The sequence below is a fragment of the Labrys sp. LIt4 genome (assembly GCF_017813775.1).
Taxonomy (GTDB): Bacteria; Pseudomonadota; Alphaproteobacteria; order Rhizobiales; family Labraceae; genus Labrys; species Labrys okinawensis_A.
In genome coordinates this window covers 1-57671 of record NZ_JAGIPY010000025.1, presented here as the reverse complement: position 1 = coordinate 57671, position 57671 = coordinate 1, and the positions used below count along the sequence as shown (strand labels likewise).

Sequence of the window (57671 nt, the reverse complement as noted above, 5' to 3'; positions counted from 1 at the left end):
CTTCTCGTCACCGTGGTGGGCTTCGTGGCGTCGCGCTGGAAGGCGGGGGATCTCGACCAGTTGCATGAATGGGGTCTCGGCGGCCGGCGCTTCGGCGCCTGGATCACCTGGTTCCTGCTGGGCGGGGACCTCTACACCGCCTACACCGTGATTGCCGTGCCCGGCCTGATGTATGCGGTGGGCGCCTATGGCTTCTTCGCCGTGCCCTATACCATCCTGATCTATCCCCTGATCTTCCTGATCATGCCGCGGCTGTGGAACGCCACCCACAAGCATGGCTATCTCACCGGGGCCGATTTCATCGCCGGGCGCTACGGCAATCGCTGGCTGGAACTGGCGGTGGCCTTCACCGGCATCCTCGCCACCATGCCCTATATCGCCCTGCAGCTCGTCGGCATGGAGAAGGTGATCCAGGCCCTCGGCTTCTCGGCGACGGGCTTCGCTTCGCATCTTCCCCTGACGATCGCCTTCATCATCCTGGCGCTCTACACCTATAAGAGCGGACTGCGCGCGCCGGCCATGATCGCCTTCGTCAAGGACATCATGATCTATATCTTCGTGATCGCCGCGGTCATCATCATTCCCTATCAGCTGGGTGGTTTCGGTTCGATTTTCGAGAAGGCCAAGCTTGTCTATGACGCCAAGGCAGCGGCGGCTGTTGCTGCCGGCAAGCCGGCAGCCGTGGGCCTGACCCTGGCGCCCTCGCAGATCTGGCCCTTCATCACGCTGTCGATCGGCTCGGCCATGGCGCTGTTCATGTATCCGCACGCACTTACCGGCACGCTGTCGGCCACCGGCCCCAACGCCATCCGGCGCAATGCGGTGACACTGCCAGCCTATTCGCTGGTGCTTGGCCTCATCGCGCTCCTGGGTGTGATGGCTGTCGCCGCCGACATCAAGACCGATGATGCGCAGGCGGCGATCCCGCTGCTGGTCAACAAGATGTTCCCGGACTGGTTCGCGGGCTTCTGCTTTGCGGCCATCGCCATCGGCGCGCTGGTGCCGGCCGCGGTGATGTCGATCGGGGCGGCCAACACCTTCACGCGCAATGTCTGGAAGCCTTTCATCGAGCCGACTATGTCGCCGCAGAAGGAATCCTACCTTGCCAAGCTGATGAGCCTGATCGTCAAGGTTGGCGCCCTGGTGGTGATCGTGTTCCTGCCGACCAAGTTCGCCATCGATCTGCAGCTCCTCGGTGGCGTGTGGATGATACAGATCTTCCCTGCCCTGGTGGCCGGCCTCTATACACGCTGGTTCAATGGCTGGGCCCTGCTGATCGGCTGGGCGGTGGGCATGCTGGCCGGCAGCTACATGGCATGGGGCCCGACCTCTGTGGTCTCGACCTACACCCTGTTCGGCACGTCCTTCTATATCGGTGTGATCGCCGTGGTGCTGAACTTCGTGGTGTCCGTGGTGCTGACCATGGTGCTGGGCTCCACGACGCAGGACGAGACGTCATCGGCCGATTACGAGGACGCCGTCACCACCTCCTGACACGCCCATAACCGAAACCGGAAAGGCCGGCGGCGACGCCGGCCTTTTCATGTGCGGCGGGTTGCAAGGGCGGCGCAGGGGTGGTTGAACAATCGACCGGGGCCGGTCAGTTTGTCTGATGAATTGTTGCGGATTCGCATTCCCTCACCTTTGGAGCCACCAATGACCTATGTCGCGGATGATGCGCGCTATGACGCCATGCAATATCGCCGTTCCGGCCGTTCGGGCCTTCAGCTTCCAGCCCTTTCGCTCGGCCTGTGGCATAATTTCGGTGGCGACATTCCCTTCGAGAGTGCCAGGGCGCTCTGCCGAAAGGCCTTCGACCTCGGCATCACCCATTTCGATCTCGCCAATAATTACGGGCCGCCGCCCGGCTCGGCCGAGGAGACCTTCGGGCGCATCCTGAAGACGGATTTCGCCCGTCATCGCGACGAATTGGTGATCTCCACCAAGGCCGGCTATCGTATGTGGCCTGGACCCTATGGCGAATGGGGCAGCCGCAAATATCTGCTCTCCAGCCTGGACGCCAGCCTCAAGCGCATGGGCATCGAGACGGTCGATATCTTCTATTCACACCGTTTCGATCCCAACACGCCGCTGGAAGAGACCATGACGGCGCTGCATGACGCGGTGCGCCAGGGCAAGGCCCATTATGCCGGCATTTCCTCCTACGGCACCGAGCGCACCAAGGAGGCGGCAGCGATCCTGCGCCGCCTGGGTACGCCATTGCTCATCCACCAGCCGAGCTATTCCATGCTCAACCGCTGGATCGAGAAGGACAGCCTGCTCGACCAGCTCCAAGCCGATGGCGCGGGCTGCATCGCCTTCACGCCGCTGGCGCAGGGGCTGCTCACCAATAAATATCTCGGCGCCGGCGGCATCCCGGCCGACAGCCGCGCCGCGGCCGGCAAGTCGCTCTCGCCCGACCAGCTCTCCGAAGCGAATCTGGCAAGACTGCACGCGCTCGATGCGATCGCCCGCCGCCGCGGCCAGTCCCTGGCGCAGATGGCGATCGCCTGGGTGCTCAGAGATAGCCGCATGACCTCGGCGCTGATCGGTGCCAGCCGGCCGGGCCAGATCGAGGACTGCGTCGGTGCCTTGAAGAATCTCGATTTCTCGCCGGAGGAACTGGCCGAGATCGACCGCTCTGCCGAGGACGGCAACGTCAATCTCTGGGCGGCCTCCAGCAAGGGATGAGCCGAGCCCTCGATCGGCAGGACGATCACCTGCCGTGAGTACTTGAACACGAATTGCTCCAGTTGCCTGTTGTTGGCGCCTTGCGTCCCGGTGGTTTCGCCGGGACGCAAGGTTTTTGGCCGCCTTCTGCATGGGAGGGGTTACCAAGGAGATATGGCTCTGCTTCCCTAATGTCTTGAATAGATCTCGTTTGGTTAGAAAATAAAGAATTCATTTCTGTATTTTCAGTCTAAAGTATATATTTTGATAAATTTATAGTTCGTTTTTCGGTCTATATAATTCGAAAATCTGGACAATATGGAGGAATTGTGACAGTGATTTCTTGCCGATCAACGTCGTGATGAGGTGGGGATCATGAGAAGAATCGTTCTGGCGGCACTCTTTCTTGCGCCGATGCCGGCACTCTCGGCAGACCTTGCACCCGCTCCCGTGGAGCCTATCGTACCGGTGACGCCCTTCAGCTGGACCGGCTTCTATGTCGGCGCCCATATCGGCTATGGCTGGGGGCGGGAAAAGGATGATTTGAGCAGGTCGGCGCCCGTGCCGGCCGACAGCTTCAACGTCGATGGCGTGCTTGGTGGTCTGCATGCCGGCTACAACGAACAGTTCTCCAACAATATCGTCGTCGGTTTGGAAGGCGACATCGACCTCAGCAGCATCAAGGGCAGCCATACGGTCATCGATGCCCAGAACGGCAACAGTCGGCTGCATATGACCAATCGCTGGCAGGGCTCGGTCCGCGCACGTCTTGGTTATGCCTTCGATCGAATTCTGGTTTATGCCACCGGCGGTGTTGCCTTCGGCGATATTCGCGAGCGCTGGAACCTCTTCGACGGCGATGTCGTGGGTTCTTCCACCAAGACCAAGGTGGGGTGGACTGTCGGCGGCGGGGTCGAATATGCCTTCACCGACAATTGGATCGGCCGCGTCGAGGTGCGCTATACCGATTTCGGCAAGTCGCGCTTCCGCGTGGCGCCCGATACCCGCTTCAAGGCCGGCTTCCACGAGACGGTCGCACTGGTCGGCATCAGCTACAAATTCTGAGCAGGGCGGGCAGGGGCGCAGCGACCTCCTGCCGCTGTCTCGTCTCCGCCGCCTTCCGCCGTCTGCCACAGCCCGTTAAGCTGAGGCGGAAGCGGAGTTCACGGCCGGCATGAAATCGATTCTGTTCTATGCGTTGGCGGCCGTCGGCGAGATCGGCGGCTGCTATGCTTTCTGGAGCTGGCTTCGCCTAGGCAAGCCGGTCTGGTGGCTGGTGCCGGGCACAGCCGCGCTCATCGCCTTTGCCTTTTTGCTGACCCAGATCGAGACGGACGCGGCGGGCCGGGCCTATGCCGCCTATGGCGGCATCTATATCGGCGCCTCGCTCCTGTGGCTGTGGGCCGTCGAAGGGATCAGGCCCGATCGCTGGGACCTGATCGGGGCGGTTCTGTGCCTTGCGGGCATGGCCGTCATCCTGTTCGCGCCCCACCGCACTGCTTGACGGTCGCTTCACCCGGCCAGCTTGCGACCGCCGACCCACACGCCGCGTGCGGTCAGGTTTTCGTCGAGATGCACCAGATCGGCGCGATAGCGCGGCGCCAGCCGCCCGCGACGGTTGTCGAGGCGCAGGAACTGGGCGGGATAGAGGCTGGCCATACGCAGGGCTTCACCAAGACTGACGCCGAGATGGCCGATGCTGTAGCGCAGCGCCGCATCCATGGTCAGATCGGAGCCGGCGAGCGTGCCGTCTTCCAGTGTCAGGGCGCCGTTGCGCCGGGTGACCTTGCGCCCGTTGAGATGGAAGACATCGTTGGCATCGCCGGCGGTCGGCATGGCATCGGTGACGAGGAACAGCCGCCCCGGCGCCTTCTTTGCCCGCAGGGCCAGCGAGAGCGAGCCTGGATGGACATGGAGGCCATCGGCGATGATGCCGGCCCACAGCCCGCCATGGTCGAGGGCGGCGCCGGTGACCCCGGGATGGCGGCCCTGCAGGGGCGACATCGCGTTGAAGAGATGGGTGATGCCGGTGGCGCCGGCATCCGCCGCCGCCATCACCGCCTCATAGCTGGTGTCGGTATGGCCGAGGCTGACGATCACACCCCCGTCTACCAGGCGCCGGATCAGGTGAAGCGGCGCATTTTCCGGCGCCACCGTGAGCAGGACGGTTTCGATGCCGCTGCCGAGGATGAGTTCGACATCCGCGTCCGTCAGGGGCCGGATCAGGGCGGGGTCATGGGCGCCCTTGCGCGGTACCGAGAGGAAAGGACCTTCGAGATGAATGCCGGCCATGCCCGGTACCCCGTCGGCAATCGCCTGGCGGGCGGCCGCGATAGCTCTCTTCATGCCCTCGGCCGTATCGGTGATGTAGGTCGGCAGCAGGGCGGTGCTGCCATGCCGCCTATGCGCCGCGACCATGCCCTCGAGTGTCGCCACGTCGGGCGACTGGTTGAACAGAAAGCCGCCGCCGCCATTGACCTGGGCGTCGACGAAGCCGGGGGCCAGCACGCCGGAGGGCAGGGTGGTCACGGCGGCATAGGAGGGAATGTCGGCCCGTGGCACCAGGCCGACGATGACATCGGCCTCCACCAACACGGCGTGGCCCTCGACAAAAGTCTCGCCATTGAACAGGCGGGGAGCGACAAGAGCATCGAGCGACATCATCAGTGGCCCCTCTTCGCCAGCGCCAGGGCACCCGCGAGGGCATCGCCTTTGGGTGGAACCAGGATCTCGTCGTAACGTACCGGCAGATAGGGCCGATAGGGTTCGGCGAGCCCGCCCATCAGGGCGATCCTGGGGGCGCCGAGGTCTGTCAGGCGATCGATCATGGCGACGATGGAGCCCGTGGCCCCAGCGATCAGGTGATCCGCCACCACGTCGCCGCCCGCGGCCTCGAACACCAGAGGCGCGAAGCGGCCGTAATCCCGCGGCGTGGCGGTCCTGGCCCAGATCACGGCTTCGTTCGGATCATCGTGAAAATGCGCCAGCAGGCGGCGGGTCAGGTCGCTCACCGGGCCGAGCTGGTCGACACTGAGCATGGCGGCCCTGAGTGCGGCCCGTCCGAGCACGGCGCCGGAGGCGTCGTCGCCCAGGGCGAATCCCCAGCCGCCGACCGAGGTCTCCTTGCCGTCCACCAGGGCCAGACCCTGCGAGCCCGTGCCGAGGATGAAGATGCCGCCATCCTGGCCGGCATGGGCGCCGAGGCAGGCGGTGACGGCATCCGAGGTGACGGTCAAGGCTCCATACCCGAAGGGAAAGGCGGCGATACCGTCGGCAAGGGCCGGAATATTGCCGCCCGAAAGCCCGAGGCCGGCCCGGATTTGGGCCTTGGCGCCGGGCGCCAATCCGGCAGCGGCCATCGCGGCGTCGCCGGCTGCCGCGATGGCGGGGCCGGCAATCTCGGTGCCGAGGGTCAGGTTGGAGGAGCCCGACAGGCCTTCGCCGATCAGCCGGTCGTTCGCGTCGTAGAGGCGCGCTCGCGTATTGGTGCCGCCTCCGTCGACCGCGAGAAAATAGATAGCCGTCATGCCTGTCTCCCAGGGCCGGGCGCCTGAGCGCTCACTGCCCTAACTCCTTGTCTCGGCGCGGTTTTGCGATTCCTGACGATCCCCATGAAATCGCGCGGCCCCATCGCGGTGGCATATCACCATCCCCCGAGGAATTCAGCCAGGATTCCATCGGGAGCACACGCTCTCCACGGCCATCGGCACAGCATCGGGACTTTTGTGCGCACCCCGCACAAGCCGCCGGAGCTATGCAGGACGAACATATGAGATGATCATGGCGGCAGTTCCGACTTAAATCACAAGATATCAGTGTTTTTGCCTACATCTTATGCAAAAAGGGCACTCGTAACCAGGCGGCACTTGGGTTAAGGAGCACCGTCCTGGGATCAATGATCGAGAAGCGACACATGACTTCAACGTTGCACGACAAGCTCTATTCGGCCGAGGCGGCGATGGCTGTCGGTGATGACGCGGCCAAGCTGCCGGAAGCGACCGGCGAGGCACGCGCCTTCCGTGACCTGATCCTCGCCAAGCTGACCTATGCCGTCGGCAAGGACCCGATCGTGGCGCGCGACCATGACTGGCTGCGGGCCGTGAGCTTGGCACTGCGCGACCACATTGTCGACCGCTGGATGGCAACCACGCGCGGCGTCTACCGCATGGGCGGCAAGCGCGTCTATTATCTTTCGCTCGAATTCCTGATCGGCCGCCTGCTCAAGGACGGCCTCAACAATCTCGGCCTCGTCGCCACGGCCCGCGAGGCGCTGGCTTCCGTCGGCGTCGATCTCGACATGATCGCCGAGATGGAACCCGATGCCGCGCTCGGCAATGGCGGTCTCGGGCGCCTTGCCGCCTGCTTCATGGAGAGCATGGCCACCGTCGGCATCGCCGCCTATGGATATGGCATCCGCTACGAGAACGGCCTGTTCCGCCAGAACATCGTCGATGGCTGGCAGACGGAATCGCCCGAGAACTGGCTGCAGAACGGCAATCCCTGGGAGTTCCCGCGCCGGGAAGTCGCCTATGAGGTCGGCTTCGGCGGCGCCGTCGAAGCGACGGATGGCTGGGACGGTTCGGCCGTGCACAGCTGGAAGCCGGCGGAGACCGTGCTCGCCGTTGCCCATGACACGCCGGCCGTCGGCTGGCGCGGCAACCGCGTCAATACGCTGCGCCTGTGGTCCGCCCGTTCGCTCGACCCGATTTCGCTCGACGCCTTCAATGCCGGCGACCATATCGGCGCGCTGAACGACCGGACCAAGGTCGAATCCATTTCGCGCGTGCTCTATCCGGCCGATTCAACCCCGGCCGGCCAGGAACTGCGGCTGCGCCAGGAATATTTCTTCACGTCCTCCTCGCTGCAGGACATCGTGCGCCGCCACCTGCAGCAGCACCGCGACATCAAGACCCTGCCGTCCAAGGCGGCGATCCAGCTCAACGATACGCATCCGGCCATCGCGGTGGCCGAGCTGATGCGCATTCTGATCGACATTCACGGGCTGAACTGGGCCGATGCCTTCGCCATCACCCGCGAGACGATCTCCTACACCAACCACACTCTGCTGCCGGAAGCGCTGGAAACCTGGCCGGTGCCGCTGATCGAGCGGCTGCTGCCGCGGCACATGCAGATCATCTACGCCATCAATGCCCGCGTGCTGACCGAGGCGCGCGAGAGCGGCGCTTCCGATGCCGTGATCGCCACCGTTTCGATCATCGACGAGAGCCACGGCCGGCGCGTGCGCATGGGCAATCTCGCTTTTGTCGGCTCGCACAAGGTCAATGGCGTATCCGCCCTGCATTCGGAACTGATGAAGGAAACGGTGTTCCGCGACCTCAACACGCTGTTCCCCGGCCGCATCACCAACAAGACTAACGGCATCACGCCACGGCGCTGGCTGATGACCGCCAATCCGGGGCTGACCACGCTGCTGCGCGAAACCATCGGCGATGCCTATCTCGACGATGCCGAAAAGCTGGTGGCGCTGGAGCCCTACGCCCAGGATAGCGCCTTCCAGGAGGCCTTCGCGGCCGTCAAGCATGCCAACAAGGCGCGCCTGGCCAAGGTGCTGCAGCAGACCGTGGGCCTGCGCGTCGACCCCTCCGCGATGTTCGACGTCCAGATCAAGCGCATCCACGAATATAAGCGCCAGCTGCTCAACATTCTCGAGACCATCGCGCTCTACAATGCCATTCGCGCCCATCCAGAGCGCGACTGGGCTCCGCGCGTGAAGATCTTTGCCGGCAAAGCGGCGGCGAGCTACACGGCTGCCAAATATGTGATCAAGCTGATCAACGACGTCGCCAAGGTGGTGAATTCGGATCCGGCCGTGCGCAACCTGCTGAAGGTCGTGTTCATGCCGAACTACAATGTCAGCCTTGCTGAAGTCATCATCCCTGCGGCCGATCTTTCCGAGCAGATCTCGACCGCAGGGCTGGAAGCCTCCGGCACGGGCAACATGAAGTTCGGGCTCAACGGCGCCCTCACCATCGGCACGCTGGACGGCGCCAATGTCGAGATGAAGGAGCATGTCGGCAACGACAACATCTTCATCTTCGGCCTGAAGGCGCATGAGGTCGAGGAGCGCAAGCGCCAGGGCCGCAATCCGGCTGACGCCATCGCGGCTTCGCCGGCCCTGGCCGAGGTGCTCGATGCGGTGGAAGGCGGCGTGTTCTCGCCGACCGACCGCGAACGGCATCGCGGCACGGTGCAGTCGCTGCGCTCCAGCGACTGGTTCTTCGTCACCGACGATTTCGACGCCTACGCCGCCATGCAGCGCAATGTCGATACGCTCTGGGCTACCAAGCCCGCCTGGCGGGAAAAGTCGATCCTCAACGTCGCGCGCATGGGCTGGTTCTCCTCCGACCGCACCATTCGCGAATATGCCGACGAGATCTGGGGCGTGCAGACGACGGCGACGGAATAGGCGGCGCTATCGTCGCAAGACCAGCAGGACTTGCATCCCGCGAGGCATGAAGCCTGGCTTCGCGGGATGTCGTTTTTGGTAAGCCCGTGTCTCGACGCATGGCCCGTGGAGCGGCGGCATCAGGCCGGCCCGGGCCATGAAACGTCTCGGATTTTTTCGGTGGGATCGTCTGTCCCGTTGCCGTCAAAGGCCGAAACCTCCAAATTTTTCACCCTGCGGCGCTCGCGGCATAACCCATTTGGGCAGGCTGCGTTTAATCGTTGACCGGTGTAGCAAAAGCCCTAGCTTGTGTTCGAGAGGATCACAGGAAGACGCCTGATCGCGTAAAGACCAGGCGTTTCGATCCGGTTCGAAAAGGGGCGTAGCGCTTGGCAAAGACAACGAAGACGAACGCTCCCGTCGCCAGAGCCGAAAAGCCGGCACCCCTGGCCAAGCGGCCGGCCAGCCGCGGCAAGACGGCGGATTGGCGTTTGTCCGATGTGGAAGTCGCGGCGCTTGCGGCGGGACGTCATGCCGATCCTTTTGCCGTGCTCGGCCCGCATGAGACGCCGGCGGGTCTCGTCGTCCGTGCTTTCATCCCCAATGCAGAGACGCTGTCGGTGCTCGCGCCCAATCTGGCCGGGCCGGTCGCCCTGGAGCGGCGGCATGACGATGGCGTCTTCGAAGGCCTGGTGCCCGACAGCGTCGGGATCTACCGCCTGCGTGCCGTCAATGCGGGCGGGCAGTGGGAGGTCGAGGACCCCTATCGTTTCGGGCCGCTGCTGGGGCAGGTCGACGACTATCTGCTGACGGAAGGCACCCATCTCAGGCTCTGGGACAAGCTCGGGGCCCGCCCCTTGCGGCACGGCGACATGGAGGGCGTGCATTTCGCCGTGTGGGCCCCGCATGCCAGGCGGGTATCGATTGTCGGCGATTTCAACGACTGGGACGGCCGTCGCCATCCGATGCGCAAGCGCGTCGATACCGGCGTGTGGGAAATCTTCCTGCCGGGCGTCAAGGTCGGCGCCTATTATAAATACGAGATCATCGGGCCCAACGGCGCCCTGCTGCCGCTGAAGAGCGATCCCTTCGCCTTCGCCAGCGAATTGCGTCCGGGCACGGCCTCCCGGGTCGCCTCATCCGAAGCCTTCGCCTGGACGGATCAGCAATGGCTCGAGGAGCGGGCGCATCGCGACGCGCGGCGGGCGCCGATGTCGATCTATGAGGTGCATCTCGGCTCCTGGAAGCGCGGCGAGCATCAGCGCTTTCTCAGCTATGAACAGCTTGCCGACGAGCTGATCGCCTATGTCCAGCATATGGGTTACACCCATATCGAGTTGCTGCCGGTGACGGAGCATCCCCTCGATGCATCCTGGGGCTATCAGCCGACCGGCATGTTCGCACCGACCAGCCGCTTTGGCTCGCCCGAGGGATTTGCGCGTTTCGTCGACCGCGCCCATGCCGCTGGGATCGGCGTGATCCTCGACTGGGTGCCCGCGCATTTTCCGACCGACTCGCATGGCCTTGCCTGGTTCGATGGCAGCGCGCTCTACGAGCACCCCGATCCGCGGCGCGGCTTCCATCCCGACTGGAACACAGCGATCTATGATTTCGGCCGGCGCGAGGTTGCCAATTTCCTGATTGCGAATGCCCTGTTCTGGCTGGAGCGCTACCATATCGACGGGCTGCGCGTGGATGCCGTCGCTTCCATGCTCTATCTCGACTATTCGCGCCGAGACGGGGAGTGGCTGCCCAATATCCATGGCGGACGGGAGAATCTCGACGCCATCGCCTTCCTGCAGCGCATGAACAAGGAAGTCTATGCCGCCCATCCCGGCGTGATGACCATCGCCGAGGAATCCACCGCCTGGCCGGGCGTGTCCAAGCCTGTGCATGACGGTGGGCTCGGTTTCGGTTTCAAGTGGAACATGGGCTTCATGCACGACACGCTGAGCTACATGCAGCGCGAGCCGGTCTATCGCCAATATCACCATGACGACCTGACCTTCGGCCTCATCTACGCCTTTGCCGAGAATTTCGTGCTGCCGCTTTCCCATGACGAGGTGGTTCACGGCAAGAATTCCATCGTCAACAAGATGTCGGGCCTGGAAGGGGACAAGTTCGCGACCTTGCGGGCCTATTACGCGCTGATGTGGGCCTATCCGGGCAAGAAACTGCTGTTCATGGGCCAGGATTTCGGCCAGCGCCGCGAATGGAACGAGAATGTCGGGCTGGACTGGGACCTGATGCAATATGGCCCGCACAAGGGGCTGAGCGATCTCGTCCGCGACCTCAATCATCTCTATCGCGGCCGTGCGGCGCTGCATCAGCGCGATTGCGAGGGCGACGGCTTCGAGTGGATGGTCGTCGACGACAATGCCAATTCGGTGTTCGCCTGGGCGCGCTATGCCACCGATGCCATGCCGATCGTGGTGGTGGCCAATCTCACCCCCGTCGCGCGCGACGGCTATCTGCTGCCCCTGCCGCTGGCGGGGCAGTGGTGGGAAATTCTCAACACCGATTCCGAGCGCTATTTCGGGCTGAATCGAGGCAATGCCGGCGGAGTCTATGCCTATGCGGGCGATTGGAAGGGCAAACCGGCGTCCGCGCGTATCAATCTGCCGCCCCTGACGGCCATCATGCTGGAATGGGCGGGGAACTAGGCTGGGGAGTAGGCGTTGCATGTCTTTGGAGAGTCGCGGCCCCGCCATAGGAGCCGAGGCTGAAAAAGAAGGCAGCAGCGTCATCCCGGATTATCAGTGGGAGGAACTGTATGACGGAACCGAGGCATTCGAAGGGTGGGCCGCTGGCACGTTCGGCGATGGCTTATGTGCTGGCCGGAGGCCGCGGCAGCCGCCTGATGGAACTGACCGACCGGCGCGCCAAGCCCGCGGTCTATTTCGGAGGTAAGAGCCGTATCATCGATTTCGCCCTTTCGAATGCGATCAACTCGGGCATTCGTCGCATCGGCGTGGCTACGCAGTACAAGGCGCATTCGCTGATCCGCCATCTCAACCGCGGATGGAACTTCCTGCGGCCGGAGCGCAACGAGAGCTTCGACATCCTGCCGGCCAGCCAGCGTATTTCCGAGGACATGTGGTATCGAGGCACGGCGGACGCGGTCTACCAGAACCTCGACATCATCGACGGCACCGGCGTGGAATACATGGTCATCCTGGCGGGCGACCATATCTACAAAATGGACTACGAGCTGATGCTCAAGCAGCATGTCGAGCAGAATGCCGATGTCACCATCGGCTGTCTCGAAGTGCCGCGCATGGAGGCCACCGGCTTTGGCGTCATGCATGTCGATGAGCAGGACCGCATCGTCGCCTTCGTGGAAAAGCCCAAGGATCCGCCCGGCATCCCCGGCAATCCGGAAATGGCTCTGGCATCGATGGGCATCTACGTCTTCTCGATGAAGTTCCTCACCGAGGAACTCAACCGGGATGCCAATGATCCCAATTCGAGCCGCGACTTCGGCAAGGACATCATTCCCCATATCGTCAAGCATGGCAAAGCGGTGGCGCACCGCTTCCCGGCGAGCTGCGTGCGTTCCGAGCATGAGAAGGAGTCCTATTGGCGTGACGTCGGCACGGTGGACGCCTATTGGGAAGCCAATATCGATCTCACCGACGTGGTGCCCGCGCTCGATCTCTACGACCAGGAATGGCCGATCTGGACCTTCGCCGAAATTACGCCGCCGGCTAAATTCGTACATGACGCCGAGGGAAGGCGCGGTACGGCTATCTCCTCGCTGGTATCGGGCGGCTGCGTCGTCTCGGGGGCAACGGCCAAGCACTCGCTGCTCTATACCGGTGTGCGCATCAACTCCTATTCCAGCGTGGAAAACGCCGTGATCCTGCCCTATGTCGAGGTTGGGCGTTCGGCCCAACTCAAGAATGTGGTGATCGATCGCGGCGTGATCATCCCAGAGGGTCTCGTCGTCGGCGAAGATCCCGAACTGGATGCCAAACGCTTCCGACGGACGGACAAGGGTATCTGCCTAATCACGCAGCCCATGATCGACAAGCTGAAGCTCTGACGACGCGATCCGCAGCATTTTCTGGAAAAGTCACAAGCTTTTCGGCTAGGAAAATGCGTCAACAAGAAGTTTGCGCTTTCGATGATCAAAGTTCTCGCGGTTGCGTCCGAAATCCATCCGCTGATCAAGACGGGGGGGCTCGCCGACGTCGTCGGCGCGCTGCCTGCCACCTTGAAAGGCCATGACGTGGCGGTGACGACAGTCATTCCCGGCTATCCCGCTGTGATGGCGGCAAGCGATTCCTGGCAGACGGTGGCCAAGCTGCCGGGATTTTTCGGCGGCCGCACCGCCATCAAGCGCGCCTCGATCGGCGAGCTCGACCTCTTGGCCGTAGATGCGCCGCATCTGTTCGACCGGCCGGGAAATCCTTATGTCGACGCCGACGGGCGCGACTGGCTCGACAATCCCCAGCGCTATTGCGCCCTGTCGAGCGCGGCTGCGGAGATCTGCCACGGCCTGGTCAAGGCTTACAGGCCCGACATCGTCCATGTGCATGACTGGCAGGCAGCAATGACGCTTGCCTATCTCAATTATGCCGAGGCTGTCAGGCCGAAATCGGTAATCACGGTGCATAATCTGGCCTTCCAGGGCCAATATCCCCGCTCCATCCTCGGCAGTCTCGGCCTGCCTCAGCGGGCCTTTGCCCTGGACGGGGTCGAGTATTACGGCATGATCGGTTTCCTGAAGGCCGGACTGCATTTTGCCGACCGCATCACCACCGTCTCGCCGCGCTATGCCGCCGAAATCAAGACGGCGGAGGCCGGCATGGGGCTGGAAGGGCTGCTGTCCGGCCGCGCCGACGTGCTCTCCGGCATCGTCAACGGTATCGACGAGCGCGTGTGGAATCCCCAGACCGATCCGAACCTGGTCGTCAATTACGATGCCAAGTCACTGGCCAGGCGCGCGGGCAATCGCAAGGCTCTGGAAGAGCGTTTCGGCCTCGACCACGACAACTCGCCGCTGTTTTGCCTGGTCAGTCGCATGACCTGGCAGAAAGGCATCGACATTCTCGCCGAAGCGTTGCCGCATCTGGTCTCTTCGGGGGCGCGGCTCGCCTTGCTCGGCTCCGGCGATCGGGAGTTGGAGGGCATCTTCAGGCAGGCCAGTCTCCAGCATCGCGGACGCGTCGGAGCGGTGTTCGGTTTCGACGAGGCGCTCTCGCATCTGATGTTCGGCGGCTCGGACATGACGCTGGTGCCGTCGCGCTTCGAGCCTTGCGGCCTCACCCAGCTTTACGGCCTGCGCTATGGCTGCATTCCCGTGGTGGCGCGCGTCGGGGGACTCTCCGACACCATCGTCGATGCCAACGATGCGGCGTTGACGCTCAAGGCCGCGACCGGCGTGCAGTTCCAGCCGATCACGCCGGACATGCTGCGTGATGCGATTTCGAGAGCCATCGCGCTCTACAACGACAAGCCCGTCTGGCAGGCGATGCAGCGCCGCGGCATGGGGCTGGACCAATCCTGGGACCTCAGGGCCGCCAGCTATGCCAAGCTCTATCGCGAGTTGTTGGCATGAAGGGGGCTTGTCGGCAGCTTTTCGAGGGCGTGGGGATGCGCTCCTCTCGCTTTTGACCGATAGAACTTCCGATAAACCAGAACCGGAACCTCGCTATGATCCGTACCGTCCCGACCCAACCCTTCGATGGCCAGAAGCCCGGCACGTCCGGCTTGCGCAAGAAGGTGCCGGTGTTCCAGCAGCCGCATTATGTCGAGAATTTCGTCCAGTCGATTTTCGACACGCTGGAGGGATTTGCCGGCAAAACATTGGTGGTGGGCGGCGATGGGCGCTTCTACAACCGCGAGGTCGTTCAGAAGATCCTCAAAATGGCGGCCGCCGCCGGCTTCGGACGCATCAAGGTGGGGCAGGGAGGCCTGATGTCGACGCCTGCCGTCTCGGCCGTCATCCGCAAATATGGGGCCTTTGGCGGCATCGTGCTGTCTGCTTCCCATAATCCCGGCGGGCCGGAGGGGGATTTCGGCATCAAGTACAATATCGGCAATGGCGGTCCGGCGCCCGAGAAGATCACCGATGCCATCTTTGCCCGCACCAAGTCGATCAGCGAGTTCAAGATCGCCGACGTACCCGACATCGATATCGATCAGCTCGGCGAGACGAAGATCGGCGACACCGTGGTCGAGGTGGTCGATCCGGTTGCCGACTATGCCGAACTGATGGGCAAGCTCTTCGACTTCGATGCCATCCGGGACCTGTTCAAGTCCGGCTTCACCATGCGCTTCGACGCGATGTCGGCCATCACCGGCCCCTATGCCCGCCGCATCCTCGAGGATCAGCTGGGTGCGGCTGCCGGCACGGTGGTGAACTCGACCCCGCTGCCCGATTTCGGCGGCCATCATCCGGACCCCAATCCCGTCAACGCCAAGGATCTCTACGATCTCATGATGGGCCCGAACGCACCCGATTTCGGGGCGGCGTCGGATGGCGACGGCGACCGCAATCTCATCATCGGCCGCGGCATCTTCGTCACGCCGTCGGACAGCCTGGCCATCCTGGCCGCCCATGCCCATCTGGCGCCGGGCTATGCCAAGGGCATTTCCGGCATCGCCCGTTCGATGCCAACCAGCCTTGCGGCCGACCAGGTCGCCAAGGCGATGGGCGTCGGCATCTACGAGACGCCGACCGGCTGGAAGTTCTTCGGCAACCTGCTCGACGCCGATCGCGTCACCATCTGCGGCGAGGAGAGCGCCGGCACCGGCTCCAACCACGTCCGCGAGAAGGACGGGCTGTGGGCGGTGCTGCTCTGGCTCACCTTGCTGGCCAAGCGCCGCCAGCCCACGCTCGACATCGTGCGCGAGCATTGGGCCAAATATGGCCGGAACTATTATTCGCGCCACGACTATGAAGCCGTGCCCACGGAAGCCGCCAATGCGGTGATGGAGGCGGTCCGCTCGCAGATCACCAGCCTGCCCGGCAAGAGCTTCGGCGCCCTCAAGGTCAAGTCGGCCGACGACTTCGCCTATCACGATCCGGTCGATGGATCGGATTCGAAGAACCAGGGCCTGCGTGTCCTGTTCGAAAACGGCTCGCGCATCGTCTACCGCCTCTCCGGCACGGGCACGGAAGGCGCGACCTTGCGCGTCTATCTCGAACGCTACGAAGCCGATCCCGCCCAGCATGGCATCGAGACGCAGGCCGCCCTCGCCGATGTGATCGCCGTCGCCCGCCAGCTCAGCGGCATCGCCGAGAAGACCGGCATGGCCGAACCGAGTGTGGTGACGTAAGGGGCGGCCGCGCTTCTCCCCTTGCGGGAGAAGGTGCCGGCAGGCGGATGAGGGGTCGCGCTACCCTTTGATAGCTCGGCACGACCCCTCATCCGGCACTTCGTGCCACCTTCTCCCGCAAGGGGAGAAGGAAATCCTACACCCGCGGGGCGCAGAGCTTCGGCTGGTTCAGCACCACCGGTTCGAGATGGCCGGCGGCGATGCGCTTGGCGGTGCGGTCGTCCGTCAGCTGGCCCGCCAGGGCATAGGTGCGCCGCATCAGCTCCAGCGCGACCGCTTTGCGGTCGGTGGCGGCCGCAAAAGCGGCGCCATCGATGGGATCGCCGATCGCGATCGGCAGGTTCGTGCCGATGCGATCGCGCACCTCCTTGAAGATCAGGGACAAGCGCAGGGTCTGGTTGAGATGGCTGGCGATCTGGAACAGGCGGCTGTTCTGGCCGCCGAAGAAGATCGGCACCACCGTGGCCTTGGAGCGCTGGATCAACTGCACCGTGAAGGGCTGCCAGGGGGCGTCCATGGCGGGGCGTCGTCCGAGCTTGTCGGGTGAGGTCGAAACGCCGCCGGCGGGAAACACGATTACGCAGCCGCCGCGGTCGAGCAGTTGGCGCGCTTCGGCGCGGGTGCGCAGATTGGTCTGCATTGCCTCTGCGGTCTCTGCGAAATCTACCGGCAGCAGATAGCCCTGCGCCTCCGGCGCGTGCAGCAGCACGGCGTTGGTGAGGATGACGAAATCCTGGCGGACCAGGCCGATCAGCCAGGCGATGGTGATGCCGTCGAGCACGCCATAGGGATGATTGGCGACGATGACGCAGGGCCCGGTCTTCGGAATCTTGTCGAGCTGGGCCCTGTCGAACTGCACATCGAGCCGCAACTGGCGCACGGCGGCGGCGAAAAAACTCTCGCCGGCCACCGGATTGCGGTGGTTCTCGAGATAGAGCCGCTTCAGCCGGGGCTGCCCGGTCACCTTCTCGATGGCGCGGATCAGGGCTCGTTTCGGTTTGGAAAAGGTCGGATCCGCATAGGTGAACTGGACGGCTTCGGTCCCGGCGGGGTGGGCGGTGTGGCGAACCATGGATTTCCCTAAGGCGTTCTGCGATTTGGCGGCTACGCCGGGAATCGCAAAGACGCATCCAATCAAAAATGCGAGCAACGCTTCTGTCTCAACGGGCATTGCTCCGGAGCGCTCTCGTCGCCCCGGACGTTCCTACAGCAAAACGCCCAGCAAGGACATTGGCCGGCTACGATTCACGCCTAATCCATGTGTGGCGGAAATTTTCGCCGGATCCTGTCATCTAGCCTTTGCGTTTTGATCGTCCAAGATGCCAGGAAAGTACGACAGGCATTCGACAGTCGAGGCAAGGACCGTATGGCACGTTCAAGCATGGCGAATCCCGGTGCGGCAGCTCCGCTCGGAGCAAGCTGGATCGGGGAAGAGGTCAATTTCGCCGTCCACGCTGCCGAGGCCGAGCACATCGAGCTTTGCCTATTCGATGCCGATGGCACCGAGAGCCAAAGGATCCTGCTCCCGGGCCGCAGCGGCGCCGTGCATCATGGTCGCATCGGTGGCCTTGCCGAGGGGCAGCTTTACGGGCTGCGCGCCCATGGTCCCTGGCGCCCGGAGGAGGGGCTGCGCTTCAATCCGGCGCGTCTCCTGATCGATCCCCATGCCACCCGCCTCGTCCTGCCGGAGGGCATGACGTCGGCCCTGCCGGTGAAAGGCGCCCAGGGCGTGGACGACCTTGTTCTGGACGGCACGGATACCGCCGCGATCATGCCGAAGGCCGTGCTGGAGCGGCCGGCGCCGGGCAAGACCCGTCCTGCCGGCGTGAAGCCGCAAACCCGCATCATCTATGAAGTCCATGTGAAGGGCTTCAGCCAGACCCATCCCGACATCCCGCCCGATCTGCGCGGGACCGTCGCCGCCCTGGCCCATCCGGCGGCGATCGCTCATTTCACCGAACTCGGCATCACCACGCTCGAATTGATGCCGCTCGCCGCCGCGATCGACGAGCGGCATCTCGAGCCGCTCGGTCTGAGGAACTATTGGGGCTACAATCCCGCCTGCTTCCTGGCGCCCGATCCGCGCCTTGCCCCCGGCGGCATGGCCGAGATTGCGCAGACGGTGGACCGGCTGCACGAGGCCGGTTTCGAGGTGCTGCTCGACGTCGTCTACAACCACACCTCCGAAAGCGACGAGCGCGGCGGCACCCATTCGCTGCGTGGGCTCGACAATCGTTCCTACTACCGGCTTGCCGACAATCCTCGCTTTTATGCCAATGACACTGGCTGCGGAAACACGCTGGCTCTCGATCGTGAGCCCGGTCTCGGCCTCACCCTCGCGGCTCTCCGGCATTGGGCGGAGATCGGCGGCTTCGACGGCTTCCGCTTCGATCTCGCTCCGGTGCTGGGCCGCCGGCCCGGTGGTTTCGATCGGCAGGCACCCCTGTTCGCCGCCATTGCCGCCGACCCTGTCCTGAGCGGCCGCCTGATGATCGCCGAACCCTGGGATATCGGTCTGGGGGGCTATCAGCTCGGTCATTTTCCGCAAGGGTGGGCGGAATGGAACGACCGCTACCGCGACGATGTCAGGCGGTTCTGGCGCGGCGATGGCGGCATCGGCGCTCTGGCGACGCGCCTGGCCGGTTCCTCGGACCTGTTCGATCCCGCCAGCCGCCGCCCGACCGACAGCATCGATTTCGTCGCGGCCCATGACGGTTTCACGCTGGCCGATACGGTGAGCTTCGCCGGCAAGCACAACGAAGCCAATGGCGAGAGCAACCGCGACGGGCATTCGGGCGAGGTGAGCTGGAACGACGGCGCGGAGGGGCCCAGCACGGCCCCCGAGATCGTGTCGCTCAGGCGCAGCCACGTCCGGGCCTTGCTGGCCAGCCTTCTGGTGTCGCGGGGCACGCCGATGATCGCCATGGGCGACGAACTCGGCCGCAGCCAGCGCGGCAACAACAACGCCTATGCGCAGGACAATGCGATTACCTGGATCGACTGGGCCAATGCCGACCGCTCCCTGATTCAGTTCGTGGCGAGCCTGACGCGCCTGCGCAAGTCGCTGCCATTGGTGACGGCGGATCGGTTCCTGACCGGCAAGCCCCATTCCGGCCACGGGGCCGATGGGGTGCCCGACGTGATCTGGCTCGGCCCGAGCGGCCAGCCTTTGCAGGACAATGAATGGGGCAATCCGGCCCTGCGCAGCCTCGGCATGGCGCTTACCGGACAGGATGGCTCGAAAGCGCTGATCTGGTTCCATGCCGGCGCCGAGCCGCTGCATGCCCGGCTGCCGGATCTCGCACCCGGGCTGGTCTGGCGGCTTGCTCATGTCAGCGACGAATACCAGGCCTTCGCGCCGCCGACCCTCTACGGCGCCTTCGACATCATGGAGCTTGCGCCGCGTTCCGTCGGCGTATTCATCGCCGAGCCGGGGCGTGCACCGCGGCGCGACGGCGATGCGCCGCCCGAAATTCTCGAGCTGTTGGCCAAGGCTGCCGGCATCGCACCGGAATGGTGGGAGGTTTCGGGGCGGCACACCCTGGTGTCGGAGGAGACCAAGCGTGCTCTGCTCACCGCCATGGGCCTGCCGCATCATTCGCTCGCCCAGGCGCGCGAGAGCCTCGAGCATCTGCGCTCACTCGGTGCAGTGGTCGAACGCCAAAGATCCAAGGCCTTCCTGCCGGCAGCGCTTGCCGATGGCGGCAAGCGTTTCGGCCTCTCCGCCCAGCTCTATACACTGCGGCGGGAGGCGGACCAGGGTGTCGGAGACTTTCGCACGCTGGAGGCTTTTGCCAGGGACGCGGCCGGCAAGGGTGCCAGCCTGATCGCCCTCAATCCCTTCCATGCCATGTTCCCCTCCGACCGGCAGCGGGCCAGTCCCTATCAGCCTTCCGACCGGCGCTTCCTCGATCCGGCCCTGATCGCGCTCGATGCCGTGCCTGAACTCGAGGCCCGGCTGTCGGCGCCGCCGCCAGCCGGGCGCTTCATCGACTGGCCCGAAGTCTGGCGCTACAAACGTGCGGCGCTGGCTCAAGCCTTTGCCATCCTGCCTGAACGGCCCGCGCGCGTGGCAGCCTTTCGCGCCTTCCAAACGTCGGGCGGCGAGGCTCTGGCCCGCTTCTGCCTGTTCCAGGCGCTCGAAGAGCAGGCCGGATCGACCGCGATCCCGGCGATGTCGACGGCGGCTTTGCCGCCGGACCTGCAGCATGCCGCCGATTTTGCCTGTTATCTGCAATTCCTGGCGGAGGAACAGCTTGCGGCCGCCAGCCGCAGCGGTCTTGCCATCGGCTTTTGCCGCGATCTCGCCGTGGGAGCGGCGCCGGATGGCGCCGAGGTCTGGACGGCGCCCGATGCCTTCCTGAAAGGGGTCTCGGCCGGTGCGCCGCCCGATCCCTTCTCCGCCAGTGGCCAGGTCTGGCACATACCTCCCCTCGATCCCGTCGCCCTCCGCCAGAGCGGTTATGCCCATTACCGCGAGCTGCTCGCCGCCAATATGCGCCACGCGGGGGCGCTGCGCATCGACCATGTCATGGCACTGACCCGCCTCTTCGTGGTGCCCGACGGCGCGCCGGCGAGCGAGGGTGCGTATCTGAGCTATCCGCTCGAAGGAATGTTGGAGGTGCTGGCCGAGGAGAGCGTGCGCAATCGCTGCATGGTGGTGGGGGAGGATCTGGGCACCGTGCCGGAGGGCCTGCGCGAGCGGCTGTCCGAAGCCGCGCTCTATTCCTATCGCGTGCTGTTCTTCGAGCGTGACGGTGCGGTCTTCCGCCGCCCGGAACTCTATCCGGCAGGGTCGCTGGCCTGCGTCGCCACGCATGATCTGCCGACGCTGCGCGGCTGGTGGAACGGCGCCGATATCGCGCTGGAGCGTTCGCTCGGCCGGCCGGTCGCCGCGGATGCGGAAGCGGCACGCGCCGAGGACAGGCAGGCGCTGCTCCAGGCCATCGGCAGCGAGGAGACTGCGTTGACGCCGGCCCTCGTCGGCGCCATCCACGGCTTCCTGGCCTCCGCTTCCTCCGGCCTCGTCGCCGCGCAGGTCGAGGATCTCGCCGGGGAGGCAGAGCCGGTCAACCTGCCGGGGACCGATCGCGAATATCCCAACTGGCGCCGCCGCCTCGACCTCGATGTCCATGCCATGCTGGAAACCGAGGAGGCCAAGGCGGTGTTCGAGGCGATGCGGCAGGCGGGGCGGAGGGAATAGTCATACGAGGGGTTGGGCCGCTGGAAGGGAGGCCTGGGCAACGACTGGAGCCCGAGGGCCTGTTGCTATCATCGCGGCATATGCCCCGATTTCCGGTATTATCTTGTGCCTCGTAACGGGCATGCGTCTCTTGCCCTATTGAAACATGCTCGGGACCCTGCTGACCTATTCGAGACCGAGGTCTGAAGAACCATGCATCCTAGATTGCTCAAGACCTTTCTCGCCGTTGCCCGCCATCGCAATGTCACCCGGGCAGCCGAGGCGGTGCATCTGGCTCAATCGAGCGTGAGCGACCAGATCCAGGCGCTGGAGGCCGAACTCGGAACGCCCTTGTTCGCGCGGTCGCGGTCCGGCTTGCAGCTGACGGCTGCCGGAGCGGCGCTGCAGCCCTATGCCGAAGAGATCCTGACGCTGACGGATGAGGCGCGCGGCGCCGTGGCCATGACCGCCGGGCAGGAGCGGGGAGCGGTTTCGATCGGCGCTTTGGAGACGATCGCGGCGGTCCGTCTGCCGGCCTGGCTCTCGCGCTTCGGCCAGGCCCATCCGGAAATCGCGCTTCGCTTGTCGGTCGCGGGCACGGGTGACCTCCTGCGCAAGCTGGAGGATGGCGAGGTGGATGTCGTCTTCTGCTTCGACAGAGGGGACTTCGACGAACGTTTCGCCACGCGCAGCATTTCCAGGGAACCGCTGGTCCTGATAGCGCCGGCCGGCGAGCCGCCGCTGCCGCCTGGCGAAGGACTGGCCATTCTTGCCGCGAAGCGGTTCGTGGTGACTGAAGCGGGCTGTGTCTACCGCCATTTGTTCGATGCGGCCTTTGCCCGCGCGGGGCTTGCTGCGCCGAACCTGGCGGCCGAAGCCGGCAGCATCGGTGCGATAGCCCGGCTGGTGGCTGCGGGAACGGGCCTCGGCCTAGTGCCGCGCCTGGCGGTTGCCGACGCACTCGCGCGGGGCGAAGTGACCGAACTTTCCTGGCCGGGCCCGGCCCAAACTGCCGCTCTGGCCGCAGACCTGGTGATGATCTGGCGCCGGCGGCGGGTGCAGCCGCCGGCGCTGAAGCTGCTGCTCGCCTCGGCGAGCACCGGGCTCGATGGGCTCAGACCAGGCGATGCCCGCCCTCGACATGCAGAACCGCTCCCGTCGTGAAGCCGTTTCCCATCACGAAGGCCAGGGCATCGGCGATATCGTCGGGGCGGCCGACCCTGCCGACCGGCAGTTTTGCCGCCATGGCTGCCAGGGTCTCGTCCTTCCTGTCGCCGGCGACGAAGGTCCAGATCGGGGTATCCACCCAGCCCGGCGAAACGGCATTGACCCTCAGCGGCGCGAGTTCCACGGCGAGCGCCTTGACCAGCCCTTCCAGCGCGGCATTGACGGCGGCGACCGCCGCGCCCCGTGCCAGGGGGCGATAGGCCGCGATACCGGAGACGAAAGTCAGGGAACCGGCGGGCCTGAGTTTCCCCGCGCCGTGCTTGGCCAGGAGGAGCGGGCCGTAGACCTTGCTCTCCACGGCCCGCTGGACAGCCTTCAGGTCGAGCGAAGGCAAAAGCGCATAGGCGCCCTCGATATCGGCAGCGGTGCTGACGATGTGATCGAGCCGGCCGGTGCGCTCGAACAGTGCCGCGACCTGATGCTCCCGGGTGATGTCGGCGCAGACGGTATCGAGCGCGCCGGGCCCTCCCAGGCTCGAGCGGGCCTCAGCCAATCTCTCCTCGCTCCGGCCGACGATGATGACACGCGCGCCGGCATCGAGGCAGCGCCGCGCCAGCGCAAGGCCCATGCCGGAACTGCCTCCGGCGATGAGAACTCTCGAATCTGCAAGACTCATGATGAAGCGTTTCCTTTCGATCCCGATGGAACTGCGCATGGGCATCTCAGATCGGCGGCGGCCTGGAAAACGGAAGAAACCGATAGCATCATCGGCGTTTCCGATGGCTGTGCCGCGCCTGCCGGATAGGAGAGGCGGACGAGACGTCCACGGTCCCAGCCCGCAGCCTCCCGCGCGATGCCGGCAAGGTTCGTACCGGAGGCGCCAAGACTGGGGCCACGGACGTCTCGTCCGCTCTTGAAACCGCCATGCATGCCATGCACCAGTACGCGCTGGCGGGTCCGTCGGGTTGCATGAGGCCCGGCGGCTGAGCCATGATCGCCGGCTGCATCGCGAATCTGGACAGTCCCGTGAGTCTGTATGCTCTCAAGCCCCGTTTTCAGGCTCTTTTGCGCCCGCGCGTCACACGCATGGCCGAGCGGGGCACGACCGCGAACCAGGTCACGCTGGCGGCGGCAGCGGGCTCTCTCGTGGTCGGCCTCGGCGTCGCCTGGCTCTCGGACCTGCGCATCCTTTTCCTGCTTTTGCCGGTCTGGCTCGCCATCCGCATGGCTCTCAACGCCATCGATGGCATGCTCGCGCGCGAATTCGGCCAGAAAAGCCTGCTCGGGGCCTATCTCAACGAGATTGCCGATGTCGTCTCCGATGCCGCGCTGATCCTGCCTTTTGCCACCCTGCCGGTCTTCGGTCCGTTCTGGACCGGCGCAGTGATCGTGCTTGCGGTGATCAGCGAGTTCGCGGGTGTAATGGGGCCGCTGGTGGGAGCATCCCGGCGCTATGACGGCCCGCTCGGCAAGAGCGACCGCGCTTTCGTGTTCGGCGCGCTTGGACTGTGGATCGGCCTCGGCCTGCCTTTGCCGGGCTGGTTCGCCTGGCTGATGCCGCTTGCCGTGCTTTTTCTCACACTGACCATCGTCAATCGTGTGCATAAGGGCCTTCGTGAAGCGCGCGCCGAGCAAGCCCAATAATGGCAGGAGCCATGATGCGTCCCTCTGAGACCGGTTTTTTCCGCAGCCATGACGGTATCGAGTTGTTCTACCGCCACTGGCCGGCGCTTAATGCGCCCGCAAAGGCGGCGGTCGTGCTGTTCCATCGCGGCCATGAGCATTCGGGACGCATGGCGCATCTGCCCGACGAACTCGCCATGCCCGATTATGAGTTCTTCGCCTGGGATGCCCGGGGCCACGGCGACTCGCCCGGCGAACGCGGCGATGCCCCGAGTTTCGGCGCCCTGGTGCGCGATGTGCAGAGCTTCATCGACCATATCGGTGCTGCGCATGGTTTCGCGCCGGCCGACATCGCCGTGCTTGCCCAGAGCGTCGGGGCCGTCGTCGCCTCGGCCTGGGTACATGACTATGCGCCCAGGATCCGTGCTTTGGTGGTGGCCTCGCCAGCCTTCAAGGTGAAGCTCTATGTGCCCTTCGCCCGGCCGGGCCTGAAGCTGTGGCAGGCCTACAAGGGCAATTTCTTCGTGCAATCCTATGTGAAGGCCAAGTTCCTCACCCATGATCTCGAGCGCCAGGCGACCTTCGACGCCGACCCGAAGATCACCCGGGCGATCTCGGTGCGTATCCTCCTCGGGCTCTATGAGGCAGCGCGACGGGTAGTCGAGGATGCCCGGGCCATCACGGTGCCGACGCAATTGCTCGTTTCGGGCGCCGACTGGGTGGTGCATCACGGGCCCCAGCACCGCTTCTACGAAAATCTGGGATCTGCCACCAAGGAACGGCACGTGCTGCCGGGGTTCTACCACGACACGCTCGGCGAAAAGGACAGGGCGCTGGCGATCGGCCATGTCCGGCGTTTCCTCGGCGAGCGTTTCGCCGCGCCTCTGGAGCGCACCATTCTTACCGAGGCCGACCGGCTGGGCTTCACCCGCGACGAGGCCGATAGGCTTGCCTCGCCCTTGCCGCTCGCCTCGCCGAAAGGGCTCTACTGGGCCGGTACGCGGCTGGGGCTGAAGGCGACCGGGCTGATCTCCGACGGCATCAGGCTCGGCCATGAGACCGGCTTCGATTCCGGCTCCACTCTCGATTACGTCTACCGCAACACGCCGTCGGGACGTTCGGCTCTCGGACGGCTGGCCGACAGGAACTATCTCGAAGCGATCGGCTGGCGCGGCATCCGCCAGCGCAAACTCCATGTCGAGGAATTGCTGCGTGTCGGCATCGCCCGGCTGCGGGAAGAGGGGCAGCCGGTCTCCATCGTCGACATCGCCGCCGGCCACGGCCGCTATGTGCTCGAGGCCCTGGAGGCGGAAGGCGTGTCGCGGCCCGACTCGATCCTGCTGCGCGACTACAGCGACATCAATGTCGAGGCGGGCGGGCGGCTGATCGCCGAGAAGGGCCTGTCCGACATAGCGCGCTTCGTCAAGGGCGACGCCTTCGATGCCGCCAGCCTTGCCGGCATCGAGCCCAAGCCGACTCTGGGGCTGGTCTCGGGCCTCTACGAGCTCTTCGCCGACAACAACCTGATCAAATGGTCGCTTGGAGGCCTCGCGGCCGCCATCCCGGCCGGGGGCTATCTGATCTATACCGGCCAGCCCTGGCATCCGCAGCTTGAATTCATCGCGCGGGCCCTCACCAGCCACCGCCAAGGGCAGGCCTGGGTGATGCGCCGGCGGACGCAGGCGGAGATGGACCAGCTCGTCGAGGCCGCCGGTTTCGAGAAGCTCGAACAGCGTATCGACGAATGGGGCATCTTCTCGGTGTCGCTCGCCCGCCGCAAGGCTGCGCCATGACCATGGCGGTACCGGCCAGGCCTGTCGATGGCGGCCGCCGGGAAAAGCGTCCCTGGGGCAGGGCGCTTGTCTGGCTCGCGGGGCTCGGGATCTTCTTCTATTCGAGCTATGGCCTCGCCAATTATCTGGCCGAGCAGCGCCCCTTCGTGCCGTCGATCGTGTTCGGCTGGGAACGCGGCATTCCGTTCCTGCCCTGGACGATCATTCCCTATTGGTCGGTCAACCTGTTCTATGCCGCCTCGCTGTTCGTCTGCACCAGCCGCGCGGAGCTGGATACGCTGGGCCGCCGGCTGCTGACCGCGCAGGTCATCGCCGTTGCCTGTTTCCTCGCCTTTCCGCTGCGCTTCAGCTTTGCCAAGCCGGAGATCGGCGGCGGTCTGCCCGGCTTCATGTTCGATGCCCTGCTCAGTTTCGACAAGCCCTACAACCAGGCGCCTTCTCTGCATATCGCGCTGCTGGTGATCCTGTGGGTGCATTACATCAGCCATCTGCCGTCATGGGCCCGCTGGCTGCTTCATCCATGGTTCGCTCTGATCGGCCTCTCCGTCCTCACCACCTACCAGCATCATTTCTTCGACATACCGACCGGCGCCTTGCTCGGCCTGTTCTGCCTGTGGCTGTGGCCGGATGAAGAATTCCGGGTGCGCGGACGTCTCGTCCGCTCTTCCGAGCCTGCAAACGCGGCGTTTCCCAGAGCGGACGAGACGTCCGCGCATCCGGGAAATAAGGCCAAACGTCACAAACTCGCAGCCTTCTATGGCCTTGGCGCGCTCAGCTGCGTATTTGTCGGCCTCTGGGTCGGCGGCTGGGGGCTGTGGCTGTGCTATCCCGCGGTATCGCTCGCCCTCGTCGCGGCCAATTATCTCTGGCGGGGGGCCGCCGGCTTCCAGAAGCGTGCCGACGGTTCGATGCCGCTATCGGCCCGGCTCCTTTTCGCACCCTACCACCTCGGCGCCTTTCTCAATTCGCGCTGGTGGACGCGCCGGGCGCCTTCCGCCGGCGCGGTCAGGCCGGGGGTCTATCTCGGCCGTATCCCCTCGCGTTTCGATCGGACGCCGGAAGACTGTGGCGCCGTCATCGATCTTGCCGCCGAACTCCCGGCCCTGCGGGGCTTGCCGACTCAGGCGGTGCCGATGCTCGACCTGATCGCGCCGGAGGCGGCCAGCCTCGTGGCCACGGCGAAGGCAATTGAAGCGGCGCGCGGGCAGGGCAGGGTTTTGGTGTGCTGTGCGCTCGGCTATTCGCGCAGCGCCGCCGCCGTTGCGACCTGGCTGCTCGCCAGTGGCGAGGCTGGGACGGTGGACGAGGCCATTGCGATCATACGTGCCATCAGGCCTCGAATCGTGCTGGGATCGGATGCGCGTGCCGCCATTGCGGCGGCTGGAAGGATGGTCGGCGTCGATGGCTGAGGCACAGGAGAATCCGGCGGTGATTGCCGCCATTGCCGCTTCCTATCTGCGGCAGGGCAGGGCGCTCGACTGGATTTCGCGAGGACTCACCTTGCTCGGCGCCGGAGGTATCCTGGCCGCTGCCTATGCCTCGGCGCCCCTGTGGGTCAGCGTCCCCGTTCTGCTTGTTCTGCTTTTCGGCCTGGTGCAGAGCTATTTCGCCCTGCGCGCGGGTTTCGACGCCGAGATATTCGGCCATTTGGCGGGCAATGCCTTCAGCACCACCAATTTCGACGGAGCGATGAAGCGTCTCGGCCTGTTCGCGCAGGACCGTCCTTCGCGTCCGATGTCAGAGCGGGCCCGTGGCGCCATGATCCTGGTCCGCCGGCAGGCCATTTTCCTGGCTCTGCAGGTCCTGTGTTTGCTGGCCCTGCCACTGCTCGGGGCCGCGCTGTGAGCGACATCGTGGTGCGGGATGGCCGTTCCCTGCTTGGCCGGCTGGTGGGGATCGCCACCATCGGTTTTGCCCGGCTCGTCACCGGTGTACGCGGCAACTGGCAGGGCTGCCTGCCAGCGCGCAAGCCGCGCATCTATTTTGCCAACCATGCCAGCCATGGCGATTTCATCCTGGTCTGGACGGTCTTTCCATCGGCCTTGCGTGCGGCGGCACGCCCGGTGGCGGCACGCGATTATTGGAGCGCCGGCGCGACGCGGCGCTTCCTCGCCCATAATGTCTTCGATGCCGTACTGATCGATCGTGAAAGCGCCACCCGCAGCGTCGACCCGATCGGCCAGATGGCCTCGGCGCTGGAAGCGGGGTCCTCGCTGATCCTGTTCCCGGAGGGGACACGCAATATGAGCGAGGAGCCGCTGCTGCCCTTCAAATCCGGCCTGTTCTGGCTCGCCAAGCGCCAGCCGGAGATCGAAATGGTGCCGGTCTGGATCGAGAACCTCAACCGGGTGATGCCCAAGGGCGAGTTCCTGCCGGTGCCGTTCCTGTGCACCGTCACCTTCGGGGCGCCGCTGCGCCTGGGTCCCGGGGAGGAGAAGCAGGCCTTCCTCGATCGCAGCCGCAATGCCCTGCTGGCCCTCAGGCCGCATGAGGGGGACTGAGGGTCGATGTTCGAGAACCATACCCTGGCCTTGTTTACGGGAATCGTCGCCTTCCTGGTCGTCGTCTCGCTGGTCGGCTGGCAGCTCGACCGCCGGGCCGGGCCGCAAGGCAATGCCGCCATCGACAATCTCAATGCGCGCATCCGCGCCTGGTGGGTGATGGTGGCGCTGATGGGCGGCGCCTTCCTCATCGGCAAGGCCGGGGTAATAGCGCTGTTCGCCTTCGCCTCCTTTGCCGCCCTGCGCGAATTCCTGACGCTGACGCCCACGCGCCGGGCCGACCACCGCACTCTGTTCGCAATGTTCTTCGTAGTGCTGCCGGTGCAGTATTACCTGATCTGGATCGAGTGGTACGGGCTCTATTCGATCTTCATTCCCGTCTATGTCTTCCTGCTCCTGCCGATCCTGATCGCGCTCAGGGGCGATACGGCCAAATTCATGACCCGCATCGCCGAGATGCAGTGGGGCGTGATGATCGCGATCTTCTGCCTGTCCCACGTCCCGGCGCTGCTGACGCTGGACATCCCGGGTTTTGAGGGCCGCAAGCTCCTGCTCATCGCCTTCCTGGTCATCGTCGTGCAGATGAGCGACGTGCTGCAATATGTCTGGGGCAAGCTGTTCGGCCGGCACAAAGTCGCGCCGAAACTGTCGCCGTCCAAGACCTGGGAAGGCCTGATCGGAGGGGTGGCAAGCGCCACGCTGCTCGGAGCCGGCCTGTGGTGGATCACGCCCTTCTCCTTCTGGCAGGCCGGGCTGGTGGCCCTGGTGATCACCCTGATGGGGTTCTTCGGCGGGCTGGTGATGTCGGCGATCAAGCGCGACCGCGGCGTCAAGGATTGGGGGCATCTGATCGAAGGACATGGCGGCATGCTCGACAGGCTCGATTCCGTCGTGTTCGCTGCGCCGATCTTCTTCCATGTGGTCCGCTATTGGTGGACTGTATGATGCTATGTCGCATGAATATTGTTTTGCATTGTCATTGCGAGCGGAGCGAAGCAATCCAGCTGGCGCCGTGTGTGTGTGAAAGACTGGATTGCTTCGCTCCGCTCGCAATGACACTTTGCTGCTCCGCACGCATTCTTCCCACCAAGGAAATCCCATGTCCAAGCCTGTCCTGTTCGGAACCTTCAACGGCGCCGATGTGCTCGAGGTCACCCTGCGCTCCGATGCCGGTGCCGAAGCCCGGATCATCACCTATGGCGGCGTGATACGCGATCTCCTGGTGCCCTCGAAGAACGGGCCGCAGCGCGTGGTGCTCGGCTTCGAGACTTTCGAGGACTATCCCAAATATTCCCCGCATTTCGGCGCCAATCCCGGCCGGGTCGCCAATCGCATCGGCTTCGGGCGCTTTACTCTCGATGGCGTGACCTACGATCTCTCCAAGAGCCATGGCGGGCCGCACACGCTGCATGGCGGCGCCACCGGCTTCGGCAAGCGTGTCTGGTCCCTGGTGCAATCGGACCAGCGCTCGGCCACTTTGGTACTGGTCTCCGAGGATGGCGACATGGGCTTTCCGGGCCGCGTGGTGACCACCTGTACCTACCGCCTGCTGGAGCCGGCGACGCTGCAGGTGATCTTCACCGCCACCACCGACAAGGCGACGCCGATCAATCTCGCCCAGCATTCCTATTTCAATCTCGATGGTTCGGCCGACGTGCTCGACCATCGCATCGAGATCGCGGCCGATTTTTACACGCCGACGGATGGCGATCTCATCACCACCGGCGAGATCCTCTCGGTTGCCGGCACGCCCTATGATTTTCGCACGCCGCGTCCGCTGCGTTTCGACACGCCGGAGGGGCCGTTCAAATATGATATCAATTTCGTGCTGCGCAGCGCCGGCACGCTGACACGGGCGGCGCATGCCTGGTCGCCCAAGAGCGGCGTCAGCCTGGAAACCTGGACGACGCAGCCCGGCGTGCAGCTTTACGACGCCGCCAAACTCGACGTGCCGGTGCCCGGTCTCGGCGGCGCCAAATATGGTGGCTTCGCCGGCTTCTGCCTGGAGACCCAGAACCTGCCGGATGCCGTGAACAAGGCGCATTTCCCGTCCTCGATCATCCGGCCGGGCGAGGTCTACAACGAAGAAACGCAGTATCGCTTCGGGCAGGTGTGAGCGGGATAATGCGCTTTTCGTTCGGATACGCGGGCATCATGGCCGCGCACCCGGAACGGAGCTGCGCCATGGTTGATCTGTCTGGTACTTTCTGCGCCGCAGGAGCAAGTCGGACCTTACCCGATGGCGAATTCGATCACCTATGAGGCGCGGCCTGATCTGCCATTTCTGCAGATGAACAATTCGCTGACGTCGGTGTTCATCGGCGTATTGGCGTTGGCTGCCTCGTCATTGGCTGCGACCCGTCGGCACTGCCAGCTTGCATCCTGGATCGCCGCAAGGGACCAGGGCGTCTATGGCCTCGGAACCGTGGGCTTCGATGTCTCGGAGATGCCCTGGGAAATCGAAAATTTCGTCGAAGACCGCTCCTTCCTCCTGCGCGCGATTGCTACTGCGAAAGCGAAAGACGGCTGGCGCGGGCTCGGCTACGAGCCGAAGGAAGAATGGCTCACGCCATGCCTGGATAAATTCCAGGTGCTGCTGGCGGCGTTCGCGCCGGCGGATATTCGCGCCGGAGCGACGAACCGGGAAGGGCTGTGGTCAGCGCCCCAATTCGAGCGCTGCCGGGCACACGGCCTGATCAGGCATGCCCATGGCTGCCCGATCTGCAACGGAGCGTGACGACAAGGCATCGGCAGCCAGCAAGAGCGACGCGATGCCGGCAGCGCTTTGCGGACAGCCTGAAAACGCCTTGGTTCGAGCAGGTTGTCGTTATCTCACGCCAGCACTCCGGCCAGCCTCAGCCTGCCCACCTCGATGCCGTTCCAGTTCTTCTGCACCGGCTCGAGGAAGCGCTTCAACGCTTCGGTCTCGTCCTCCGACAGCGGCAGCAGCTTGGCGATCACGCCGGCCATCATCAGCTCGGCCGCCCTTGTGCCGCCATCGTCGCATTTGAGGGCGATGCCGTAGCCGAGTTCGGGAAAGGCCGCGCAGAACACGCCCTCGGCGCCGGTTTTCACGAAGACGCGCTCACCGAAGATCGTCATGATCTCGGTGCAGAAGCGCTTGGTGCCGGCGACCAGGAATGGCTCGGCCGCAGCCGCGCGGCGGATGCGGGCGGCGGCCTTCGCCCGTTCGGGGCCGAGATGGGCGCCGGTGCCGAAGCGGGCAAAGCCCCGCGCCACGCCTGCAAGCGGCGCGGCCTGGGTAGGGATGGAGCAGCCATCGATGCCGACGCCATCGCCGTCAAGGGCAGCCCCGCTCATTTCGTTCACGGCTCCCATCACCTCGCGCATCACCGGATGCCCGGCCTCGATGTAACGATGCGGATCGCGGTCGCTGGCGCAGGCCAGGCAGATGAAGCCGGCATGCTTGCCCGAGCAGTTGTTGTGCAGGGCCGAGGGCTCCTCGCCGGCGCGCAGCAGGGCCCAGGCGGCCGGGCGAAAGCTCGGCGCGTGGACGCCGCATTCGAGCGTGCCGGCATCCCGGCCCGCCTTGGCCAGCATGGCGGCTGCCGTCTCGACATGGCGCGGCTCGCCGCCATGGGAGGAGACGGCGAGGGCGATGTCCGCGTCGGTGAGGCCGAGCCTGTCGGCGGCTCCGGATTCCAGCAAGGGCAGGGCCTGGAAGGCCTTCACGGCCGAGCGGGGAAAAACCGGCCTGGTGACATCGCCGAGCGAGAGTACCAGACGCCCTTCGGGATCGCTCACCGCTATGGCGCCGCTATGCCGGCTCTCGACCAGGCCGCCACGAATGAGTTCGGCCAGAATGGGATTGGACATGCTAGCGGACTTTCCCTATGTGCTAGCTGCATATTCCTCCTGGTCGACCAGGGATCGATCAGGAGGAATATGCAGGATTTCAAACTCTTGCAGAATATCCCGATCGTGCCCACGGATCGGCATTATCGGGATATTCTGCTTGGCCTCCATCGCAGTCTTCGCGCCTGGAGGCAATCGCCGAATATGTGATCACATTTCTGCATTGATCCGCGTGCGCCGAACGCCTATCTAAGCGCCAGCGAGAGACACAACGGAGGAAGGCGCATGTTGGAAAAACTGGCGCAGACACTCGAATTCAAGCGTGAGGCCGCCTACGTCAACGGTCAATGGATCGCCGCCGACAGCGGCAAGACCGTGCCGGTCACCAATCCCGCCACCGGCGAGCTCATCGGCAGCGTGCCCGATTGCGGGAAGGACGAAACGGCGCGCGCCATTGCCGCCGCCGATGCCGCTTTTCCGGCCTGGCGTGCCAAGACCGCAAAGGAGCGGGCCAAGATCCTGCACAAGCTCGCCGATCTCATCGAGGCCAATGCCGAGGCGCTCGGCGTGCTGCTCACCGTCGAGCAGGGCAAGTCGCTCACCGAGGCGCGCGGCGAGGTAGTGTTCTCGGCCGCCTATGTGCGCTGGTTCGCCGAGGAAGCGCAGCGCGTCTATGGCGACGTGATCCCTTCCCCCTGGCCGGGCCGCCGCATCCTGGTCACCAAGGAGCCGGTGGGCGTCGTCGGCGCCATCACGCCCTGGAACTTCCCCTCCTCGATGATCGCCCGCAAGCTCGGCCCGGCCCTGGCCGCCGGCTGCACCATCGTGATCAAGCCTGCCATGCAAACACCCTATTCGGGTCTGGCCTGGGGCGCTCTGGCCGAGATGGCCGGCATTCCGGCCGGTGTCGTCAACGTCGTCACCGGCTCGGCCAGCGCCATCGGCGGCGAGCTCACCTCGAACCCGCTGGTGCGCAAGATCACCTTCACCGGCTCCACGCCGATCGGCAAGCTGCTGGTCGAGCAGTCGGCCAAGACGCTCAAGAAGGTTTCGATGGAACTCGGCGGCAACGCCCCCTTCATCGTGTTCGACGATGCCGACGTCGACAGGGCGATCGAGGGTGCGATGATCGCTAAATACCGCAATTCCGGCCAGACCTGCGTGTGCACCAACCGTTTCCTGGTGCAGGCCGGCATTCACGACAAATTCGTCGAGAAGCTGATCGCTGCCTCCAACGCGCTCAAGGTCGGCAATGGCCTCGAGGCCGGCGTGCAGCAGGGCCCGCTGATCGACGAGAAGGCGGTTGCAAAGGTCGAGGAGCACATCAACGACGCCCTTGCCAAGGGCGGCAAGGTGGTGGCGGGCGGCAAGCGCCATGCGCTCGGCCATACCTTCTTCGAGCCGACGGTGGTGACCGGCGTGACCCCGGACATGCTGGTGGCACGCGACGAGACCTTCGGGCCGCTCGCCCCGGTGTTCAAGTTCGAGACCGAGAAGCAGGCCATCCAGATGGCCAACGATACCGAGTTCGGATTGGCTTCATACTTCTACACCAAGGATCTCGGCCGGGCCTTCCGGGTCGCCGAGGCGCTGAAATACGGCATGGTCGGCATCAATGAAGGCCTGATCACCACCGAGGTCGCGCCCTTCGGCGGTGTCAAGGAATCCGGCATGGGCAAGGAAGGCTCCAAATACGGCATCGAGGATTATATCGATGCCAAATATGTCTGCGTAGGCGGTCTCGGCTGAGGCCCGAAACCATCGCCTTCCCGCATTGAAGGGCTGCAAGCTCTGCTCCGCGCCCCGGACCGATCCAGGTTCCGGGGCGTCGGCTTTTCGGGGGAAGCCTCAGTCGGCGGCCTGCCGCCAGATTGCCTCCGATAATCCCGCAAGAAAGAGGCCGAGCAGGGCGTAGAGCATGATTTCCCGCTTCAGGCAGAAGAAAAGCGGGTTTGAACGGAAACGCTTGTTTGCTCGAACGTTTTGATTGACGCATCTTTGCGATTCTTGGCGATTACGCCAAATCGCAAAACGCTTTAGGCCGAAGCCGAACCGGCTGGGGTTGCCGACATGGGATGTCTCGCCTCGGACGGACGCCGGTTGCCCTGCCCAGGCATGCGGCCGATCGATGCATCCCGCCGATCATCCTTCCCTATGGTAAATCTCTGGGCAACTCGAAGGCACCCCGGAATCCGTGACATTTTTGTCGGTGTTGTCCAGAAAAATGCAGAATTCCGGCCAAATCATTACTTTCGCTCGCCTCTGCCTCATTTTCGCCCGTTCACTGACTATTCACCCCTTCTGCTGCATTGAAGGCAGCTCAGCAACAGGATTGGGTTTCGATGCGGGTCGCCTCGCTCTTCGCTTTGATCGCTTCGGCATTGGTCCTGACGGGCTGCGTCGGCTTCGATGACGATTCCGGCGATGCAACCTCATCTCTCAAGCCCGTGCTGACCAACACGGCTTCGAACGATCAGGCGGCCAACACGGCTCCGCTCGGCATCTGGCGCGGCGGCATGACCATGCTGGTGATGACCACCCGCAACGCCACCGGCAACAAGGAGCCCTGGTTCGGTGCCAAGCGCGCTTCCGACCCGACGGCGGCGCGCCTCGTGATGTATCCGCCGTCCAAGTCGCTGCTGGCCTCGGTCAACCCCGTCAGTACGCCTGGCTGGTCGGTGGCGGGGGTGAGTGCCTTGCCGGGGGACGAGCCCGCCGCGTCCCTGGCGGCGCAGGCCGAGGGGCGCGACGTCATCGTCTATGTCCACGGCTATAACGAGACCTTCGACAGCGCGGCGACGAGCTATGCCAAGCTGGTCGACGGCATCAAGTTTTCGGGCGTGCCCGTGCTATTCTCCTGGCCCTCGCGTGCGGCCCTCTTGGATTACGTCACCGACAAGGACAGCGCGATGTGGTCGCGCGATGCCCTCGAAGACACGCTCACGGCGCTCGCCAACGATCCCAAGGTCGGGCGCATCAACCTGATCGCCCATTCCATGGGCAGCATGGTGATGATGGAAGCTCTGCGTTCGATGTCGGATCGCATGGGAGCCTCGCTCCCGAACCATTTCGGTGCCATCGTGCTGGCCAATCCCGATGTCGACCTCGACCTCTTCCGTCGCCAGATGAAGCGGCTGTCGTCGCTGTCGTCGAAGATGACGGTGATCGTCTCCAAGAACGATCGCGCTCTGGAGATCTCAACCAAGCTCGCCGGCGGCGTGCCGCGCGTCGGCTCCGGCGACAGCGAGGAACTGCAGAAGACCGGCGTGAAGGTCGTCGACGCCTCCGATTTCGGCTCCGGTTTCATCAACCACGATATCTTCATGAGCCGTGAGGAAGTGCGCGCCGTGGTTGCGCGCGCGATCGAGAACGCCGATCAGTAACCCTTCGGAGCAGGCCGGGGGAAACGGCGCAACCCAATCATGCCAGGAAATCGGCGCGGTGCGGGGTGAAGCAGTCGACCAGCCGGCCTTTCTCCAGAGCCTTGACGCCATGTTCGAGGCCGGATGGCACGATGAAGCTGTCGCCGGCGGCGAGCGTTTCGGTTCTGCCCGCGATGGTGACCTCGAACCGCCCCTCGGCGACGTAGCTGGACTGTATGTGGGGATGGGAATGCAGCCAGCCCACGCCATCCTTCTCGAAAGCGAATTCGACCAGCATCAGTTCGTCGGTGTAGACAAGGACGCGTCGCCGATTGCCGTCCGGCGTCGACTGCCATTCGGCGTCACCGGACCGGACGAATAGTTCCTCGCTGCGGATCATCGGACCTCACCTCGCTGTCCAGCCACGGAGGGAAGATAAGCACAGGTTTGCAGCATTGTCCCGCGCATGCCGACCCGGCCGGAGCGGCTCCTATTCGCCGGCCGTCTTCTCGACGGCACGCGGGGCATTGCGCAGGGCCTCCAGCATGCGGGCCCGCGAAATTTCCAGCAACTGGCTCATGGCCCGCGAGGCCTCGTCAGCCTTGCGGGCGAGGATGGCCGAGACCACGGCCTGATAGGGCTGCAGGTCCATCGCCTGGCCGTTGGCGCTGCGCTGCGTCAGGCCGAAGGAAACCTTCAGGGCCGTCTTGACCGCCCGCCCGATGGTGACGAACAGGCCGTTATGGGTGGCCGTCATGATGGCGAGGTGGAATTCCGTCTCGGCGCCCGCCGCCAGAGCCGGCTGCCCGAGCATGGAGACGAGGTCGGAGAAGCGCATGCGGATGCGTTCGAGGTCATCCGCCGAGCCGTCCCGCGCCGCCAGGAAGCAGGCGCGCGGCTCGAAGCAGTTCCGCATTTCGTAGAGATCCTCGATGATGCGCTCGTCGAACTGGGCGTTCAGGCGCCAGGAGAGCACATCCTGGTCGAGCAGGTTCCAGTCGGCGAAGGGCAGCACGCGTGTGCCGGTCTTGGGGGAAACCTCGACCAGTCCCTTGGCCGCCAGGTTCTTCACGGCCTCGCGCACCGTCGAGCGGCTGACGCCATAGGCCTGGCAGAGTTCGTTCTCGATGGGCAGGGTGTCGCCGGGGCGAAATTCTCCCGAAGTGATGCGGGTGCCGATGATGCGCGCGACCTGCGCGCTCATCGTGCTGATGGCGGTATCCCGCTCGAACATACTCATCTCCAAACCAGCCCGTTGCTGGATGCGGGCGGCACCGTGCTCTTCGCGCCGGCTGGTGCCGCCGCGATCTGAGAGGCTCCCCACCTCTTAACACTGCTATCGGGGAGGAACAAAGCGCCCAGCAACCCTCCTGCCAATGGGAAATCCTCCTACAAATTGCCATTCTTCACGTCGGCGGCGATTGACACCGGATCGCGATTGCCTCTATCTTATCATCAGATGATAATAAGAAAAGATGGTAGGAGGAAGAGGCCTTGAGTGCCATCGACATCGACAGGGTGTCCAAGACCTTTGGCGCCGTGAACGTCATCGCAGACCTCTCTTTGAAGATCCGCTCGGGCGAGTTCATTGCCTTCCTCGGGCCGTCGGGCTGCGGAAAGTCCACTTTGCTGCGCATGATTGCGGGGTTGGAGCGTGTTGATGGCGGCTCGATCTCGATCGGCGGCCAGCGGGTCGACCGGCTGCCGCCGGGCGCGCGCGGCGTCGCCATGGTGTTCCAGCACTACGCGCTCTATCCGCATATGACGATCTACGAGAACATGGCGTTCGGCCTGCGCAACATCGCCATGCCCGGCCAGGAGATCGACCGCCGGGTGAAGGAAGCGGCGCGCATCCTGGAGATCGAGCCGCTCCTCGCCCGCAAGCCCGGCCAGCTCTCCGGCGGCCAGCGCCAGCGCGTCGCCATCGGCCGCGCCCTGGTGAAAAGCCCCAAGGCCTATCTGTTCGACGAGCCGCTTTCCAATCTCGATGCGGCGCTGCGCGTACGCACCCGTGTCGAGCTGGCCCGCCTGCACCAGCAGGTCCAGGCCACCACCATCTTCGTCACCCATGATCAGGTCGAGGCGATGACGCTGGCCGAGCGCATCGTGGTGATGAACGCCCGCAAGATCGAGCAGGTGGGCACGCCGATGGAAGTCTATTCACGGCCCGCCACGGAATTCGTGGCGCGTTTCGTCGGTTCTCCCGCCATGAACTTCCTGCCCGTGACGGTCGCCGAGCAGGGCGGTCTGGCAGTCGCCACTCTGGCGGATGGCACCGCCATCACCACCCGCGTGCCCGCCGCCACCCTGCCGCGAGGCGCCAATCTGCGCCTGGGGGTGAGGGCGGAAGCCGTGCGGGCCGATCCGGCAGGTGCCCTGGCCGGCCGGATCGAGGTGGTCGAACGCCTCGGCGATCGCACCCATCTTTATGTGCGCCTGCCGGATGGCACCTCGCTGGTTGCCGAAGACAAGGGCGCCTCGACCGCCGTCGCCGGGGGCGAGGCCCGCTTTTCGGTGGATTCGCAGGCCGCGCATCTGTTCGATGATGGCGGCCTTGCCTTCCATGCCGCGTGAGGAGGGCCCATGTCCACGCAAAGCCTTCCCGCCGCAGCGGCTGCGTCGCCCGTACCCCGCTATGCCGGCGCCTCGATCGGGCCGAGCTGGCGCAATCTCCTGTTCGTCCTGCCTTTCCTTGCCGTCTACGGCGTCCTCTTGGTCTACCCGCTGTTTCGTGGCATCTGGATCAGCCTGCAGGAATACGACATGTTCGACCAGACGGCTTCCTTTGCCGGCCTGGCGAATTTCCGGCGCCTGTTCGCCGACAAGGTCTTCCTGGGCACGGTGAGCAACACGTTTGTCTTCGTGCTGATGACGGTGCCGGTTTTCGTCGGCATCGGCCTTGGCCTCGCTCTCGCGCTCAACCGGGAGAGCAAGGGCAGCGCCGCGCTGCGGGCGATCTTCTTCGGCACCTCGGTCCTGTCGGTGACCATAGTCACCATCATCTGGAAGATGATGTATCTGCCCGATCGGGGCCTGATCGCCGGCATACTCGCGATCTTCGGGCTGCCGCCGATCCAGTTCCTGACCAGCCAGGAACTTGCTTTGCCGGCCATTGCGCTGTGCACGCTGTGGTGGGTGATTGGCCTGCCGATGATGCTGTTCCTCGCCGCCCTGCAGCAGATACCGGGCGAGCTCTATGAGGCGGCCGCCCTGGACAATGCCGGGCGCTGGCGATCCTTCTGGTCGATCACGCTGCCCTCGATCCGGCGCAGCGTCGTCGTCGTGGCGATCTACGAGATCGTGGCGCAGTTCCAGCTGTTCGGCCAGGCCCAGCTTCTCACGCGGGGAGGCCCAAACAACGCCTCGCGCCCCATCGTGCAGTTCATCTATGAGGAAGGCTTCCAGCGCTGGAATGTCGGCTATGCCGCCGCGGCCTCGGAGGTGCTCTTCCTGTTGATGGCGATTGCCGCGATCCTGCAATATGTCGCCGCCCGCCGGCGGACGGAGGGCTAGCCATGGCGAGCGCGCAGCAATTCGTCGGCCGCACCGCCGGAGACCGGGTGATCCTGGCTGGCGTGCTGGTCCTCGCCGTCGCCTGGCTGATCCCCGTCGCCTGGGTGATCGTGCTCTCGTTCAAGCCCAATTCGGAGCTGATGTTCTCGACCGCGACGGTCCTGCATCCGCCCTATACATTCAAGAACTACACCGACATCATCGCCTCGTCCGGCGTGTTCCGCTGGCTCGTCAACAGCATGATCGTGGCCGGCGGCATGACCATCGGCACGCTGGTGCTGTCCTCCCTGGCCGGCTACGGCTTTGCCCGCACCGAGTTTCCGGGGCGGGACATCCTGTTCGTGCTGGTGCTGCTCGGCCTTGCCATTCCCGAGCAGGCGGTGATCATCGCCCGCCATCAGATGTTCACCGACTGGAAGATGCACAATGGCTATCCGGCGCTGATCCTGCCAGGGCTCTCCCATGCCTTCGGCGTCTTCCTGATGACGCAATATTTCAAGGCCATCCCGCGCGACATCGACGAGGCGGCGATGCTCGACAATGCCTCCCGCTTCAAGATCTTCTGGAAAGTGGTGCTGCCGCTGACCATCCCGGCCCAGGCCACGCTCGGAATCTTCACCTTCCTTTCGGCGTGGAACGACTATCTGTGGCCGCTGATCTCGGCGACCAAGCCCGACATGTTCACCCTCACCGTCGGGATGGCCTCGACGCAGACCAATTTCGCCCAGTCGGAGGGGCTCGGCTTCCTGATGGCGCAGGCCGTTTTCGCCGGGCTGCCCGTCTTCATCGTCTACCTGTTCTTCCAGAAATACATCGTTCGCGCCGTGGCCGGCGCCGCGATCCGCTGAAGGCAACGAGATCTCCTGGTTCCGCGTCCCGGCCGCGCGCTCGACCTTGAACAAAATCGGCCGAAACGGAGGAAATGCATGATCGGTTTGAAACGATTGCTCTATGCCGGGGCCGTGCTTCTGCTGTCGTCGCAGGCCGGCCTCGCCCAGGACAAGACCGAGATCTCGGTGTCGCGCTTCTTCGGCGCCTGTGAGGCCGACTACGGCAAGGTGACGGATGTCGCCAAGGCCAATGGCGAGTGCGGCATCATCACGGCGCTGATCAACAAGTTCAATGCCGAGAGCAAGGATACCCACGTCAAGGTCGATATCGTCGAATGGCCGGGCTATGACCAGCTCACCGCGCGCATCCGCTCGGGCGAGCCGCCGACCATCTCGGTGATGCACGAGGCCGTCATCAGCGACTATTCCTCGCGCGGCCTGCTCGAACCCCTCGATGAGGGCCTGAAGGCGGCGGGTGTCGATACCGCCGACTTCACCGATGCCGCCAAGGCCGGCGTCACCAAGGACGGCAAGACCTTTGCCCTGCCGTTCGACACCCATACCTGGCTTTGGCACATCAATCTGAACCTGTTCAAACAGGCCGGGCTGGTCGATGCCGCCGGCAAGCCGATCCTGCCCAAGAACAGCGAGGAACTGCTGGCCCAGGCCAAGCAGTTCAAGGAAAAGACGGGCAAGCCCTATTTCGTCTGGACCATCGCTAATGAGCGGGCCTTCTTCACCCGTACCTTCGACACGCTGCTCTACCAGCAGAACTCGGAGTTCTTCGCCGATCCGACCAAGGTCAATTTCACCACGCCCGAGGCCAAGAATGCCGCGACGCTGCTGAAGACGCTCTACCAGAATGGCGACACCACCAGGGGGCAGGATTATGCCGCCTCGGTTGCCAGCTTCGCGGCCGGGGATGCGGGCGTGTTCATCTGCGGCACCTGGCTGGTCGATACCTACGACCAGGAATCCAAGAAGAGCGGCGCGCCCTTGTCCAACGGCTATGCGGTAGTGCCTTTCCCGCAGCTCTATCCCGGCAGTCCTCGCGTCTGGGCCGATGGGCATAGCTGGGTAATCCTCAAGGCCGATCTTTCCGATGCGCAGCGCAAGTCGGCCTACGCATTCCTGAAATTCCTGTGGGACAATGATTTCCAGTGGTCGCGCACCGGGCATCTGCCCATCCGCAAATCCGTGGCCGACAGCGCCGAATTCAAGGCCCTGCCGCATCGGGCCGATCTCGCGCCGCTGACCACAAATGGCGCCGCCCGCCCGGCGGCGGTGAAGCGCCAGTTCGCGATCCAGGAGATCGAGAATGACGAGGTCACCGCCGGCGTGACCGGGGACAAGGAGATCGACGCCGCGCTCGCCGATGCCCAGTCCCGCATCAATGAACTGCTGGCGAACGCGAAATAAGGCCGCGTTTCGTCACGCCCAGAGCAAAGCGCGCTCAAGTGTGAACGCTCATTCGCTCCAACTCTTTGAGTCGACGCGTCTTTGCGGTTCGTGGTGACCCCGCCGCAAAACGCCATAGGACCCACGGCTCTCCTCCCGCCGTGGGTCCCTTTCCCGCCAAATCTCTTCCAGGTTCAAAGGTCAGTTTTTGCCATGCCGTCCGCCCGCCTGATCGTCGATCACGATTTCATCATCTCCGATCTCGACCGCCGCATCTTCGGTACCTTCGTCGAGCATATGGGACGGTGCGTCTACACCGGTATCTTCGAGCCCGGCCATCCCACTGCGGATGAGCAGGGGTTCCGCCAGGATGTCGCCGAGCTGACCCGCGAACTCGGCACCACCATCGTGCGCTATCCCGGCGGCAATTTCCTGTCCGGCTACAATTGGGAAGACGGCGTCGGCCCGGTGGAGAAGCGGCCGCGCCGGCTCGACCTTGCCTGGTTCTCGACGGAAACCAACGCCTTCGGCACCAATGAATTCATCGACTGGTCCCGGAAGGTCGGGGTGGAGCCGATGTTTGGCGTCAATCTCGGCACCCGCGACCATGACGAGGCACGCCGCTTCATCGAATATTGCAACCATCCCGGCGGCACGGAGCTCTCGGAGCTGCGCAAGAGCCACGGCTATGAAAAGCCGCACGACATCAAGTTCTGGTGCCTGGGCAACGAGATGGACGGTCCCTGGCAGATCGGTGCCAAGACGGCGGGCGAATATGGCCGCATCGCCCATGAGACGGCCAAGGTGATGCGCTGGGTCGATCCCTCCATTGAGCTGGCGGCCTGCGGCTCGTCCAACCGCGACATGGCTACCTATGCCCGCTGGGAGTACGAGGTTCTCGACCATTGCTTCGACTATGTCGACTTCATCTCCCTGCACACCTATTTCCAGAACCCGCATGACAGCACCGAGGAGTTCCTCGGCAATATCGAGCTCCTGGAAGCCTTCATCCGGGAGGTGGTGGCCATCGCCGACGCCGTGGCCGCCACGCGCCGCTCGCCCAAGCGGATCATGCTATCTCTCGACGAGTGGAACGTCTGGTACAAGGCCCGCACGCATGAGCATCTGCGCAAGCCGGGCTGGCCCGAGCACCCGCCGCTGATCGAGGAAGTCTACAATACCGAGGATGCGCTCCTGGTGGGTGGTGCGCTGATCACGCTGCTCAATAATGCCGACCGGGTGAAATGCGCCTGCATCGCCCAGCTGGTCAACATCATCGGGCCGATCATGACGGAGCCGGGCGGGGCGGCCTGGCGCCAGACCATCTTCCATCCCTTCGCTCTCACGGCACGCCATGCCCATGGCCGCGTGCTGCGTTCGCTGATCTCTTCACCCTCCTATGCCGGCAAGACGGCGCCGGAAATTCCCTACCTCCATGCCTGTGTCACCGAGGACGAGACGACCGGCCAGGTCACCATCTTCGCCCTGAACCGCCATCTCGGCGAACCGATGGACCTCGAAGTCCTGCTGCGCGGCTTCGGCGGCAACCGACAGGTGGTGGAGGCGTTGCAGATCCATCATCCCAACATGAAGGCGGTCAATACCAAGGACGCTCAGGATACCGTCGCGCCGGCGCCGATCGAAAAAGTGAGCCTGGAGGGAGACCGCCTGCAGGCCAGGCTCATGCCGGGCTCCTGGAACGTGATCGTCACCGCTCCGCGCTGAGCGGAGGAGGGCGCCTTTCGACGTGGAGGAAGATGTGTGTAGCCCATCACCCGCTGGATCGGTGCTCGAACGCCGGCTTTCATTTCCGACGTGACGTTATAGGGTCTGCAAAAGCCAAATCGGGGCAGAGGCGGATGGACCCAATTCAGCTGTTCGAACTGGTGATCGCGATGTTTCTCGCGATCATCGTCCTGCATTATGCCGCGGGCAAGCTCGGCTTGCCGCCATCCGTGGCCCTGCTGGTCGGCGGAGCGTCGCTTGCCTTTCTGCCGGGCCTGCCCGCCATCGCGCTCGATCCCAACCTGGTGCTCGTGATCTTCCTGCCGCCGCTCCTGATGGACGGGGCCTGGTTCATCGCGCTCGGGCGATTGCGACGTCACATGATCGGCATTGCCTCGCTGGCGGTCGGGGCGGTGGTCTTCACCTGCGTCGTCGTGGCCGTGGTCACCCATCTGCTCTTTCCATCGTTGCCCTGGGCCGCTTGTGCGGCGCTCGGCGCGATCGTCTCGCCGCCCGATGCCGTCTCCGCCCGTGCCGTGCTGCAGCGGGTGAAACTGCCTCGGCGCCTGCAGATTCTGCTCGAGGGCGAAAGCCTGCTCAACGATGCGAGCGGGCTTGTGCTGTTTCGCTTTGCCATCGCGGCGGGCGTCACCGGTACTTTCAGCGCGGTGGATGCCGTCGGCGAGTTCTTTCTGCTGGCATTGGGCGGCGTCCTCGTCGGTGTCGCCGCCGGTGGTACATGGGTCCTGCTCGCACGCCGCCTCGGCGACGAATATCTGATCATCGCCGCCACATGCCTGTTGTCCTGGTCATCCTACCTGCTCGGCGAGATGATCCATGTCTCCGGCGTGATCGCCACGGTCACCACGGGCCTGATTGCGGGCTGGTATCAGCACACCGTGTTTTCGGCCTCGATACGCATGCGCGGTACGGCGTTCTGGACCGTGATGATCTTTCTGATGGAGGCGGCGGTCTTCATCCTGATCGGCTTCACCCTGCGGGGCGTGGTGGAACGTGGTGGCGGCTTCGGCGTCGTGGCCGACACCATGCTCGTCCCCATTCTCGTGATCCTGCTGGCGCTCACCCTCGCACGCTTTGCCTGGGTGTTCGGCTCCGATCTGGTGATCCGGCTCTGCGTGGCTGTGGGGTTCAAGCGCTACACCCCGCTCGGCCTTGCAAACGCCACCATCCTGAGCTGGGCCGGCGTACGCGGTGTCGTCACCCTGGCCCTGGCACTGAGCGTGCCGGAAGGATTCCCCGGCCGCGACTTCATCCTGGTGACCTCGTTCGCCGTGATTCTGGGAACGGTGCTCGTCCAGGGCACCACCCTGGGGCAGATGATCGGCTGGGTAAAGCCGGTCGAGCCGGAATCGGAAAGGGCACGCCTTACCATGGCCCAGGCCGAAGCCGCCATGGCGCAGAAGCAATTGGTGACCATCCAGAAGCTGGCCTACGACAGCGAGGGCAATCTCATTCATCCCCGGCTGCTGGAGCGCTACCAGCGCAGGGCCACGATGATCATCGACTATGCCGAGCGCACCGAAGAATACCAGCCGGGCCTTCATGCGCATTTCGACGTCGTCCTGGCCGCGATCGCCACCGGGCGCGACGAGCTGATCAGGCTTCACCGGGCCGGGAAGATCGACAACGAGACGCTGCACGAGCTGGAACGCGACCTCGATCTGGAAGAATTGAGCGCGATTTCCGCGAAGTCGTGACGAGCTATTTCCGGCCTGTATCCTGGGCCTGCTCGGCCAGTGCGCGCGCCATACGAACGGAATCGCCCCATGTCGACAGGAAGATCATCATGTCGGTCAGCGCGGTGATCACACCATGGAGAACGCGTTTCGGCAGTCCCGGCTCGGTCAACTGGCTTTGCGCGGTGGTTAAATGGGCGACCTCCTCCTCGTTGATATCGAGAATGATGGTTCTTGCGCCCTCGTCGCGGCCCGCCAGGAAGTGAAGCTGGTCGCCGAGATGGCGATGCACCGCCGCCTCCACGGCCGCCGTGCAGACCCAGATTGCCTGCCGGCCAGCCAAGGCGGTGAGGAAGCCGAGGACGAAACCACCCAGGCTCCATAGCTGCATGATGCGGCAGGGGCGCGATTGTCGGGTCGGCATCGCTGCCCGGAACAGGGCGCAATGTCGGATTTCGTCGGCGAGCATGCCGGACAGATGCGGTACCATGTCGGGCCACACCAGTTTTGAGACAGCAATCTGGGCGCCATAAATCCGGATGGCGCCATATTCGCCGGCGTGATTGACGCGCAGAATCCGCGCGATTGTCAGGCGATCACGAGCGGATGTGGCGAGGCTGGGGGGGGGGGCCGGATGGCCTCGCCGAGAGGATCCGCCGCCATCGCATCAACGCCGGTTGTGATGGCGGTGACGCAATTGATTCAGCAATTCGTCGAGCAGGCCACTGGCCGCCTCTGTGATCACCGTGCCGGGCGGGAAGATTGCCTGGGCACCAGCCGCATAAAGCGCCTCGAAATCCTGTTCGGGTACCACGCCGCCCACCACGATCATGATATCGGGCCGCCCCTCGGCTACCAGGGCCTTGCGCAAGGCGGGGACCAAAGTGAGATGGCCGGCGGTGAGGGACGAAACGCCGACGATATGGACATCGCTGTCGGCCGCCTGCCTGGCGACTTCGGCAGGCGTGGCGAACAGGGGGCCGATCTCGACCTCGAAACCGAGATCGCCGAAGGCGGAGGCGATGACCTTCTGGCCCCGGTCATGCCCGTCCTGTCCCATCTTGGCGACGAGGATCTTGGGTGGACGCCCTTCCTCCTCGCGGAAGAGGGCAGTCTGGCGCTGCACCTTCTCGATGCCGTCCCCGCTCATCGCAGCCTTGTAGATACCAGAGGTGGCGCGGATCTCCGCCTTGTGGCGGCTGAACACCTTTTCGAGCGCCGAGGAGATCTCGCCGACGGTCGCCTTGGCCCGGGCGGCATCGACGGCGAGGGCCAGGAGATTGGCATCGCCTTCCGCGCCCTTGCTCAAGGCATCCAGGGCCTGCTCCAGGGCAGCCGGATCGCGCTCGGCCTTCAACTGCCCGAGCTTGGCGATCTGGGCCGCACGCACGGCCGAATTGTCGACCTTGAGCAGGTCGAGCGGCGGCTCCGAAGGGGGCTTGTAGATATTGACGCCGATCACCGCCTGTTCGCCGGCATCGATGCGGGCCTGGGTCCGGCTGGCAGCTTCTTCGATGCGCAACTTGGGCAGGCCGGCTTCAATTGCCTTGGCCATGCCGCCCATCGCCTCGACTTCCTCGATATGCTGCCAGGCCTTGGCTGCGAGGTCGGCGGTGAGGCTTTCGATGGCGTGGGCCCCGCCCCACGGATCGATCAGCCTCGTGGTGCCGCTCTCCTGCTGCAGCACGAGCTGGGTGTTTCGCGCGATGCGGGCCGAAAAATCCGTCGGCAGCGCCAGGGCCTCGTCGAGGGCGTTGGTATGCAGGGATTGGGTGCCGCCTTGCGTGGCCGCCATCGCCTCGATCAAGGTGCGGGTGACGTTGTTGTAGACATCCTGCGCGGTCAGCGACCAGCCGGAAGTCTGGCAATGCGTGCGCAAGACCAGGGATTTGGCCGATTTCGGATGGAACTGCTCTACCAGGCGCGTCCACAGCAAGCGGGCGGCGCGCAGCTTGGCCACCTCCATGTAGAAATTCATGCCGATGGCGAAGAAGAAGGACAGGCGCGGAGCGAAATGGTCGATGTCGAGCCCGGCCTTCAGCCCGGCCTTGATGTATTCGACCCCGTCGGCCAGGGTGTAGCCGAGCTCCAGGTCCTGCGTCGCGCCGGCTTCCTGCATGTGGTAGCCGGAAATCGAGATCGCGTTGAATTTCGGCATGTTCTGCGCGGTATAGGCGATGATGTCGCCGACGATGCGCATGGAGGGGCCCGGCGGGTAGATATAGGTGTTGCGGACCATGAACTCCTTCAGAATGTCGTTCTGAATGGTCCCTGCCAGCTTGTCGGGCGAGACGCCTTGCTCTTCGGCCGCGACGATATAGAGCGCCAGGATCGGCAGCACGGCGCCGTTCATGGTCATCGATACCGACATCTCATCGAGCGGAATGCCCTGGAACAGGGTGCGCATGTCGATGATGGAATCGATGGCGACGCCGGCCATGCCGACATCGCCGGTCACACGGGGATGGTCGGAATCATAGCCGCGATGGGTGGCGAGGTCGAAGGCGATCGACAGCCCCTTCTGGCCGGCCGCGAGGTTGCGGCGATAGAAGGCGTTGGATTCCTCGGCGGTGGAGAAGCCGGCATATTGGCGGATGGTCCAGGGCTGCTGGACATACATGGTCGAGTAGGGGCCGCGCAGGAAGGGCGGCAGGCCCGGCCAGGAATCGACGGCCTGCAGGCCGATCAGGTCGCTCTCCCCATGCACGGCCTTGATGTCGATACCTTCAGGCGTTTGCCAGACCTCGCCGGTCAGGAGCGGGCCTGGCGAAAGCCGGCGCAGGGGAAGGTTCGAGAAATCGGGGATGCGGCTCATGCGGCGCCTCCTGGCGCGCTTTCGGGCGCACTCTCGAACGGGACTGCATCGCGCCTGCGGCTCAGGGCCAGGGCGGCAGGCGACGCGGTGTCGGCGGGGGCCGGCCGCAGCACTGAAACGGCCGGTTCTTTGGCCAGCGCGTATTTATTGGCGCCGATGATGGTGCCGACAGGCTGGCGCAGCCGCTCGATCTCTTCCTGCAGCCAGCCTGACTGGATCACATTGATGATGCCACCCTGGCGCTCGATGGCTTGGAACTGGGCCCAGCCCGCCTCGCGAAGGGCATCGGTCATCGCCTCCAGCCCGCCGGAGCCGGCTGCCGGGTCTGCGATGCGGTGCAGATTGGCTTCGCTGATCAGGACGTGCTGGCAATTGCGGGCGACGCGCCGGGCATGGGCGTCGGCGAGCCCATTGGCGGCCGTATGAGGGAGAATGGCGATGCTGTCGGCGCCGCCCAGCCCGGCGGCGGCGGCGGCCAGCCCGTTGCGCAGCATGTTGGTGGCCGGGTCGCGCCGGCTCAGCATGCGCCAGGCGGTTTCCGCGTGGATATGGATCGGACTGGCGGCGAGGTCGCAGGCGTCCTCGATCTCGAGCCAAAGCAGGCGCAGGGCCCGGAGCTTGGCGATGGTGGTGAACACGTCCTGGTCGGCGGCGATCGCAAATCCGACGCAATGGCGCGCCTCCTCGAGGCGCAAGCCGGTCGCCTCCAGGACGCGCAGATAGGACAGGGCCGCACTGAGCATGCCGGCAAGCTCCAGCCCCGGCGTGGCGCCCGCTTCGTGAAGGGGGCGCCCGTCCGCCGTCAGAACGGTGCCGCCCTGGCGGTGATTGGCCAGGACCGAGGCGGTGGAGGGCCAGCCCGTCGGCAGGTTGCCGGTGGTGGCGAGCAGGCCGATCGGGTCGTAGCCATAATGAACAGTGCCGTCGTCGATCTCGCTGAGCCAGCGTGCCACTTCGAGAGTTTGCGACCCTGCCTCGAGCCGGATCTCGATTGCATTGCGCAAGACGCCGGCCAAAAGGCCGTCCAGGTTGCCGGGCGTGGAAATCGCAACGCCGAAGCCGCGCGCGAACGGGCTTTGCGTGGTCACCAGCGCGATGCCGCCGGCGCCGCCCTCGAGATCTTCCAGAAGCTGGCCGTTCGCCGGCGCGACATCGGGATGATCGGCGCGCTGGATGATGGTCCAGGGCGAGGCCGGCGGGCGCCCGGGAATGGGCAGGGCGCCGGCCTTGCGGGCATAGATGGGCTGCAGGCGCGCACCGTCCGGCAACAGGCTGGTCAGCCTGTCCTCGAAGGAGGCTCCCTTGAGTACGCCGGCGACGGCATCGCGCCAACGGGCCTCATCCGCACCCGCCTCCGCCATGGTTCAGACGAACTGGCCGAGTTCGGGAATTTCGGCGACGATCTTGCCGACCACTTCCGGCCCGGCTTCCTTCTCGGCATAGGCGAAGAGTTCCTTGCCGATCGCCTGGATCTGGTTGAGGTCGAGGCCGAGAGCCATCAACTGGCCGCCAAGGCCGGCAATGCCGCCGCCGACATGGCCGACCATGCCGGCCAGCATGCCCATGAAGCCGCCGCTCTGGGCATTCATGGCCTCATTGGTGACTTCACGCGCGCCACTGATCGAATCGACGAGCTTCGATACCGCGTCGGCAGGGCCTTCCCGCTCCAGGAAGGCAAGCACGGCACCGATGGCCTGAGTCGCAACGTCGGGGCTCACGCCAATTTTAGCACCCAATTGGGCGACCAGCTCTTCCATTTTTCTTCTCCCTGACGTGACGTGGATGCTACCAAAGATTCACGATAGGCAAACCGCTCTTCTCTGTTTCCCATTTTGCCATGGAGATCAAGGCCGTGGCTTTAAATACTTGTAACGCTTCATCAAGCCGTTGCCCGTAGCGATATGTTGCGTGGGCGGGTATGGTTCGCCTCGCGATTTGACCGTTCAGGATAGGAAGAGATGACCGATCAGAGCCGGATTTTCGTCGCCAAGAGCGCAGAGCCCCAATATCTCGCGCTGGCCTTCGGCAATCGGCATGGGCTGATCACCGGGGCCACGGGAACCGGCAAGACGGTGACGCTGCAGGTGCTGGCCGAGGGATTCTCCGCCCGCGGCGTGCCGGTCTTCGCGGCGGACATCAAGGGCGATCTGTCCGGCGTTTCCCAGCGTGGCGAAGCCAAGGACTTCATCGTCAAGCGCGCCACCGAGGTCGGCATCACCTATCAGCCCGACCAGTTTCCGGTGCAGTTCTGGGACGTCTTCGGCGAGCAGGGGACACCGATCCGCGCGACCGTCTCCGATGTCGGACCGCTCCTGCTGGCCCGGATGCTGCAGCTCAACGACGTCCAGGAGGGCGTGCTCAACGCCGCCTTCAAGCTTGCCGACGACCAGGGCCTGCTGCTGCTCGATCTCAAGGACCTGCAGGCCCTGCTGTCCGACATGGCCGACAAGGCCGCCGAACTGATCAAGAGCTATGGCAATGTCTCCAAGGCGACGGTGGGGGCGATCCAGCGCCAGCTGCTGGCGCTGGAACAGCAGGGTGGCGATAAATTTTTCGGCGAGCCTGCCCTGTCGCTCGCCGATATCGGCCTGCTCGATGCCAAGGGGCGCGGTACCATCAATATTCTGGCGGCCGACAAGCTGATGATGGCGCCCCAGCTCTACGCCACTTTCCTGCTTTGGCTGCTGTCCGAACTCTTCGAGCAATTGCCCGAGGTCGGTGACCTCGACAAGCCCAAGCTGGTGTTCTTCTTCGACGAGGCGCATCTTCTCTTCAACGATGCCCCGCCCGCATTGCTGCAGAAGATCGAGCAGGTGGTGCGCCTGATCCGCTCCAAGGGGATCGGCGTCTATTTTGTCACCCAGAACCCGCTCGATGTGCCCGACACCGTGCTCGGCCAGCTCGGGAATCGCGTGCAGCATGCGCTGCGCGCCTTTACCCCCCGCGACCAGAAGGCGGTCAAGGCGGCTGCCGAGACCTTCCGCCCCAATCCTGAGCTCGACACGGCCAAGGTCATCTCGGAACTCGGCAAGGGGGAGGCCCTGATCTCCTTCCTCGAAGGCAATGGCGTGCCGTCCATCGTGCAGCGCGCCCTCATCCTGCCGCCGGCAGCGCGGGTGGGTGCCATCACGCCCGCCGAACGCCAGGCGATCCAGCAGGCGTCCCCACTGCGCGGCAAATATGAAACCGTGGTCGATCGCGAATCGGCCTTCGAAATGCTTCAGCGCCGGGTCACCGGCGAGGCCGCACCGGCCGAGCAGGCGGAGGAGGGCGGCGGTTTCCTTGGCAGCGTGCTGGGAAGCGTATTCGGTTCGGGCAGCAGCGGGGGGCGCTCCTCCGGCCGCATGACGACCTCGCAAGCCGTGATCCGCTCAGTAACCCGCACGATCGCGACGACGGCGGGCCGCGAGATTACCCAAGCGATTTTGAGAGGAGTCCTCGGGGGGCGTTCGCGGCGCTAGGGTTGTCATTTTACAACCCATAGCTGAAGAGTCAGTATATAATTACTACCAGTTTGCCGTTATTCGGCCCGCCTACGTCAAATTTCCCGTATTGCGTTCTTAGGCCTCCTGGTGAGGTATTGGGATCAGCATATACGTTTGGGTACCCTTGGCGTATGAGCTTTTTGAGCGCGATTGCTGGAGGCTCTTGGGCGATGGATGGCACAACTATACTGAACGATCGGGCGAATAGAAAAGTAATACAATCTGCCGATGTTTTGCTAGTCAATCCAAACCGGGAAGTTGCCGAGTTTTGGCGCGAGAACCTCCTGGATTTCGGCATGACCAAAGTCAGACTTGCTTCGGGCATCGTGGATGCTTTGGAGATGGCGCGCCGGGACCCGCCATTGGGCGTGGTGATCGCGTTGCCGGTGCTTGCCGATGCTTTTGCGTTGTTGGGAGCATTGAGCCAGGACGAGGGGGGCGAGCTGCGCGAAGTCCCGATTCTGCTGATCGCAAACCAGCCGAACCGCGCCGCGCTTCTCACCGCGACCCAGGCTGGGTTCGATGCCGTGCTCACCGAACCGGTCTCGCCGCGGCAGATCTATCGACGGGTGGGGTCGATGATCCAGCGCACGCGACTCACCGCCCGGATGCGGAGCCTCGCGAGCTGACCAACCCTGTTTTCGCCCTTCCCGCTGAGGGGAGGGTGGAATGACGGGCAGCGAAAATACCATCGGGAGGCAAGTCGGCCCTACCCAGAGCGGGCAAGGCGGGTTAGCTTGGCGCTTTCTCACCCGCATCGTTAGGGACCATGTCTGACATCAATAAAGCACTCGATGCTGCCGATAAGGCACTCGATGCCAGCCTTGACCGGCTGTTCGAATTTCTCCGCATTCCTTCGATCTCCGCCGACAGCGCCTATGCCGGCGATTGCCAGAAGGCCGCCGAATGGGCTGCCGCGGCCTTGAGAGACATTGGCTTCGACGCCTCCCCGCGCAAGACCATCGGCCATCCCATGGTGGTGGGGCATCGCCGCACCGGCAAGCCGGGCGTCCCGCATGTCCTGTTCTACGGTCATTATGACGTGCAGCCGCCGGATCCGCTCAATCTGTGGCACACCAAGCCGTTTGAGCCGGTGCGCAAGCCCGGTCCCCACGGCGACATCATCGTGGCCAGGGGCGCTTCCGACGACAAGGGCCAGGTGATGACCTTCATCGAGGCCTGCCGTGCCCTGATCGAGACGCGGGGAGAACTGCCGATCGACGTGACCGTGTTCCTGGAGGGCGAGGAAGAATCGTCCTCGCGCAGCCTCATTCCCTTCCTCAAGGAGAACAAGGACGAGCTGAAGGCCGATTTCTGCCTGGTCTGCGATACCGATATGTGGGATCGCGAAACGCCGGCGATCACCACCATGCTGCGGGGCATGGTCTATGAGGAAGTCACCATCAAGGCCGCCAGTCGCGACCTGCATTCCGGCATGTATGGCGGCGCTGCCCAGAACCCGATTCGGGTCCTGTCGAAGATCCTGGCCGCCCTGCATGACGACGACGGCCGCGTCACCCTGCCGGGCTTCTACGACGGCGTGAAGGAATTGCCCGATGCGGTGAAGGCCGAGTGGGCCGCGCTCGATTTCGACGGCGAAGCCTATCTTGCCGAAGTCGGCCTGAAAGTGCCGGCCGGCGAGAAGGATCGCACGGTGCTCGAGCAGATCACCGTGCGCCCGACCTGCGACGTCAACGGCATCAGCGGCGGCTATGAGGGCGAGGGTGCCAAGACGGTTATTGCCGCGCAGGCCTCCGCCAAGGTGTCCTTCCGCCTCGTGGCGGGCCAGGAGCCCGAAAAGGTGCAGGCTGCCTTCCGTAAATTCGTGACCGATCGCCTGCCAGCGGACTGCCGGGCGGAGTTCCTCTCCCACGGCCTCGGCCCGGCCATCGCCGTGCCGGCCGACAGCGAGCCTCTCGCCAAGGCGCGCGCGGCCCTGGCCGAGGAATGGGGACGCACCGCGCCGGTGATCGGATCGGGCGGCTCGATTCCGGTGGTGGGCGACATGCAGCGCATTCTCGGCATCGATTCGCTGCTGATCGGCTTTGCCCTGGAAGACGATCAGATCCATTCGCCCAACGAGAAATATGATGTTCGCAGCTTCCACAGGGGCATCCGCTCCTGGGTGCGTATTCTCGATGCGCTTGCCAAATAAGAAGAGCCCTGAGCGGGGTCGGTGCCGGCACCGGCCCTCTCTTCAAGGGCGCGATACGGATCCATCATGAAAGCCGTGGTCTTCGAACAGTTCAGGCAGCCGCCGACACTTCAGGGCGTTCCCGACCCGACGCCCTCGCCGGAGGGGGTGGTCGTCAAGGTCGAGGCCACGGGCCTGTGCCGCAGCGACTGGCATGGCTGGATGGGGCACGACCCCGACATCGTGCTGCCCCATGTGCCCGGGCATGAATTGGCGGGCACCATCGTGGCGGTCGGCAGCCAGGTCCGGCGCTGGCGTGCGGGTCAGCGCGTCACCGTGCCTTTCGTCGCCGGCTGCGGTCATTGCCGGGAATGTGCGGGCGGCAACCAGCAGGTCTGCGAGCAGCAGTTCCAGCCGGGCTTCACGGGCTGGGGCTCCTTTGCCGAGTTCGTGGCGCTCGATTTCGCCGACGCCAATCTGGTCGAATTGCCCGAAACGCTCGACTCGGCGACGGCGGCGAGCCTTGGCTGCCGCTTTGCCACCTCCTTCAGGGCCGTGGTCGACCAGGGGCGGGTCCGGGCAGGGGACTGGGTTGCCGTGCATGGCTGCGGCGGCGTCGGGCTGTCGGCGATCATGATCGCCAGTGCCGTCGGCGCCAATGTGGTGGCCATCGACCTGACCGATGAAAAACTGGATTTCGCCCGCCAGCTCGGTGCGGTGGCGACCATCAATGCGGCGCGGACCGAGGATGTCGTGGCCGCTGTCCGCGATCTCACCGGCGGCGGTGCCCAAGTGTCGCTGGATGCGCTGGGCCACCCCGTCACCAGCGCCAACTCCATCAGCAATCTGCGCCGGCGCGGCCGCCACGTCCAGGTTGGCCTGATGCTGGGCGACCACGCCCGGCCGCCGATACCGATGGATCGGGTGATCGCCTATGAGCTCGAGATCCTCGGCAGCCACGGCATGCAGGCTTTCCGCTACCAGGCGATGTTCGACATGATCGCCGCCGGCAAGTTGATGCCTCAGAAGCTGATCGGCAGCCGCATCGGCCTCGAGGAAGCGCCGGAAGCCCTGATGCGCATGGACCGCTTTGATGGCATCGGCATCAGCGTCGTAACGCGCTTTTGAGATCCATGCCGGCTGTGCCGAACGCACAGTAGACGGTGGCGCCGTAAAACGCGGCGCCGACGAGGCCGACGAAAACGAGGCCTATGATGTCGCCGATATGGGCGAGCCCGGCCAGGAGCGGCGCGAGGGCGGTCGCGGCGGCATACATGGCCAGGCCGGCAGTCATGGTCGCCAGGGCGACACAAGCCAGCATGGCATAGAGGCGCCGGTCGAGATGCATGAAGCCGCGGCGGCTGGCCAGGACCGTCAGTAGGCCGAGATTGACCCAGGCGCCGAGGGAGGTCGCCAGGGCGAGGCCCGCCTGCTGCAGCGGACCCATCAGGACGATCTTCAGCACGATATTGACGGCGATGCCGGTGAGGGAGGCCCAAAGGGGCGTCGCGGTATCGCCGCGGGCATAGAAGCTGGCGACGGCCGAGCGGATCAGCACCACGGCCGGCAAGCCAGCGCCATAGGCGAGAAGGGCGCTGGAAGCGGCCTCCGCGTCAGCCGCCGTGAAGGCGCCGCGCATGAACAGCGCGCGCATGATGAGGTCGGGAACGGCGAGAAAACCGGCAAGGAAAGGCGCTGCCAGCAACCAGGTCAGGAAGATAGTGCGGCGCTGCGCGGCATGCGCTTCCTCGACCTGACCGGCCGCCAGCAGGCGGCTCATCTGCGGCAGAATCACCGTGCCGGCGGCGATGCCGATGATGCCGAGCGGCAATTGATTGATGCGGTCGGCATAATAGAGGGCTGCCACCGCGCCGGCCGATAGCAGCGAGGCGATGATGGTGTCGGCAAAGATGGCGATCTGGGTGCCCATCGAGCCGATGGTGGCGGGTCCCAGCGCCTTGAAGAAGGCTCTCACCGGCGTATCCAGCTTGATCGGCTCGGGCTTGGCGAGCACGCGGGCCCGGTGCGCCGCCCACAGCATGAAACCGAGCTGCAGGACACCGGAGATGGTGAGGCCCCAGGCTGCCGCGTGGGCGGTGGTCGGAAACCAATGATGCGCCAGCAGGGTGGCGATCATCGCCACGTTGAGCAGGATCGGCGCGGCCGCCGCCGCCGTGAAGCGCCCGACGGCGTTGAGCACGCCGCCATAGAGCGTGGCAAGGGTGATCAGGATAAGATAGGGAAAGGTGATGCGGGTGAGCGTGACGGCGAGATCGAAGCGCTCGTCCTCGAAGCCCGGCGCATTCAAGCCGACGAATTGCGGCGTGAAGATCAGCACCAATCCCAGCAGGATGACCTGCGAGATCAGCAATATCGATACGATCCGCCCCTGGAACAGCCTCGCGGCGTCGTCTCCTTCCTGCTGATGGACCTTGGTATAGGCCGGCACGAAGGAGGCGTTGAAAGCCCCTTCGCCGAAGATGGCGCGGAAATTGTTCGGCAGGCGGAAGGCGACGATGAAGGCCTCGGCCGCCGGGCCGCTTCCCATCAGGGCGGCCATCAGGGCGTCCCGGACAAAGCCGGTCACGCGCGACACCATGGTCCAGGCGCCGATGGAAAGAATGTTCTTCAGCAAGGATAGGGCCTATCGTGATGTCAGCTCCGCCCTATACGCGGCTTTGGCTGGCGGGAACAGGCACTATCGCCCTCAAAGTGCTGCTGGCGGGTGACGGAGGCGTGGATTTGCGGTGGAGAAGCTGCCGTTCGAGCTGGTTGCGCTCATATGGAGCGCTGGCTTGTCCCGATGCCGCCGTTTCCATGGGCCTTGCGATTCTCGGCGATTGCGTCAGAGTGCGGCGGCCCCTGGAAAAGAAAGAGGCCGCAGCTTGCGCTGCGGCCCAAGTCTAGGGAGGAAACGCCCAAGGAGGGCTATCAAACGGGGAAATGTTCCGCGCCGTTTGATGAGGATTAGTTTAGTGTGCGCCGCACAATAAACAATTGCTGAGTTTGCATGGCTGCTAGGCGAGCCATGCGTGGCGCTTGCAGGTGCCTGGCTACCGATTTCTCGAAAAGCGCAACAATATCAGTAGTTTGAACGAGCTTTCCAAGATTCACCCTTCGAGATTTGTGCCAAAAATCGGACAAGGCCTGTCGTCGGACGAACCAAAGGCCGGAGAAATCTCCTAAAATGCAAAGGGCGGAGAAAGCTCCGCCCTTCCAGCTTCTCGCCGAATGATCGAAAACGGCCTTGCAGCCCGAGGGATCGCCGGATGCCCAGGCAATGTTTTCGAGGAGAGCGCCATTCGATCCGAATGGCGGAATGACGCTCCGGGATGGCTTACTTCACGGCCGCTTCGTAGAGTTCGGCGACATATTCCCAGTTCACGAGATTGTCGACGAAAGCCTTGAGATAGTCGGGGCGGCGGTTGCGGTAGTCGATATAATAGGAGTGCTCCCAGACGTCGACGCCCAGGATCGGCGTGGCGCCGTGCACCAGCGGGCTCTCGCCGTTCGGGGTCTTGGTGACGATGACCTTGCCGTCCTTGACGGCGAGCCAGGCCCAGCCGGAGCCGAACTGGGTGACGCCGGCCTGGATGAAGTCTTCCTTGGCCTTCTCGACCGAGCCGAGGCCATCGACAATGGCTTTCTCGAGATTACCGGGAATAGCACCGCCGCCATTCGGCTTCAGCCACTTCCAGAAGTGCAGATGATTGTAGTGCTGGCCGGCATTGTTGAACAGGCCGGCATTCTTGCCGAAGGAGCCCTTGACGATGTCCTCGAGGCTCTTGCCTTCCCACTCCGTGCCCTTGAGCAGGTTGTTGCCGTTGTTCACATAGGCAAGATGATGCTTGTCGTGATGGAACTCCAGCGTCTCGCGGGACATGTAGGGCGCGAGGGCGTCATAGGAGTAGGTCAGGTCGGGAAGCGTGAAGGACATGGCGTTCCTCATGAAGTGACATGGTGGCGATGGGCATGGCTACGAAACGCAGCCCGCCCGTCCAGTGTTCCCGAACGGTTGCCGCGAGATCGCAGATCTTGCAGCCATCCGGGCGGGAGCCGAATGACGGGGTGGCGGCTAGCGGCCTCGATGCCTGCCGGAGCAGGCTGCAAGGCCGATGCACCGTCGGCGCGCAAACTTAAGCGCGAAGGCGCTGGAAGGGAACAGATTTGGGTGAATGCCTGGCATGATTTTAGTCTCCCGTGAAGTAGTCGCGTTCAAGGGGCTTTGCCGTTGGCGGTGCGCGATCGCGAGCCGACGAGCGCGGCC

At 64.4% G+C, this 57671-nt stretch carries 44 protein-coding genes (1 of these 44 running past the window's edge); 31 read left to right on the top strand and 13 right to left on the bottom strand.

Annotated features, from left to right (window positions below):
• The 4 genes from J8I29_RS28070 to J8I29_RS28055 all read left to right on the top strand — a co-directional run.
• Window positions 1-1494, top strand: the 3' portion of a protein-coding gene (locus J8I29_RS28070; RefSeq protein ID WP_209434173.1) for a sodium:solute symporter. The gene continues 51 nt to the left of window position 1, outside the view; the window shows 1494 of its 1545 coding nt (coding positions 52-1545); the start codon falls outside the window, past its left edge; the stop codon is at window positions 1492-1494.
• A gap of 162 nt (window positions 1495-1656) precedes the next feature.
• Window positions 1657-2691: an L-glyceraldehyde 3-phosphate reductase gene (mgrA, locus tag J8I29_RS28065; protein ID WP_209434172.1), complete on the top strand. Its 1035-nt coding sequence runs from the start codon at window positions 1657-1659 to the stop codon at window positions 2689-2691.
• Window positions 2692-3045: 354 nt separating this feature from the next.
• Window positions 3046-3735, top strand: coding sequence for an outer membrane protein (locus tag J8I29_RS28060; protein ID WP_209434171.1), 690 nt, complete (start codon window positions 3046-3048; stop codon window positions 3733-3735).
• 109 nt (window positions 3736-3844) lie between these two features.
• On the top strand, window positions 3845-4174 hold the full coding sequence (locus J8I29_RS28055; protein ID WP_209434170.1) for a YnfA family protein: 330 nt from the start codon (window positions 3845-3847) through the stop codon (window positions 4172-4174).
• Window positions 4175-4182: 8 nt separating this feature from the next.
• Here the strand turns inward: J8I29_RS28055 and nagA are convergent, their stop codons facing one another.
• Together nagA and J8I29_RS28045 are read right to left on the bottom strand one after the other, a co-directional pair.
• Window positions 4183-5334: an N-acetylglucosamine-6-phosphate deacetylase gene (gene nagA, locus J8I29_RS28050; RefSeq protein ID WP_209434169.1), complete on the bottom strand. Its 1152-nt coding sequence runs from the start codon at window positions 5332-5334 to the stop codon at window positions 4183-4185.
• Window positions 5334-6197 carry a BadF/BadG/BcrA/BcrD ATPase family protein gene (locus J8I29_RS28045; RefSeq protein WP_209434168.1) on the bottom strand — a complete coding sequence of 288 codons (864 nt, stop codon included), beginning with the start codon at window positions 6195-6197 and terminating at the stop codon, window positions 5334-5336. The genes nagA and J8I29_RS28045 overlap by 1 nt, the downstream gene beginning before the upstream one ends.
• 386 nt (window positions 6198-6583) lie before the next feature.
• Between J8I29_RS28045 and J8I29_RS28040 the strand changes: the two genes are divergently transcribed.
• From J8I29_RS28040 to J8I29_RS28020, 5 genes are all read left to right on the top strand, one after another.
• Window positions 6584-9097: a glycogen/starch/alpha-glucan phosphorylase gene (locus J8I29_RS28040; RefSeq protein WP_209434167.1), complete on the top strand. Its 2514-nt coding sequence runs from the start codon at window positions 6584-6586 to the stop codon at window positions 9095-9097.
• Between the two features lie 425 nt (window positions 9098-9522).
• The gene (glgB, locus tag J8I29_RS28035) at window positions 9523-11739 is read left to right on the top strand and encodes a 1,4-alpha-glucan branching protein GlgB (RefSeq protein ID WP_209434198.1); all 2217 of its coding nucleotides are present in this window, start codon (window positions 9523-9525) and stop codon (window positions 11737-11739) included.
• Between the two features lie 110 nt (window positions 11740-11849).
• Window positions 11850-13121: a glucose-1-phosphate adenylyltransferase gene (gene glgC, locus J8I29_RS28030; protein WP_105861700.1), complete on the top strand. Its 1272-nt coding sequence runs from the start codon at window positions 11850-11852 to the stop codon at window positions 13119-13121.
• An 84-nt stretch (window positions 13122-13205) separates the two neighbouring features.
• A complete protein-coding gene (gene glgA / locus J8I29_RS28025; RefSeq protein WP_209434197.1) occupies window positions 13206-14639 on the top strand; it encodes a glycogen synthase GlgA in 1434 nt (477 codons plus the stop codon).
• Window positions 14640-14734: 95 nt separating this feature from the next.
• On the top strand, window positions 14735-16363 hold the full coding sequence (locus J8I29_RS28020) for an alpha-D-glucose phosphate-specific phosphoglucomutase (RefSeq protein WP_209434166.1): 1629 nt from the start codon (window positions 14735-14737) through the stop codon (window positions 16361-16363).
• 136 nt (window positions 16364-16499) lie between these two features.
• On the opposite strand, the gene J8I29_RS28015 is transcribed toward J8I29_RS28020, so the two are convergent.
• Window positions 16500-17435: a lysophospholipid acyltransferase family protein gene (locus J8I29_RS28015; protein ID WP_209434165.1), complete on the bottom strand. Its 936-nt coding sequence runs from the start codon at window positions 17433-17435 to the stop codon at window positions 16500-16502.
• A gap of 294 nt (window positions 17436-17729) precedes the next feature.
• Here J8I29_RS28015 and glgX point away from each other — a divergent pair, with 294 nt between their 5' ends.
• Window positions 17730-21566 carry a glycogen debranching protein GlgX gene (gene glgX / locus J8I29_RS28010; RefSeq protein ID WP_245197443.1) on the top strand — a complete coding sequence of 1279 codons (3837 nt, stop codon included), beginning with the start codon at window positions 17730-17732 and terminating at the stop codon, window positions 21564-21566.
• A gap of 192 nt (window positions 21567-21758) precedes the next feature.
• Entirely contained in the window at window positions 21759-22709 is a 951-nt protein-coding gene (locus J8I29_RS28005) for a LysR family transcriptional regulator (protein ID WP_209434164.1), read from the top strand.
• Here J8I29_RS28005 and J8I29_RS28000 read toward each other — a convergent pair.
• Window positions 22660-23388, bottom strand: coding sequence for an SDR family oxidoreductase (locus tag J8I29_RS28000; protein ID WP_209434163.1), 729 nt, complete (start codon window positions 23386-23388; stop codon window positions 22660-22662). The genes J8I29_RS28005 and J8I29_RS28000 overlap by 50 nt on opposite strands.
• Window positions 23389-23738: 350 nt before the next feature.
• Here J8I29_RS28000 and J8I29_RS27995 point away from each other — a divergent pair, with 350 nt between their 5' ends.
• The 8 genes from J8I29_RS27995 (at window position 23739) to J8I29_RS27960 (ending at window position 31366) form a co-directional block, all read left to right on the top strand.
• Complete coding sequence (locus J8I29_RS27995; protein WP_209434162.1) at window positions 23739-24356, top strand: CDP-alcohol phosphatidyltransferase family protein; 618 nt, start codon at window positions 23739-23741, stop codon at window positions 24354-24356.
• A 14-nt stretch (window positions 24357-24370) separates the two neighbouring features.
• The gene (locus tag J8I29_RS27990; protein ID WP_209434195.1) at window positions 24371-26128 is read left to right on the top strand and encodes a bifunctional alpha/beta hydrolase/class I SAM-dependent methyltransferase; all 1758 of its coding nucleotides are present in this window, start codon (window positions 24371-24373) and stop codon (window positions 26126-26128) included.
• Entirely contained in the window at window positions 26125-27537 is a 1413-nt protein-coding gene (locus tag J8I29_RS27985; protein ID WP_209434161.1) for a phosphatase PAP2/dual specificity phosphatase family protein, read from the top strand. Before J8I29_RS27990 ends, J8I29_RS27985 begins: the two co-directional genes overlap by 4 nt.
• Entirely contained in the window at window positions 27530-27973 is a 444-nt protein-coding gene (locus J8I29_RS27980; protein ID WP_209434160.1) for a hypothetical protein, read from the top strand. The genes J8I29_RS27985 and J8I29_RS27980 overlap by 8 nt, the downstream gene beginning before the upstream one ends.
• Window positions 27974-28002: 29 nt before the next feature.
• Window positions 28003-28629, top strand: a complete 627-nt coding sequence (locus tag J8I29_RS27975; protein WP_209434194.1) for a lysophospholipid acyltransferase family protein — start codon at window positions 28003-28005, stop codon at window positions 28627-28629.
• 6 nt (window positions 28630-28635) lie between these two features.
• Window positions 28636-29574 carry a phosphatidate cytidylyltransferase gene (locus tag J8I29_RS27970; protein ID WP_209434159.1) on the top strand — a complete coding sequence of 313 codons (939 nt, stop codon included), beginning with the start codon at window positions 28636-28638 and terminating at the stop codon, window positions 29572-29574.
• A gap of 154 nt (window positions 29575-29728) precedes the next feature.
• A complete protein-coding gene (locus J8I29_RS27965; protein ID WP_209434158.1) occupies window positions 29729-30745 on the top strand; it encodes an aldose epimerase family protein in 1017 nt (338 codons plus the stop codon).
• Window positions 30746-30868: 123 nt separating this feature from the next.
• Entirely contained in the window at window positions 30869-31366 is a 498-nt protein-coding gene (locus tag J8I29_RS27960; protein ID WP_105861709.1) for a hypothetical protein, read from the top strand.
• Between the two features lie 95 nt (window positions 31367-31461).
• Here J8I29_RS27960 and J8I29_RS27955 read toward each other — a convergent pair whose 3' ends face one another.
• Complete coding sequence (locus tag J8I29_RS27955) at window positions 31462-32466, bottom strand: asparaginase (RefSeq protein WP_209434157.1); 1005 nt, start codon at window positions 32464-32466, stop codon at window positions 31462-31464.
• Between the two features lie 264 nt (window positions 32467-32730).
• Between J8I29_RS27955 and J8I29_RS27950 the strand changes: the two genes are divergently transcribed.
• Entirely contained in the window at window positions 32731-34194 is a 1464-nt protein-coding gene (locus tag J8I29_RS27950) for an NAD-dependent succinate-semialdehyde dehydrogenase (protein ID WP_209434156.1), read from the top strand.
• Window positions 34195-34787: 593 nt separating this feature from the next.
• A complete protein-coding gene (locus J8I29_RS27945) occupies window positions 34788-35828 on the top strand; it encodes an alpha/beta hydrolase (protein WP_209434155.1) in 1041 nt (346 codons plus the stop codon).
• A gap of 37 nt (window positions 35829-35865) precedes the next feature.
• Here the strand turns inward: J8I29_RS27945 and J8I29_RS27940 are convergent, their stop codons facing one another.
• On the bottom strand, window positions 35866-36207 hold the full coding sequence (locus J8I29_RS27940) for a cupin domain-containing protein (RefSeq protein ID WP_105861713.1): 342 nt from the start codon (window positions 36205-36207) through the stop codon (window positions 35866-35868).
• Window positions 36208-36297: 90 nt separating this feature from the next.
• Complete coding sequence (locus tag J8I29_RS27935) at window positions 36298-37041, bottom strand: FadR/GntR family transcriptional regulator (RefSeq protein WP_181161111.1); 744 nt, start codon at window positions 37039-37041, stop codon at window positions 36298-36300.
• A 260-nt stretch (window positions 37042-37301) separates the two neighbouring features.
• Here J8I29_RS27935 and ugpC point away from each other — a divergent pair, with 260 nt between their 5' ends.
• From ugpC to J8I29_RS27905, 6 genes are all read left to right on the top strand, one after another.
• Entirely contained in the window at window positions 37302-38381 is a 1080-nt protein-coding gene (gene ugpC, locus J8I29_RS27930; RefSeq protein ID WP_209434154.1) for a sn-glycerol-3-phosphate ABC transporter ATP-binding protein UgpC, read from the top strand.
• A 9-nt stretch (window positions 38382-38390) separates the two neighbouring features.
• Window positions 38391-39320 carry a sugar ABC transporter permease gene (locus J8I29_RS27925; RefSeq protein ID WP_209434153.1) on the top strand — a complete coding sequence of 310 codons (930 nt, stop codon included), beginning with the start codon at window positions 38391-38393 and terminating at the stop codon, window positions 39318-39320.
• Between the two features lie 2 nt (window positions 39321-39322).
• Complete coding sequence (locus tag J8I29_RS27920; protein WP_105861716.1) at window positions 39323-40168, top strand: carbohydrate ABC transporter permease; 846 nt, start codon at window positions 39323-39325, stop codon at window positions 40166-40168.
• Window positions 40169-40246: 78 nt separating this feature from the next.
• On the top strand, window positions 40247-41569 hold the full coding sequence (locus J8I29_RS27915; RefSeq protein WP_209434152.1) for an extracellular solute-binding protein: 1323 nt from the start codon (window positions 40247-40249) through the stop codon (window positions 41567-41569).
• Window positions 41570-41761: 192 nt separating this feature from the next.
• Window positions 41762-43273, top strand: coding sequence for an alpha-N-arabinofuranosidase (locus J8I29_RS27910; protein WP_209434151.1), 1512 nt, complete (start codon window positions 41762-41764; stop codon window positions 43271-43273).
• Window positions 43274-43407: 134 nt separating this feature from the next.
• The gene (locus J8I29_RS27905) at window positions 43408-44991 is read left to right on the top strand and encodes a Na+/H+ antiporter (RefSeq protein WP_209434150.1); all 1584 of its coding nucleotides are present in this window, start codon (window positions 43408-43410) and stop codon (window positions 44989-44991) included.
• A 4-nt stretch (window positions 44992-44995) separates the two neighbouring features.
• Here the strand turns inward: J8I29_RS27905 and J8I29_RS27900 are convergent, their stop codons facing one another.
• The 4 genes from J8I29_RS27900 to J8I29_RS27885 all read right to left on the bottom strand — a co-directional run bounded on the left by J8I29_RS27900 (window position 44996) and on the right by J8I29_RS27885 (window position 49542).
• The gene (locus tag J8I29_RS27900; protein ID WP_209434193.1) at window positions 44996-45562 is read right to left on the bottom strand and encodes a demethoxyubiquinone hydroxylase family protein; all 567 of its coding nucleotides are present in this window, start codon (window positions 45560-45562) and stop codon (window positions 44996-44998) included.
• Window positions 45563-45637: 75 nt separating this feature from the next.
• A complete protein-coding gene (gene scpA, locus J8I29_RS27895) occupies window positions 45638-47785 on the bottom strand; it encodes a methylmalonyl-CoA mutase (RefSeq protein WP_209434149.1) in 2148 nt (715 codons plus the stop codon).
• Window positions 47782-49146 (bottom strand): methylmalonyl-CoA mutase family protein, encoded by a 1365-nt coding sequence (locus J8I29_RS27890; RefSeq protein ID WP_209434148.1) that lies wholly within the window; start codon window positions 49144-49146, stop codon window positions 47782-47784. Before J8I29_RS27890 ends, scpA begins: the two co-directional genes overlap by 4 nt.
• Window positions 49147-49149: 3 nt before the next feature.
• A complete protein-coding gene (locus tag J8I29_RS27885) occupies window positions 49150-49542 on the bottom strand; it encodes a DUF2780 domain-containing protein (RefSeq protein ID WP_105861723.1) in 393 nt (130 codons plus the stop codon).
• A gap of 201 nt (window positions 49543-49743) precedes the next feature.
• Here J8I29_RS27885 and J8I29_RS27880 point away from each other — a divergent pair, with 201 nt between their 5' ends.
• The 4 genes from J8I29_RS27880 (at window position 49744) to J8I29_RS27865 (ending at window position 54532) form a co-directional block, all read left to right on the top strand.
• Window positions 49744-51246: a helicase HerA-like domain-containing protein gene (locus tag J8I29_RS27880; RefSeq protein ID WP_209434147.1), complete on the top strand. Its 1503-nt coding sequence runs from the start codon at window positions 49744-49746 to the stop codon at window positions 51244-51246.
• Window positions 51247-51566: 320 nt separating this feature from the next.
• Window positions 51567-51899 (top strand): response regulator transcription factor, encoded by a 333-nt coding sequence (locus tag J8I29_RS27875; RefSeq protein ID WP_146126869.1) that lies wholly within the window; start codon window positions 51567-51569, stop codon window positions 51897-51899.
• Window positions 51900-52039: 140 nt separating this feature from the next.
• Window positions 52040-53425 carry a M20/M25/M40 family metallo-hydrolase gene (locus tag J8I29_RS27870; RefSeq protein ID WP_209434146.1) on the top strand — a complete coding sequence of 462 codons (1386 nt, stop codon included), beginning with the start codon at window positions 52040-52042 and terminating at the stop codon, window positions 53423-53425.
• 66 nt (window positions 53426-53491) lie between these two features.
• Window positions 53492-54532: a zinc-dependent alcohol dehydrogenase family protein gene (locus J8I29_RS27865; protein ID WP_209434145.1), complete on the top strand. Its 1041-nt coding sequence runs from the start codon at window positions 53492-53494 to the stop codon at window positions 54530-54532.
• Here J8I29_RS27865 and murJ read toward each other — a convergent pair.
• The gene (gene murJ, locus J8I29_RS27860) at window positions 54510-56039 is read right to left on the bottom strand and encodes a murein biosynthesis integral membrane protein MurJ (protein ID WP_209434144.1); all 1530 of its coding nucleotides are present in this window, start codon (window positions 56037-56039) and stop codon (window positions 54510-54512) included. The two genes, J8I29_RS27865 and murJ, sit on opposite strands and share 23 nt — an antisense overlap.
• A 702-nt stretch (window positions 56040-56741) precedes the next feature.
• Window positions 56742-57341, bottom strand: a complete 600-nt coding sequence (locus J8I29_RS27855; protein WP_209434143.1) for a superoxide dismutase — start codon at window positions 57339-57341, stop codon at window positions 56742-56744.
• Window positions 57342-57671: the final 330 nt, after the last annotated feature.

Excerpts from the sequence above, each read along its gene's own strand:
- J8I29_RS27915 (WP_209434152.1), top strand. The coding sequence starts at position 40,247 with ATGATCGGTTTGAAACGATTGCTCTATGCCGGGGCCGTGCTTCTGCTG.
- J8I29_RS27960 (WP_105861709.1), top strand. The coding sequence starts at position 30,869 with ATGGCGAATTCGATCACCTATGAGGCGCGGCCTGATCTGCCATTTCTG.
- J8I29_RS28040 (WP_209434167.1), top strand. The coding sequence starts at position 6,584 with ATGACTTCAACGTTGCACGACAAGCTCTATTCGGCCGAGGCGGCGATG.
- J8I29_RS28055 (WP_209434170.1), top strand. The coding sequence starts at position 3,845 with ATGAAATCGATTCTGTTCTATGCGTTGGCGGCCGTCGGCGAGATCGGC.
- J8I29_RS27905 (WP_209434150.1), top strand. The coding sequence starts at position 43,408 with ATGGACCCAATTCAGCTGTTCGAACTGGTGATCGCGATGTTTCTCGCG.
- J8I29_RS27970 (WP_209434159.1), top strand. The coding sequence starts at position 28,636 with ATGTTCGAGAACCATACCCTGGCCTTGTTTACGGGAATCGTCGCCTTC.
- J8I29_RS27875 (WP_146126869.1), top strand. The coding sequence starts at position 51,567 with ATGACCAAAGTCAGACTTGCTTCGGGCATCGTGGATGCTTTGGAGATG.
- J8I29_RS27990 (WP_209434195.1), top strand. The coding sequence starts at position 24,371 with ATGCGTCCCTCTGAGACCGGTTTTTTCCGCAGCCATGACGGTATCGAG.
- J8I29_RS27880 (WP_209434147.1), top strand. The coding sequence starts at position 49,744 with ATGACCGATCAGAGCCGGATTTTCGTCGCCAAGAGCGCAGAGCCCCAA.
- J8I29_RS27925 (WP_209434153.1), top strand. The coding sequence starts at position 38,391 with ATGTCCACGCAAAGCCTTCCCGCCGCAGCGGCTGCGTCGCCCGTACCC.
- J8I29_RS27855 (WP_209434143.1), bottom strand. The coding sequence starts at position 57,341 with ATGTCCTTCACGCTTCCCGACCTGACCTACTCCTATGACGCCCTCGCG.
- J8I29_RS27940 (WP_105861713.1), bottom strand. The coding sequence starts at position 36,207 with ATGATCCGCAGCGAGGAACTATTCGTCCGGTCCGGTGACGCCGAATGG.
- glgX (WP_245197443.1), top strand. The coding sequence starts at position 17,730 with ATGGCACGTTCAAGCATGGCGAATCCCGGTGCGGCAGCTCCGCTCGGA.
- J8I29_RS27980 (WP_209434160.1), top strand. The coding sequence starts at position 27,530 with ATGGCTGAGGCACAGGAGAATCCGGCGGTGATTGCCGCCATTGCCGCT.
- J8I29_RS27945 (WP_209434155.1), top strand. The coding sequence starts at position 34,788 with ATGCGGGTCGCCTCGCTCTTCGCTTTGATCGCTTCGGCATTGGTCCTG.
- J8I29_RS27910 (WP_209434151.1), top strand. The coding sequence starts at position 41,762 with ATGCCGTCCGCCCGCCTGATCGTCGATCACGATTTCATCATCTCCGAT.
- J8I29_RS27920 (WP_105861716.1), top strand. The coding sequence starts at position 39,323 with ATGGCGAGCGCGCAGCAATTCGTCGGCCGCACCGCCGGAGACCGGGTG.
- J8I29_RS28015 (WP_209434165.1), bottom strand. The coding sequence starts at position 17,435 with ATGGTTCGCCACACCGCCCACCCCGCCGGGACCGAAGCCGTCCAGTTC.
- J8I29_RS27935 (WP_181161111.1), bottom strand. The coding sequence starts at position 37,041 with ATGTTCGAGCGGGATACCGCCATCAGCACGATGAGCGCGCAGGTCGCG.
- J8I29_RS28045 (WP_209434168.1), bottom strand. The coding sequence starts at position 6,197 with ATGACGGCTATCTATTTTCTCGCGGTCGACGGAGGCGGCACCAATACG.
- J8I29_RS27870 (WP_209434146.1), top strand. The coding sequence starts at position 52,040 with ATGTCTGACATCAATAAAGCACTCGATGCTGCCGATAAGGCACTCGAT.
- J8I29_RS28020 (WP_209434166.1), top strand. The coding sequence starts at position 14,735 with ATGATCCGTACCGTCCCGACCCAACCCTTCGATGGCCAGAAGCCCGGC.
- J8I29_RS28060 (WP_209434171.1), top strand. The coding sequence starts at position 3,046 with ATGAGAAGAATCGTTCTGGCGGCACTCTTTCTTGCGCCGATGCCGGCA.
- scpA (WP_209434149.1), bottom strand. The coding sequence starts at position 47,785 with ATGAGCCGCATCCCCGATTTCTCGAACCTTCCCCTGCGCCGGCTTTCG.
- J8I29_RS27965 (WP_209434158.1), top strand. The coding sequence starts at position 29,729 with ATGTCCAAGCCTGTCCTGTTCGGAACCTTCAACGGCGCCGATGTGCTC.
- glgC (WP_105861700.1), top strand. The coding sequence starts at position 11,850 with ATGACGGAACCGAGGCATTCGAAGGGTGGGCCGCTGGCACGTTCGGCG.
- J8I29_RS28005 (WP_209434164.1), top strand. The coding sequence starts at position 21,759 with ATGCATCCTAGATTGCTCAAGACCTTTCTCGCCGTTGCCCGCCATCGC.
- J8I29_RS27865 (WP_209434145.1), top strand. The coding sequence starts at position 53,492 with ATGAAAGCCGTGGTCTTCGAACAGTTCAGGCAGCCGCCGACACTTCAG.
- mgrA (WP_209434172.1), top strand. The coding sequence starts at position 1,657 with ATGACCTATGTCGCGGATGATGCGCGCTATGACGCCATGCAATATCGC.
- nagA (WP_209434169.1), bottom strand. The coding sequence starts at position 5,334 with ATGATGTCGCTCGATGCTCTTGTCGCTCCCCGCCTGTTCAATGGCGAG.
- J8I29_RS27950 (WP_209434156.1), top strand. The coding sequence starts at position 32,731 with ATGTTGGAAAAACTGGCGCAGACACTCGAATTCAAGCGTGAGGCCGCC.
- J8I29_RS27885 (WP_105861723.1), bottom strand. The coding sequence starts at position 49,542 with ATGGAAGAGCTGGTCGCCCAATTGGGTGCTAAAATTGGCGTGAGCCCC.
- J8I29_RS28000 (WP_209434163.1), bottom strand. The coding sequence starts at position 23,388 with ATGAGTCTTGCAGATTCGAGAGTTCTCATCGCCGGAGGCAGTTCCGGC.
- J8I29_RS27985 (WP_209434161.1), top strand. The coding sequence starts at position 26,125 with ATGACCATGGCGGTACCGGCCAGGCCTGTCGATGGCGGCCGCCGGGAA.
- J8I29_RS27890 (WP_209434148.1), bottom strand. The coding sequence starts at position 49,146 with ATGGCGGAGGCGGGTGCGGATGAGGCCCGTTGGCGCGATGCCGTCGCC.
- J8I29_RS27955 (WP_209434157.1), bottom strand. The coding sequence starts at position 32,466 with ATGTCCAATCCCATTCTGGCCGAACTCATTCGTGGCGGCCTGGTCGAG.